At 56.3% G+C, this 57,272-nt stretch carries 50 protein-coding genes and 2 tRNA genes (1 of these 52 only partly in view); 19 read left to right on the forward strand and 33 right to left on the reverse strand.

Annotated features, from left to right (window positions below; translation table 11 throughout):
* Positions 1-786: the 3' portion of a uracil-xanthine permease family protein gene (locus tag HMPREF2878_RS05295; protein ID WP_224433128.1), read on the forward strand. Its footprint begins 558 nt before the window's first position; 786 of the gene's 1,344 nt are visible here — the last part of the coding sequence; the start codon falls outside the window, past its left edge; it ends in the stop codon at positions 784-786.
* Between the two features lie 91 nt (positions 787-877).
* On the opposite strand, the gene HMPREF2878_RS05300 is transcribed toward HMPREF2878_RS05295, so the two are convergent.
* From HMPREF2878_RS05300 to lexA, 5 genes are all read right to left on the reverse strand, one after another.
* Positions 878-1,150 carry an HPr family phosphocarrier protein gene (locus HMPREF2878_RS05300; RefSeq protein ID WP_016422625.1) on the reverse strand — a complete coding sequence of 91 codons (273 nt, stop codon included), beginning with the start codon at positions 1,148-1,150 and terminating at the stop codon, positions 878-880.
* A gap of 140 nt (positions 1,151-1,290) precedes the next feature.
* On the reverse strand, positions 1,291-3,450 hold the full coding sequence (locus HMPREF2878_RS05305) for a PTS fructose transporter subunit IIABC (RefSeq protein WP_070652954.1): 2,160 nt from the start codon (positions 3,448-3,450) through the stop codon (positions 1,291-1,293).
* Positions 3,451-3,485: 35 nt separating this feature from the next.
* Complete coding sequence (locus tag HMPREF2878_RS05310; RefSeq protein WP_069358732.1) at positions 3,486-4,457, reverse strand: 1-phosphofructokinase family hexose kinase; 972 nt, start codon at positions 4,455-4,457, stop codon at positions 3,486-3,488.
* On the reverse strand, positions 4,454-5,233 hold the full coding sequence (locus HMPREF2878_RS05315; RefSeq protein ID WP_016422628.1) for a DeoR/GlpR family DNA-binding transcription regulator: 780 nt from the start codon (positions 5,231-5,233) through the stop codon (positions 4,454-4,456). Before HMPREF2878_RS05315 ends, HMPREF2878_RS05310 begins: the two co-directional genes overlap by 4 nt.
* Before the next feature lie 93 nt (positions 5,234-5,326).
* A complete protein-coding gene (gene lexA / locus HMPREF2878_RS05320) occupies positions 5,327-6,028 on the reverse strand; it encodes a transcriptional repressor LexA (RefSeq protein ID WP_016422629.1) in 702 nt (233 codons plus the stop codon).
* 865 nt (positions 6,029-6,893) lie between these two features.
* Between lexA and nrdR the strand changes: the two genes are divergently transcribed.
* Positions 6,894-7,376 (forward strand): transcriptional regulator NrdR, encoded by a 483-nt coding sequence (nrdR, locus tag HMPREF2878_RS05325; protein ID WP_042388651.1) that lies wholly within the window; start codon positions 6,894-6,896, stop codon positions 7,374-7,376.
* Here the strand turns inward: nrdR and hrpA are convergent.
* From hrpA to HMPREF2878_RS05340, 3 genes are all read right to left on the reverse strand, one after another.
* Entirely contained in the window at positions 7,373-11,428 is a 4,056-nt protein-coding gene (gene hrpA, locus HMPREF2878_RS05330) for an ATP-dependent RNA helicase HrpA (RefSeq protein WP_070652955.1), read from the reverse strand. The two genes, nrdR and hrpA, sit on opposite strands and share 4 nt — an antisense overlap.
* 93 nt (positions 11,429-11,521) lie before the next feature.
* On the reverse strand, positions 11,522-12,454 hold the full coding sequence (locus HMPREF2878_RS05335) for an oxygen-dependent tRNA uridine(34) hydroxylase TrhO (RefSeq protein WP_016422632.1): 933 nt from the start codon (positions 12,452-12,454) through the stop codon (positions 11,522-11,524).
* A 61-nt stretch (positions 12,455-12,515) separates the two neighbouring features.
* Complete coding sequence (locus tag HMPREF2878_RS05340) at positions 12,516-14,018, reverse strand: DUF1846 domain-containing protein (protein ID WP_070643044.1); 1,503 nt, start codon at positions 14,016-14,018, stop codon at positions 12,516-12,518.
* 216 nt (positions 14,019-14,234) lie between these two features.
* Here HMPREF2878_RS05340 and HMPREF2878_RS05345 point away from each other — a divergent pair, with 216 nt between their 5' ends.
* Positions 14,235-16,337 (forward strand): neutral/alkaline non-lysosomal ceramidase N-terminal domain-containing protein, encoded by a 2,103-nt coding sequence (locus HMPREF2878_RS05345; RefSeq protein WP_070652956.1) that lies wholly within the window; start codon positions 14,235-14,237, stop codon positions 16,335-16,337.
* A gap of 143 nt (positions 16,338-16,480) precedes the next feature.
* Positions 16,481-17,698 carry a hypothetical protein gene (locus tag HMPREF2878_RS05350; RefSeq protein WP_070652957.1) on the forward strand — a complete coding sequence of 406 codons (1,218 nt, stop codon included), beginning with the start codon at positions 16,481-16,483 and terminating at the stop codon, positions 17,696-17,698.
* 125 nt (positions 17,699-17,823) lie between these two features.
* Here the strand turns inward: HMPREF2878_RS05350 and HMPREF2878_RS05355 are convergent, their stop codons facing one another.
* Positions 17,824-18,348: an alkylhydroperoxidase, AhpD family gene (locus HMPREF2878_RS05355; RefSeq protein WP_038628796.1), complete on the reverse strand. Its 525-nt coding sequence runs from the start codon at positions 18,346-18,348 to the stop codon at positions 17,824-17,826.
* A 5-nt stretch (positions 18,349-18,353) separates the two neighbouring features.
* Positions 18,354-18,950 (reverse strand): peroxiredoxin, encoded by a 597-nt coding sequence (locus HMPREF2878_RS05360; protein ID WP_016422637.1) that lies wholly within the window; start codon positions 18,948-18,950, stop codon positions 18,354-18,356.
* Between the two features lie 105 nt (positions 18,951-19,055).
* On the opposite strand from HMPREF2878_RS05360, the gene HMPREF2878_RS05365 reads away from it, so the two are divergent.
* Positions 19,056-19,988, forward strand: coding sequence for a hydrogen peroxide-inducible genes activator (locus HMPREF2878_RS05365; RefSeq protein ID WP_049189738.1), 933 nt, complete (start codon positions 19,056-19,058; stop codon positions 19,986-19,988).
* 78 nt (positions 19,989-20,066) lie between these two features.
* Here the strand turns inward: HMPREF2878_RS05365 and HMPREF2878_RS05370 are convergent, their stop codons facing one another.
* Positions 20,067-22,586 carry a DEAD/DEAH box helicase gene (locus HMPREF2878_RS05370; protein WP_141753114.1) on the reverse strand — a complete coding sequence of 840 codons (2,520 nt, stop codon included), beginning with the start codon at positions 22,584-22,586 and terminating at the stop codon, positions 20,067-20,069.
* Between the two features lie 42 nt (positions 22,587-22,628).
* Positions 22,629-23,831, reverse strand: a complete 1,203-nt coding sequence (locus HMPREF2878_RS05375; RefSeq protein WP_016422640.1) for a PAC2 family protein — start codon at positions 23,829-23,831, stop codon at positions 22,629-22,631.
* A 229-nt stretch (positions 23,832-24,060) separates the two neighbouring features.
* Between HMPREF2878_RS05375 and HMPREF2878_RS05380 the strand changes: the two genes are divergently transcribed.
* Positions 24,061-25,173: a DUF4192 domain-containing protein gene (locus HMPREF2878_RS05380; RefSeq protein ID WP_049193020.1), complete on the forward strand. Its 1,113-nt coding sequence runs from the start codon at positions 24,061-24,063 to the stop codon at positions 25,171-25,173.
* Positions 25,174-25,199: 26 nt separating this feature from the next.
* Here the strand turns inward: HMPREF2878_RS05380 and galE are convergent, their stop codons facing one another.
* From galE to HMPREF2878_RS05410, 6 genes are all read right to left on the reverse strand, one after another.
* Entirely contained in the window at positions 25,200-26,183 is a 984-nt protein-coding gene (galE, locus tag HMPREF2878_RS05385) for a UDP-glucose 4-epimerase GalE (protein ID WP_016422642.1), read from the reverse strand.
* Entirely contained in the window at positions 26,180-26,860 is a 681-nt protein-coding gene (locus HMPREF2878_RS05390) for an iron-dependent transcriptional repressor DtxR (protein WP_016422643.1), read from the reverse strand. Before HMPREF2878_RS05390 ends, galE begins: the two co-directional genes overlap by 4 nt.
* A 303-nt stretch (positions 26,861-27,163) precedes the next feature.
* Positions 27,164-28,153 (reverse strand): sigma-70 family RNA polymerase sigma factor, encoded by a 990-nt coding sequence (locus tag HMPREF2878_RS05395; RefSeq protein WP_016422644.1) that lies wholly within the window; start codon positions 28,151-28,153, stop codon positions 27,164-27,166.
* Between the two features lie 136 nt (positions 28,154-28,289).
* Positions 28,290-28,724 (reverse strand): D-aminoacyl-tRNA deacylase, encoded by a 435-nt coding sequence (dtd, locus tag HMPREF2878_RS05400; protein WP_016422645.1) that lies wholly within the window; start codon positions 28,722-28,724, stop codon positions 28,290-28,292.
* On the reverse strand, positions 28,725-30,290 hold the full coding sequence (locus tag HMPREF2878_RS05405) for a DUF7782 domain-containing protein (protein WP_070652959.1): 1,566 nt from the start codon (positions 30,288-30,290) through the stop codon (positions 28,725-28,727).
* Between the two features lie 38 nt (positions 30,291-30,328).
* Positions 30,329-30,868 (reverse strand): DUF3099 domain-containing protein, encoded by a 540-nt coding sequence (locus tag HMPREF2878_RS05410; protein ID WP_070652960.1) that lies wholly within the window; start codon positions 30,866-30,868, stop codon positions 30,329-30,331.
* Between the two features lie 174 nt (positions 30,869-31,042).
* On the opposite strand from HMPREF2878_RS05410, the gene HMPREF2878_RS05415 reads away from it, so the two are divergent.
* The 4 genes from HMPREF2878_RS05415 (at position 31,043) to HMPREF2878_RS05430 (ending at position 35,403) form a co-directional block, all read left to right on the forward strand.
* Entirely contained in the window at positions 31,043-31,291 is a 249-nt protein-coding gene (locus HMPREF2878_RS05415; RefSeq protein WP_005509477.1) for a DUF3039 domain-containing protein, read from the forward strand.
* Complete coding sequence (locus HMPREF2878_RS05420; protein WP_048733265.1) at positions 31,288-33,033, forward strand: DEAD/DEAH box helicase; 1,746 nt, start codon at positions 31,288-31,290, stop codon at positions 33,031-33,033. The genes HMPREF2878_RS05415 and HMPREF2878_RS05420 overlap by 4 nt, the downstream gene beginning before the upstream one ends.
* A gap of 39 nt (positions 33,034-33,072) precedes the next feature.
* On the forward strand, positions 33,073-33,513 hold the full coding sequence (locus HMPREF2878_RS05425) for a hypothetical protein (RefSeq protein ID WP_016422649.1): 441 nt from the start codon (positions 33,073-33,075) through the stop codon (positions 33,511-33,513).
* Between the two features lie 282 nt (positions 33,514-33,795).
* Positions 33,796-35,403 carry an SLC13 family permease gene (locus tag HMPREF2878_RS05430; protein ID WP_049170921.1) on the forward strand — a complete coding sequence of 536 codons (1,608 nt, stop codon included), beginning with the start codon at positions 33,796-33,798 and terminating at the stop codon, positions 35,401-35,403.
* A gap of 318 nt (positions 35,404-35,721) precedes the next feature.
* Here HMPREF2878_RS05430 and HMPREF2878_RS05435 read toward each other — a convergent pair whose 3' ends face one another.
* Together HMPREF2878_RS05435 and ppgK are read right to left on the reverse strand one after the other, a co-directional pair.
* Entirely contained in the window at positions 35,722-37,284 is a 1,563-nt protein-coding gene (locus HMPREF2878_RS05435; RefSeq protein WP_016422651.1) for an RNA polymerase sigma factor, read from the reverse strand.
* Between the two features lie 395 nt (positions 37,285-37,679).
* Positions 37,680-38,435, reverse strand: coding sequence for a polyphosphate--glucose phosphotransferase (gene ppgK, locus HMPREF2878_RS05440; RefSeq protein ID WP_042388657.1), 756 nt, complete (start codon positions 38,433-38,435; stop codon positions 37,680-37,682).
* Between the two features lie 34 nt (positions 38,436-38,469).
* On the opposite strand from ppgK, the gene HMPREF2878_RS05445 reads away from it, so the two are divergent.
* Positions 38,470-39,447: an inositol monophosphatase family protein gene (locus HMPREF2878_RS05445; protein ID WP_070652961.1), complete on the forward strand. Its 978-nt coding sequence runs from the start codon at positions 38,470-38,472 to the stop codon at positions 39,445-39,447.
* A gap of 9 nt (positions 39,448-39,456) precedes the next feature.
* Here HMPREF2878_RS05445 and HMPREF2878_RS10980 read toward each other — a convergent pair whose 3' ends face one another.
* Positions 39,457-40,065, reverse strand: a complete 609-nt coding sequence (locus HMPREF2878_RS10980) for a LytR C-terminal domain-containing protein (RefSeq protein WP_168161654.1) — start codon at positions 40,063-40,065, stop codon at positions 39,457-39,459.
* A gap of 203 nt (positions 40,066-40,268) precedes the next feature.
* On the opposite strand from HMPREF2878_RS10980, the gene HMPREF2878_RS05455 reads away from it, so the two are divergent.
* On the forward strand, positions 40,269-40,565 hold the full coding sequence (locus HMPREF2878_RS05455; RefSeq protein WP_016422655.1) for a DUF4193 family protein: 297 nt from the start codon (positions 40,269-40,271) through the stop codon (positions 40,563-40,565).
* Positions 40,566-40,674: 109 nt separating this feature from the next.
* On the opposite strand, the gene HMPREF2878_RS05460 is transcribed toward HMPREF2878_RS05455, so the two are convergent.
* Positions 40,675-41,151 (reverse strand): DUF3093 domain-containing protein, encoded by a 477-nt coding sequence (locus HMPREF2878_RS05460; RefSeq protein WP_049173043.1) that lies wholly within the window; start codon positions 41,149-41,151, stop codon positions 40,675-40,677.
* Positions 41,152-41,317: 166 nt separating this feature from the next.
* Here HMPREF2878_RS05460 and dut point away from each other — a divergent pair, with 166 nt between their 5' ends.
* The 3 genes from dut (at position 41,318) to HMPREF2878_RS05475 (ending at position 44,068) form a co-directional block, all read left to right on the forward strand.
* A complete protein-coding gene (gene dut, locus HMPREF2878_RS05465; RefSeq protein WP_016422657.1) occupies positions 41,318-41,770 on the forward strand; it encodes a dUTP diphosphatase in 453 nt (150 codons plus the stop codon).
* A 118-nt stretch (positions 41,771-41,888) separates the two neighbouring features.
* Positions 41,889-42,668: a DUF3710 domain-containing protein gene (locus tag HMPREF2878_RS05470; RefSeq protein ID WP_049173039.1), complete on the forward strand. Its 780-nt coding sequence runs from the start codon at positions 41,889-41,891 to the stop codon at positions 42,666-42,668.
* A 134-nt stretch (positions 42,669-42,802) separates the two neighbouring features.
* The gene (locus HMPREF2878_RS05475) at positions 42,803-44,068 is read left to right on the forward strand and encodes a class I SAM-dependent RNA methyltransferase (RefSeq protein ID WP_049193025.1); all 1,266 of its coding nucleotides are present in this window, start codon (positions 42,803-42,805) and stop codon (positions 44,066-44,068) included.
* Here HMPREF2878_RS05475 and HMPREF2878_RS05480 read toward each other — a convergent pair whose 3' ends face one another.
* Together HMPREF2878_RS05480 and HMPREF2878_RS05485 are read right to left on the reverse strand one after the other, a co-directional pair.
* Complete coding sequence (locus HMPREF2878_RS05480; RefSeq protein ID WP_049193026.1) at positions 44,069-45,370, reverse strand: HRDC domain-containing protein; 1,302 nt, start codon at positions 45,368-45,370, stop codon at positions 44,069-44,071. It lies immediately after the preceding gene.
* Positions 45,371-45,410: 40 nt separating this feature from the next.
* Entirely contained in the window at positions 45,411-45,965 is a 555-nt protein-coding gene (locus HMPREF2878_RS05485) for a DUF3000 domain-containing protein (RefSeq protein ID WP_016422661.1), read from the reverse strand.
* 170 nt (positions 45,966-46,135) lie between these two features.
* Here HMPREF2878_RS05485 and hemE point away from each other — a divergent pair, with 170 nt between their 5' ends.
* The 3 genes from hemE to hemQ all read left to right on the forward strand — a co-directional run bounded on the left by hemE (position 46,136) and on the right by hemQ (position 49,612).
* Positions 46,136-47,245, forward strand: a complete 1,110-nt coding sequence (gene hemE / locus HMPREF2878_RS05490) for a uroporphyrinogen decarboxylase (RefSeq protein WP_049173035.1) — start codon at positions 46,136-46,138, stop codon at positions 47,243-47,245.
* A gap of 105 nt (positions 47,246-47,350) precedes the next feature.
* Positions 47,351-48,829, forward strand: a complete 1,479-nt coding sequence (hemG, locus tag HMPREF2878_RS05495; RefSeq protein WP_049173033.1) for a protoporphyrinogen oxidase — start codon at positions 47,351-47,353, stop codon at positions 48,827-48,829.
* An 84-nt stretch (positions 48,830-48,913) separates the two neighbouring features.
* On the forward strand, positions 48,914-49,612 hold the full coding sequence (gene hemQ, locus HMPREF2878_RS05500) for a hydrogen peroxide-dependent heme synthase (protein WP_049173031.1): 699 nt from the start codon (positions 48,914-48,916) through the stop codon (positions 49,610-49,612).
* Positions 49,613-49,703: 91 nt separating this feature from the next.
* Here hemQ and msrB read toward each other — a convergent pair whose 3' ends face one another.
* The 3 genes from msrB to HMPREF2878_RS05515 all read right to left on the reverse strand — a co-directional run bounded on the left by msrB (position 49,704) and on the right by HMPREF2878_RS05515 (position 52,334).
* Positions 49,704-50,129: a peptide-methionine (R)-S-oxide reductase MsrB gene (gene msrB, locus HMPREF2878_RS05505; protein WP_048733231.1), complete on the reverse strand. Its 426-nt coding sequence runs from the start codon at positions 50,127-50,129 to the stop codon at positions 49,704-49,706.
* On the reverse strand, positions 50,122-51,378 hold the full coding sequence (locus HMPREF2878_RS05510) for a glycosyltransferase family 87 protein (protein ID WP_222865028.1): 1,257 nt from the start codon (positions 51,376-51,378) through the stop codon (positions 50,122-50,124). The genes msrB and HMPREF2878_RS05510 overlap by 8 nt, the downstream gene beginning before the upstream one ends.
* Before the next feature lie 143 nt (positions 51,379-51,521).
* Entirely contained in the window at positions 51,522-52,334 is an 813-nt protein-coding gene (locus HMPREF2878_RS05515; protein ID WP_049193029.1) for a dihydrofolate reductase family protein, read from the reverse strand.
* 103 nt (positions 52,335-52,437) lie between these two features.
* Between HMPREF2878_RS05515 and HMPREF2878_RS05520 the strand changes: the two genes are divergently transcribed.
* The gene (locus tag HMPREF2878_RS05520) at positions 52,438-52,935 is read left to right on the forward strand and encodes a ferritin (RefSeq protein WP_070438323.1); all 498 of its coding nucleotides are present in this window, start codon (positions 52,438-52,440) and stop codon (positions 52,933-52,935) included.
* 67 nt (positions 52,936-53,002) lie between these two features.
* On the opposite strand, the gene HMPREF2878_RS05525 is transcribed toward HMPREF2878_RS05520, so the two are convergent.
* The 6 genes from HMPREF2878_RS05525 to HMPREF2878_RS05550 all read right to left on the reverse strand — a co-directional run bounded on the left by HMPREF2878_RS05525 (position 53,003) and on the right by HMPREF2878_RS05550 (position 57,237).
* Positions 53,003-54,901: a radical SAM protein gene (locus tag HMPREF2878_RS05525; protein WP_083310823.1), complete on the reverse strand. Its 1,899-nt coding sequence runs from the start codon at positions 54,899-54,901 to the stop codon at positions 53,003-53,005.
* The gene (locus HMPREF2878_RS05530) at positions 54,894-55,190 is read right to left on the reverse strand and encodes a hypothetical protein (protein ID WP_070438326.1); all 297 of its coding nucleotides are present in this window, start codon (positions 55,188-55,190) and stop codon (positions 54,894-54,896) included. The genes HMPREF2878_RS05525 and HMPREF2878_RS05530 overlap by 8 nt, the downstream gene beginning before the upstream one ends.
* On the reverse strand, positions 55,187-55,876 hold the full coding sequence (locus tag HMPREF2878_RS05535; protein ID WP_070438329.1) for a hypothetical protein: 690 nt from the start codon (positions 55,874-55,876) through the stop codon (positions 55,187-55,189). Before HMPREF2878_RS05535 ends, HMPREF2878_RS05530 begins: the two co-directional genes overlap by 4 nt.
* Positions 55,877-55,954: 78 nt before the next feature.
* Complete coding sequence (locus HMPREF2878_RS05540; RefSeq protein ID WP_049193214.1) at positions 55,955-56,911, reverse strand: DUF1963 domain-containing protein; 957 nt, start codon at positions 56,909-56,911, stop codon at positions 55,955-55,957.
* Between the two features lie 148 nt (positions 56,912-57,059).
* Positions 57,060-57,135, reverse strand: a tRNA-Gly gene (locus tag HMPREF2878_RS05545).
* 27 nt (positions 57,136-57,162) lie between these two features.
* Positions 57,163-57,237, reverse strand: a tRNA-Val gene (locus HMPREF2878_RS05550).
* Between the last annotated feature and the right edge of the window lie 35 nt (positions 57,238-57,272).

Consider the following 57,272-nt stretch of genomic DNA (forward strand, 5'->3'; position numbering starts at 1 on the left):
CCGTTGGTCGCATTTGTCACGATGGCATCCATTGTCTTCGCAACCGTCGCTGGCCGCGGTATGGTCAGCCGTCTGGGTGTCCTTATCGGCGTACTAATCGGCTGGGTCTTCGCCGCTGCCACTGGAAATCTCTCGCCCGAGGCTACAGAAACTGTCGGCAATGCCGCCTGGATTGGTCTGCCCGCATTCCACGCGCCGGAGTTCCACTTCAATGCGATGCTGATTGGTCTGCCCGTCATCGTAGTACTCATCGCAGAGAATGTCGGTCACGTCAAGGCTGTTGCTGCCATGACCGGCCGAAACCTCGATGACATCGCTGGCGATGCTCTTATTGCAGACGGTCTAGCCACCACCATCGCCGGTTCAGCTGGTGGTTCTGGTACCACTACCTACGCTGAAAATATCGGTGTTATGGCCGCTACCCGTGTCTATTCGACCGCAGCTTACTGGGTGGCAGCTTTCACCGCCATTGCACTGGCTTTCATTCCAAAGTTCGGCGCACTCATCTTGACCATTCCTACCGGCGTGCTCGGTGGGGCAACGATGGTGCTCTACGGCCTGATCGGTTTGCTCGGTGTGCGCATCTGGATGGACGAAAAGGTCGACTTCAACAACCCGGTTAATCTCACCGCTGCCGCCACCGCGCTGATCGCGGGTATCGGTAACCTCACCCTCGACATTGGTTCGCTGACGCTGGAGGGCATTGCTTGGGGTTCGGTCGGCATTATTATCGGCTATCCAATTTTGAACTGGCTCTACAACCGCATCGGTGAGAACCGCTCGTAGGCCACCCGTCCAGGGCAGAATCTCGCACGAATGCTTAACGACGGAACCACGTGACCGTTGCCACGATGTTTCGTCGTTAAGCTGATTGCTTTTAATCGCTCAGATCTTGGGCGATGAGTTCGGCGATTTTCTCTACCGCAACCGCGTTGCTACTGGTCACAGTGACTTCATCGCCGAATTCGGCACCGAGTGCCATGAGCATCAACGAGGATGAAGCATCGGCCGGTTCGTTGTCGGGCTCGTCTGAGTCAAGGAGCTCGACCAGAATTTCTTCCTGAAAACGGGAGGCACGCTCAGCGATGACCGTTGCAGGGCGGGCATGAATACCCACCTTGGAGCCGACGTGGACATGTTGAGTAACCATGCGGGCGGCATCCTGCCTTTCTGCTTCTCGATTTCCTCGATGCCATTTCTGAGCTTAATAGGTTGCCCGGATGGGTTGGGGAATGTTTGCTGAAAATCGTAGAAATGCTCGTTGGGATAAACCAGCCGGTGCGGTAAAAACTACGCTTCCGCTGAAACGTCTGCTTCTAGGTTTTGATTATCGGTGCTGACTTGCCGCGGCCACAGGCTTTTAGCTGCCACAACGAGAATTGCTGCCACTATGCTGCCCAAGACGATTGCAGTAAGCCATGCGACAGGGTTGTCGATTGCAAACAACACAAAAATACCTCCGTGCGGAACACGTGTGGCCGCACCCAAAGCCATTGAGGTGCCACCGGTGACGGCACCGCCAATCACAATCGACGGAATCACACGTAGCGGATCTGCGGCGGCGAAGGGAATTACTCCCTCTGAAATGAAGGCCGCACCGAGCACCCAGCCCGCTTTGCCGTTTTGACGCTCCGCCGAACTGAACAGCTTTGGTCGGAGCACAACTGCCAGAGATGTAGCCAATGGAGGTACCATGCCCGCCGCCATCACAGCGGCCATGACCTTCCATGATGCGGGATCTGCTGAGGCGATGTTTGCGACGGCAAAAAGATAGGCAGCCTTGTTGATCATTCCGCCCATATCCACGCACATCATTGCGCCGAGAAGACCACCGAACAGGAACGCCGCCGTCGTATCCAGTGATTGCAGCCACTGCTGCAGAGCCGTCATCAGCCACGCCAGCGGCATCCCGAGCAGCAGGTACATGGTGAGCCCAACGGACATAGCGCCGAGCATAGGAATCACGACAACCGGCATCAGCGGTCGCAGCCAGTCCGGGACTTTCATCCTCAACAGTAGGGCTACAACTAGTCCCGCCAGGATGCCTGTCACCAGGCCCCCAAGGAAGCCGGCGCCAACCGTGACCGCGATGGCACCGCCAATAAAGCCTGGTGCAATGCCGGCTCTGCCAGCCATGCCAAAGGCGATATAAGCACTCATTACAGCCACAATGACCTGCATGCCGTGGTTGCCAATGGCAAAAAGCGCGGAGCCGAGATACAGCCACAGCCCACTACGATCGATTAGCACGGTGCCGAGATCTTTTGTCGGCACAGCAATCGGGGCATCGAGTCCGATAATCTCCGGCAGCCGCAAATCCCTAGTCACGGCGTCAGCTACTACACCAACCTGATGACCGCCGACGAGGAATCCCAGCGCAATCAACAACCCCGATGCGGCCACGAACGGCACCATATAGCTGACACCGGTCATAATGGCATCACGAACCCAGTGTCCGAAGGCTTTGTCACCGCCTAACGATGATTTATGTGCCTCCACCTTCGTAGTTGCTTGTACCCTCTCAGATGAAGGGTCTGCGCCTGTAGTAGCGGTTTGCGAACCGGCCTCCTTGTCGTGGTCATCCTTAGGTTGCGGCGCCTTTCGGTCGTAGGCGCGAGCCCGTGATTGTTCTGCTTTTGCCTTCGCTTGTTCAATAACCGCAGTAGGTTCATTGACTGCCTTACGAATTGGCACTTTGATCTGTGGTTTATCGCTGAAGCGCTTAAGCCCCGTAACCCCAATATCGGCTGCGATTACTAGCACGTCGGCTCGGTCAATTGCCTCTGCGGGGGCTTCCTGGGTTCCTGCCGAGCCCTGCGTCTCTACAGTTAGCGTTACATCAGCCATGCTCTCAGCCGCGCCCGTGAGCGCTTCGGCTGCCAAATAAGTGTGAGCGATGCCCGTGGGGCAGGCTGTGATGGCGACGATATTGGTCTTCGTCGGAGGTTTTTTCGCTTTCCGACGAGGCGCTTTGGTGATGTGCTCGCTAATGATTCGGGCGGCCTCTTCATCGCTTTCAGCACCGCGAAGAGCTGCGCGAAACCCCTTATCGCGAAGTGCCTTTGCGAGTGCGGCCAGAATGTCGACGTGGACATCGCTGTTAGTAGATGGGACACCGATGAAAAAGAGCAGGTCCGCTGGCCCGTCTGGTGTGGTAAATTCCGTAACGCTGGTTAAGCGGGCAAACATCAGGGTCGGCTTCGACCAGTCCTCATGGCGGCAGTGGGGGATCGCTATCCCGCCCGGCAGACCTGTCGGGGACTTCTCTTCGCGTTCGAGGGCTGCTGCGACGATGCCGTTGCTGTCAGTGGCGCGGCCGGTCTCTACAGCTTTAGCGATCAGGTAGGTAAGGATCTTCTCCTTTTGCGGACCGATATCTAGGTCAAGGAACACTGTCGACTCATCGGCTAGGTCTAATGCAATAGCGGAAAAATCTGCCGAAGAAGACATGGTTTTCTAATGCTCCTTATCTAGGCATCGAAAAGCTAAGCGTCGAGCTGCCATAACCGGCCGGCCTCGGGGTGAACCTGTTCTGGATAGGGGATGGTCGTACCGGGAAGACTGGTTGCAGCCGCCCCATAAGCTACGGCGGTGGTTAGTGCATCTTGGTAGCTATCACCGCGTTCGCGGGACATAACGTAGCCGGCCAAAGCACAGTCTCCAGCACCGACCGTCGACTGAGCGACTATCGAGGGGGAGGTAGCAGCGAAACAACCGCCTGACTTCACTGAAAGCACCGCTCCTGCTTCGCCGAGAGTGGCCAGGACTTCGGATACGCCAAGCTCGTTCAGCGCACGAGCAGCCTGCGCTACGGGAAGATAGTTCCCTTCGGCTGCAGCGGCCTCAAGTTCTTCGCCGTCCTGATTAATGATTTGACCAAGTTCGTAGGCGTTCGGCTTCATCAAGAAAGGTCGCACCTTTGGAAATGCGCGAACGACCTCAGTCAGTGGGCCGTCGCTCGTATCCATAGCAACACGAATATTCGGGTTGACCGAATACACCGCCTCGGTGCATTGAACGTAAAAATCCCTGGGGACACCAGGGGGCAGCGAACCTGCGAAAACTACCCACGTGGCGCGTTTAGCATGGTGGATAAGCTTCTCCAGGACACGCCTACGGTGCGCTTTCGTCAATGTCATGCCAGGAGAATTGAGCTTGGTGGTCGTCCCATCTGGCTCTGCGAGCGTGAGATTAACGCGGGCTTCGTTAGTCGTGTTGATGGCTTCATGGGGTATGCCAGAGACTTCCAACAGACGCGTGAATTTTCCAGAGTCCGATGCCGGGTAGAGCGCGAGCGTCTTTTCTCCGGCGTAGTGCAACGCCTTGGACACATTAATTCCCTTGCCACCAGCCATGTCCTCAGCCATTGGTAGGCGGAACACGCCACCTCGCTTGAGCTCCGTATCGAGTCGAGCAAGTCGATCGATTGACGGATTTACAGTCAAGGTCAGGATCATGAAGCAACCACGACCTCGACACCTTGCTCCCTGAGATCGTTGACGAACTGTTCCGGGGCAGAGGAATCTGTAATCACGACGTCGATATCTTCCAATGCTGCAAAGCTGACGAGGAAGTCGCGGCCAAGTTTCGTCGAGTCCGCCATAACGATGACCTTGCGCGCATTCGTGATCATCGCGCGCTTTACCGCTGCTTCCTGCGGATCAGCAGTAGAAAGACCGTGGTCAATTGTCAAGGCATTAGAACCAATGAAAGCGACATCGGCACGCATAACCGCGAGAGTGCGGAGTGCCGTATCGCCAGCAACCGCCTGAGTAATGACGCGAACTTGGCCGCCAAGGAGTTGAAGCTCAATGCGGTTCGATCCTGCGAGTGTGATGGCGTTGGGAAGAGAGTTTGTGACAACCGACCAACGGCGGTTATCAGGGGAGTGGACCATCAGCTCTGCAAGAGCCTCGGTGGTAGTTCCAGCATCGAGAAAAATTCCACCACCAGAGTCAGGCAGAAAATCCGCAGCACAGCGGGCAATAGAGAGCTTCGCGTCCTTTTGCGCGTTCTTTCGAGCGGCAACTGAAAACTCAACAGTCTGAAAAGAACGAGTAGCCACAGCGCCACCGTGTACGCGGTGAACTGCGCCCTCTGCATCCAACTGAGCTAGATCACGACGAATTGTCTCTGCTGTGACATCGAAGGCCTCCGCAAGATCAGCGACCGTCACGCGCCCTTCGACTGCTGTCAAAGACGCAATCTTCCGGCGGCGTTCCTCTGCGTACATTCCCCGCTCCTTAGCTGTTAAGAAATCTCAGCTTTACTATCTGTTCCCAGTATGCCCGTTTATGTCTGTTTCGGGCAACGAAAATGTGGGAAATTAGAGGCTGCGTAGGACGCTGACGATCTTGCCGAGGATCTTGGCGTGCTCCGCAGGGAGTGGGTCAAATGCGCGATTATGGGGCATGAGCCACTTGCCAGCAGCGTCTTCGTGCCATTCCTTGACTGTTGCTTCATCTTCAAACAGGGCTGCAACAAAGTCCCCCTGTTCGACCACGTCTTGGGAACGGACTACCACCCAGTCTCCGTCGAGAATGCCCGCGTCAACCATGGAATCACCCACGACCTTGAGTAGGTATAGCTGACCAGAGCCCGTAATCTCCATCGGAAGTGCCATGTGACTTTCCACATGCTGCTCCGCCAAAATAGGGTTGCCAGCCGCAATCTGTCCAACGATAGGAACGAAGATTGGCTCTGGCATGTCCTCTGGCATCTCGGGAGTTTGGGTGGTGCCAGTAGCCTTTGGCCCAGGCTTTACCGGAGTGAAAGTGCCAGCGGAGGACTTCGAATCCCTTACGTTTACCGCGCGGGGTTTGTGTGGGTCGCGGCGGAGAAAGCCCTTCTTCTCCAACTCCTTGAGTTGGTATGCCACCGACGAGGTGGAGTTCAAGCCCACAGCATCCCCAATTTCTCGAATGCTCGGTGGGTATCCGCGAAGTACGACGGCATCCGAAATGACGTCAAGAATCCGACGCTGCCGATCGGTGAGTGTTTTAGGGTTCGCTTTCTTCTTTTGAGCCATGGAACATCCCTTCTCAAACTCTTTCGAATGAATCATAACTCAAAACTGTTCGAATCGTCGAGCATCGAACACTGTGCGTCCTTGAATTCTTTGGAAAAGATGTCCATTATGCGTGTTCGGAGGCGGTGCCGATGTCGAAAATCGAAAATAAATCCGGATAACAGTAGACAATGTTCGAACATGGTGCTATAAATCGAACATGACAAGTTACTCGAACAGTCGTTTGATGAAAAGGTCTAGACGGATTCTCCGCATCCGCCCTTGGACATAGTCTCCACAGCGTCGGGAAACGGTCGTACAACTCTTATTCTCTCCAGGCCGGCAACGGTGGGAGAGTCAACGTTGGAAAGGGAGAAAACATGATGTCTACGGTTTCAACCGCACTAGGTGTTAGCAGCACATCTGATATTGACTTTTCTCAAGTTTCTGAGCGCTCTGCTCGGACGACACGGAAAGCCCCGTTGGTGTGGGGTGAACGTAGTGCGTCTTGCACACAGCACATCGTTCGGCCCGGTCAGCGTGCACGTAGTGCACAGCGCAATCGCAACGGGGTGTCATCGGCGCGAATGCGAAGGGACAGGTCGCGGCCCAGTCATGTCTCGGTCAACTACGGGCGTCCGTCTCTATCAGTTAGCAGGGCGCAGCAGTCCAATCGTAGTGATGTATCCGCAGGCACTAACCTGACTCGTTTGATGGCGGTATGGGCTCTAGGGCTTGGTGCTTTCTTCGGAGTTTTCGGCAGCATGGTCTTTGAACAAGGGCAAAATGGGGCAGTCGAAAGCACCTTTACGTCTACGTACGCTTCCTACTCTGCACAATAATCATTCCGGTTTCCGGCGTTGGGGTGGGACGTAGACTGGAGACTGTGTATTGCCAGTTTTGTCATCATGATCAGACACGAGTCTTGGACTCACGGTTAATAGATAACGGTATGGGGATTCGTCGCCGGAGAGAATGCCTCAATTGCGGTAAACGTTTTTCTACGATTGAACGCTCGCAGCTGATGGTCGTTAAACGGGATGGAATCCCTGAGGAATTCAACCGCGAAAAGGTTATCCAGGGTGTTCGACGTGCGTGCCAGGGGCGCGAAGTATCAGAGTCTCAGCTGAAGAAACTTGCACAAAAAGTGGAGGAGAGCCTCCGCGAGAAAGGCACGCCCCGGGTGGACTCAAACGATATCGGCCTTGCCATCCTTGAGCCGCTCAAAGAACTGGACGAAGTTGGCTATCTCCGCTTCGCTTCGGTGTACAAGTCCTTTTCCTCCGCGGACGATTTCGCGCAAGAGATTGCCAGCATGCGCAAGGGGAAAGGACCTCAGGCTAATGGCAACGAGGTTAAAAAGAACTAACGCAGTTTATCCACACGTTTCTTTATTCGAGTCAGGGATACGCTCTGGGCGGTACCCAGCCGTTGTGCGAAAAGGCTGACGCGCAGCTCTTGAATGAGCCACTGAATATCCCGTACCTCCGCGGAATTCGAACGTGCCTTAGGCAGCTGCTGAAGCTTTGCCGCCAAGTATTCGCGGGCCTCAGTCACCTCATCTTCACGTTCGGCATCACGGTCCGGGTCACGGTTCATTTCCTCAAGCCGAATCTCCATCGCTTGGAGATAACGTGGCAAATGTCGTAGGTGCTGCCAACCGTGCCTTGCCACAGCGCCCTTAGGGAACATGAACTCCAGCTGGCGACGCATATCGTCAATAGCATCGCCTTCCCACTTGTTTAGCTGATTTACCACCGAGACATAACGAGGCATTGCCTGGGCAACGCCGACGACCAATTGGCGCACCTCTGAGGCGACTCCAGAACGAACGTGTTCGAGTAGTTTGTCGAATTCCTTCGGATCGCGGACCGGGCCGCCGGCAGCCATCATACGGTCGCGAATCACTGCGACACGGCAGTCCTCGACAAGCCCATCGGCGCCCCCATGTGGCCATGCGTCCACGCCAACACGTTGCTGGAGTGGAAGCCCCTTAGTCATTTGTGCACCATTTACTGGGCAATCCCGCAATAGCATTGTCAAGTTTGTGGTCGCCAACGTCGCCTCAGCCTGAGCCTTAGTTGGTTTGACCTCAATGGCCACGCCATCCTTGGTGGTCACCAGCGTCGGATACATCGTGACGGACTGACCGTCGACATTACTTTTGACCGTTAATGAGACGGCGCCCAAGTTCTCTGAAGTCCACTTTTTCACAGCTTCGCGTGCTGCAGACTTCGAACGTTTCGACACAGCAGTTGAGACCGTCGAGGCATGCTTGTCTCGAAGCGCAGCAAGATCTCGGCTCTGATCGACGATCTTTCCATGGCGGTCGACCACTGCGTAGTTAAAGCGCAAGTGTGCTGGCAGCTTCGAAGGGGCAAAGTCTGCACCATTGATGCCCGAGCCTCCGAGTCGTCGTAAAGCATCGGCAAAAACATCGACGAAGCGGCCTGAGTACGGAGTCATCGTCTCCAGCGCGCGGCGTGCGAAATCCGGGGCGGGGACAACGGACTTCCGCAGTGCCTTCGGCAGAGTGCGAATGTAGGCTTCCGCGAGCTCAGCGCGAAGACCTGGTACCTGCCAGTCGAAGCCATCTTCACGCAGACCTGCAAGAAGAGGCACGGGGACACGGAGAGTCACACCGTCATCAGGGGCGCCCGGTTCGAATTTATAGGACAGAGAGAAATCGACCGAGCCCTGCTGCCACATTTCGGGGAAGGCGTTGTCGTCGATGTCGCCGGCTTCGGGGTTGAGCAGCTTATTGGGATCAAAGTCCAGTAGATTTGGCTGCTTGGGCTTAGTTTTCTTCCACCAGCGGTCAAAATTGGTGGCCGTGGTGATAGAGGCGGGCAGCTTGGAGTCGTAGAACGCGTAGAGCACGTCGTCATCGACGACAATGCCGCGGGAACGCTGCTTTTCCTCGATCTTCTCGGCTTCGGCAAGTTTGTCTTGATTGTTCTTAAAGAACTCGTGATGTGTGTTCCATTCGCCGTCGACAAGCGCAGAGCGAATGAAGATCGAGCGGGCGGCGTCGGCATTGACTCGGTGATAAGGCATCAAACGATCAACCACCACAGGCACGCCGTAGAGCGTCGACTTCTGGTAAGCCATCGCTGCACCGCGTTTAGTCGACCAGTGAGGCTCTGAGTACTGGTGCTTGAGCAGATGAGGGGCTACCTTCTCTACCCACTGTGGCTGAATCGTGCCTACGTTGCGCGCAAAAGTGCGCGAGGTCTCGACGATTTCCGCAGCCATCACCCAGCGAGGCGGCTTCTTTGCCAACGCGGACGAGGGGTGAATGAGGAACTTCGTGTTTCGGGTGCCAGTAAATTCCTTGCCCTCGCCCTCGCGCGTACCAATCATCGATAACAGACCCGGTAACAGCGACTTTGCCACCTCGTCGGGATTGTCGACACCACTGGTTGAGCTGCGGGCCGAAAGACTCCAGCCCAGCTCAGCCGTTGCCTGGTGGAGTTGACGCACCAAGTCCTGCCACTCCCGAACGCGCAAATAGTGGAGGTACTCGCGCTTGCACATCTTGCGGAATTGGTTACCGCTAAGCTCGCGGCGCTTTTCCTCCAGGTATTGCCAAAGCTTCAGCAGGGAGTTGAAGTCGCTGGTGGTGTCCTTAAAACGGGCATGTAGCTGATCTGCCTGAGCTTGGCACTCCAGCGGACGTTCGCGGACATCCTGCAAAGACAACGCGGCGACAATGACGGTCACAGCCCCAAGAGTGGTGTTTTCGTACCCTTCGACCAGCATGCGGGCAAGGCGCGGGTCGACAGGTATACGGGCAATCTGTCGGCCGATGTCCGTCAGTTCGGGGGCGTCGGCACTGGAGCCGGAGCCAGATTCACGGCCTCTCCCAGACCCCGACGTTGTGGTAATAGCCTGAAGCTCTGTGAGGAGGTTAATGCCATCGCGCACTGCCTTCTGCTCTGGTGGCTGGACAAAGGGGAAGGCCTCAATCGCGCCAAGCCGCAGCGAAATCATTTGCAGTACAACCGAAGCGAGATTGGTGCGCAGAATCTCCGGATCCGTAAACTCGGGGCGCGAGAGAAAATCCTCCTCGCTGTAGAGACGAATCGCCACGCCATCAGCTACACGACCACAGCGTCCAGAGCGCTGATTCGCGGATGCCTGGCTGATGTCCTCGACTGGTAGACGTTGGACCTTCGTGCGGGTGGAGTAGCGGGAAATGCGTGCGGTACCAGTATCGACGACGTACTCGATACCCGGTACTGTCAGCGACGTTTCCGCAATGTTGGTCGCCAGCACAATGCGACGCCCGGAATGCGGGGTGAAGATCCGATGCTGCTCTGCATTAGATAGCCGTCCGAATAGTGGAACGGCTTCTACCCCCTTCCAGTGCTTGCCCTCGATGGCCTCGGCTGCTTCTCGGATCTCGCGCTCACCCGAAAAGAACACCAGGATATCGCCATCGCCAAGCCGCATGAGCTCCTCGCACGCAGCGATAACACCATCGATCTGCTCAATGGCGACTTCCTTTTCTTGCCCATTTTTCGCAACAACAGTCCGCACCAGAGGGCGATAGCGGATTTCTACCGGGTAGGTGCGCCCTGACACCTCGATGATGGGCGCAGGGTGCTCGTCGTCAGGCGCGAAATGACGGGCGAACCGTTCCGGATCAATCGTCGCCGAAGTGATAATGATCTTCAGATCTGGGCGCTGCGGCAGAATATGCTTTAAATATCCCAGCAGGAAGTCGATGTTGAGGCTGCGTTCGTGCGCCTCGTCGATGATGATGGTGTCGTACTCACGTAGCAGGCGGTCGCGGCCAATTTCGGCCAGCAGAATACCGTCGGTCATCAGTTTGATGCAGGTATCCTTGCCGACACGGTCATCGAAACGCACCGCATAGCCGACGTGCTGACCAATCTTTTCGCCCAGCTCATGAGCAATTCGCTCCGCCACCGAACGCGCCGCAATACGACGGGGCTGCGTATGGCCAATCTTGCCGCGTACGCCCCGTCCCAGTTCGAGGCATATCTTCGGAATCTGCGTAGTCTTACCAGAACCAGTCTCACCAGCAATAATGACGACCTGATTGTTCTCAATCGCCTCTGCAATATCGTCGCGGCGCGCGGACACCGGCAACTGCGCCGGGTAGGTGATGCGAGGAATCGCTTTACGACGATCTTCTAACCGCTCCAGCGCAAAGTCGAGGTCTGCAGAGATGGCAGACAGCGCCTTCGGCGCGGATGCTCGCTTCAGCCGACGACGGAAGGACTGAGCCTCCCGAATAGGTAATTGATCAGCGAGCTGGTAGAGCTCTTTTTTACGCGCGTCTTTAACGGGCTTGCCAGAGCGCTGCGGTCTGGCGGAAGTGCGGTTTCCAGAATTGCGGTTTCCCGACTGGACACGTGGAGCTGGTTTATCAGAACGGCTAGGAGTACTCATGGTTGCCTACTAGATTAGCCGCGTCTGGGGAGACAACCCACATCTGTGCTGATTGGAGACGCTCAAAATGGTCCGATGGCAGCAGGGAGCGTCCTACTTTGCCGCCGCTAGCTCTTCGGCAACTTCCTTGCAGTCCTCGCGCCCACAGTGCTGTGTCTCGGTGTGCTCCCAGCAATCATCGCAAATAAGCACCTGACGACGGCAGGTATCTTCGTTGATGCAGTTCTGGAAGGTGTTTGTGGGCTTGCCGCAGTGGACGCAGTGCCCGAGCTGTACGTAGTCCTCGTCTTCGATGCCATCGCCAAACTCCATATGCATGCGCTTGTCGAAGACATAGAGGGAGCCTTCCCACAGCCCCTTATTGCCAAACTTTTCGCCGTAGCGCACAATACCGCCGTCGATTTGGTAGACCTCTTCGAAACCGCGGTTCTTCATAAGTGCGGAGAGGATCTCGCAGCGGATGCCGCCGGTGCAGTAGGAGATAACCGGCTTGTCCTTCATCCAGTCGTACTTACCGGATTCCAGTTCGTCGATGAAGTCGTGCGTGGTCTTTACGTCCGGGACGACAGCGTTTTTAAACTTGCCAATCTCGGCTTCCATTGCGTTGCGGCCATCGAAGAAGATGACATCGTCGCCGCGTTCCTCGACCAGTTTATTGACCTCTTCCGGCTTCAAATGTGTGCCGCCGCCAATGACACCATCGACATCGACTTTCAGCTCACCCGGAGCACCGAAAGCGACGATTTCGTCGCGAACCCTGACGGAGAGTTTTGGAAAGTCATCAGCGCCGCCTTCGCTCCACTTGAACTGCATGGAGTGAAAAGCGGGGTACTGCTTGGTTTTCTTGATGTACTTCTTGCAGGCATCGAGATCACCGCCGACGGTGCCATTGATGCCGTGCTCGGACACCAGAATGCGGCCCTTGAGCCCTAACGACTCGCAAAGATCGCGCTGCCACAGCATGATGGCACGCGGATCGGACAGTGGGGCGAACTGGTAGTACAGAAGAATCTTGCTGATGCTCACGGGGACTATTCTAGTCTGCTCTCTCAGTTATCCTATTTTCGGCGTGAGCTGCTGGTATGGCTTAGTGCTTCTGATAGAGAGCCTTCTTCTGGTACTTAGGCTCCGAAGTCACTAGCACACCGAGGTTGCGGAAAATTGTTTCGTCCACGCTGCCCAGAATGGTAGTGGTGTGGACATCACAGTTTCGAAGGTTCTTCAGCTCGGCGAGGGCTGCGCGGGCATCGTCGCTGGTGGCCGCCGACACGGAAAGGGCGATAAGAACCTCGTCGGTATGCAAGCGGGGGTTGCGGCTGCCCAGGTGATGCGTCTTAAGCGTTTGAATTGGCTCAATGGCAGCAGGGGAGAGCAAGTGCAAGTCCGGGTCGATATTGGCGAGCTTCTTGAGAGCGTTGAGGAGCATTGCTGCTGAGCATCCGAGTAGTTCAGAAGTCTTGCCCGTGATGATTGTGCCATCGTGCAATTCGATTGCGCTGCCCGGCGCCCCGGTAGATTTCTCAACTTCAAGCGCTGGTGCGACGACTCGGCGGGCGGCTGTCGACACGTTGGCCTTGCTCATAATCATGGCAATGCGCTGCGAGACTTCGTCGTCTGCGCTGTTCTTGTGTTCGTCGACAAGAGCCTTGTAGTAACGGCGAACGATTTCCTGGTTGGATGCCTCTCGGCACACTTCGTCATCGTCGATACAGTAACCGGCCATATTGACGCCCATGTCGGTCGGTGACTTGTACGGTGACTCGCCCGCGAGCTTCTCCAACAGAGTGCGCAGCAGTGGGAAGACCTCGACATCACGGTTATAGCTGGTGACCTTGGTGTCATAGGCGGCCAAATGAAAAGGGTCGATGAGATTGATGTCATCGAGATCAGCCGTTGCCGCCTCGTAGGCCAGATTTACCGGGTGTTCGAGTGCCAGGTTCCAGATAGGGAAGGTCTCAAACTTTGCGTAACCGGAACGAATTCCGTGTTTGTGATCGTGATAAATCTGCGATAGACAGGTCGCTAGCTTTCCAGAGCCCGGGCCCGGCGCTGTAACAACGACCAAGTCCCGCGACGTTTGCGCCCATTCATTCAGCCCGAAGCCGGCTTCACTGACAATTTTCTCCGTGTTTGTCGGGTAGCCCTCGATATTGCGATGGCGGATGACGCTCAATCCGAGTCGCTGTAGGCGCTCAATGAAGTTCTTTGCCAGGGTGTTGTCGTCGGAAAGCTGCGTGACGACGACGCTGCCGACTAGAAACCCGCGTTCACGAAAGACATCGACGAGGCGCAGCACATCGTCTTCGTAAGTGATGTCGAGGTCAGCGCGGACCTTGTGGCGTTCCAAATCCTTGGCATTGATGCACACCATGATTTCCAGATCGTCTTTGAGGCGATCGAGCATAGCGATTTTATTGTCAGGCGTGAAGCCGGGGAGCACGCGCGAGGCATGCATGTCATCAAATAGCTTGCCGCCCATTTCGAGATAGAGCTTGCCGCCTTCACCTGCGATGTCTGCGCGCCGCTTCTTAATATGAGCGGATTGCATTTCGATGTACTTTTCGCGGTTAAAACCGACAGCCTGAGCCATGGTGCCCTTTCTGAAGTTGTGTCTGCGGGGAGCGCGCTAAAGCTTGCGAAATTCTACTGTGTCCATGGTAGTGATACTGCCTTGCGAATGTTGTATCGGTTACTGCTGTCGCGGGGGGAATTTTGGGAACTTTGGCTTATTAGGCCACGCGTAGGGGATTGTCTGATTAATCTCCCATGTATTGATATTCAAAAAGAAATATGAAGAGGATGTGACATGCTCGATCCCCAGATGGCATCATCGTCGAATTCGGCAGAACCAACCGCACGCGCCCCGTACCAAGTGGGCAGGCGAGGCTTCCTCGTCGGAGCAACTGCCGTGTCAGCTGCGAGTATGATGCCTGCCGTAAATGGTGCATCAAAGGCAAACGCCGCTCCTGCAAACGGGGCTTCTGCCGCCGCGGGGAATTCGACCACCAATTTGAATGTCGGTCGAGGAATGGCTGACATGACAGGCGAGCCACTCGGCGCTGGCATGAACGGGTATGCGGTCATGGACCAGACCACCTCGGGTCTGCGTCTTCGCCAGATGGCGCGTGCATTCATCTTCGGTGATGACAACGACAACCGTGTCGTCCACGTCACCGCAGATATGGGGCTCATGTTCCAGTCCATCCAGATGGAAGTTCTGCGGCGACTGCGAGCTCTCTTCGGAGACCTCTACCACGAGGGCAACGTGCTTATCTGCGCATCTCATACGCATGTCGCGCCGGGTGGTACATCGGGCCATCTTATGGTCGACCTGACTACTCTCGGATTCCGTCCCGTCACTTTCGAAGCTGTAGTCGTCGGTGTGGTCAAGGCTATTGAACGTGCACACGCTGATTACCAGCCGTCGACTATCCACCTGACCAAGGGGATTGCCCAGGATGCGGGTGTTAACCGCTCCCTGGAGGCATTCAGGCGTAACCCCGAGGAAGAACAGCGTCTTTTCCCCGACGGAGTCAACCCGGAAAGCCATACACTGCACGTGAGTCGTGGTGGTCGCGAAGTCGGCTTCATTAACTGGTATGGAATTCATCCGACCACCTTCGGTCCCGAGCACACCATCATCGACGGCGACAACAAGGGCTACGCAGCATGGAAGGTTGAGGTCGACCGCGGGGTTACCCACCGTGAGCCGGCCGATGCCCCCTTTGTCGCCGCATTTACCATGTCGTGCCCGGGTGACATCAGCCCGAACATGGGGCTCGTGCCAAATTCGGGCCCAGGCAACGGAGACGAAGCAGAGTCTGCCCGCATTCTCGGTCAGCGTCAGATTGACGCTACCCAGGGACAGACCATTGCACTGCCAGGAGGCGGTATCTCCACTGTCCACAAGTGGGTCAACCTGGGCGATGTCGACATCGACGGCCAATTCACGCCCGACGGCCAGCCGCATCGCACTGGACCTGCAATCCTCGGTGCGGCCTTCGCAGCCAGTAGCCAGGAGGATGGCGGTGGAGAACCAGCCCTCGGGTTCAACGAAGGCGAGCGCGGCGGTACGCCGTGGGTGCACCAGCTCAATAACGTCGTACTCCCGAAAAACATCGGGGAGATTCAGGGCAACAAAGAGTGCCTGCTGCCAGTCGGCTACATCGATGGTCTTCTCCAGCAGACCCACATGTTCTCCATCACCCGCATCGGTGGCTTCACCTTGATCACCAATGGCCTTGAACCCACCACAATGTCGGGCTACCGCATGCGTCAGCACGTCGCTGAAGTCCTCGGTGTTCCAATCGATACTGTCATCTGCCAGGGCTACACCAACAGCTATGGCCACTACGTCGCTACCCCAGAGGAATACGATCAGCAGGACTACGAGGGCGGCGCAACGGCTTTCGGCAAGTACACGCTCAGTGCGATGATTTCCATTTATCACAATCTCGCTCACGCGCTTGCCGACGGCATTGCGGTCGAGCCAGGCCGTGCGGCAGGCGATCTCACTGGCATCATCCCGCCGTCGCCAGCAGGAGGAAAGGTTATCGATTCCGCTCCAATGGGCAAGAATTTTGGTGACGTGCTTGAATCCACGGCAAGCGTCACGGTAGGGCAGAAAGCCGTTGCCCAATTCGTCGCGGCAAATCCGAATAACGACTTGCGACTGGAAGACGGCTACCTACTTATCAAGAATGACCGCGGTGAGATTGTTTCCGACGACTGGGACCAGGCAACTGTCATTGAATTTGCCAAGGACGGTATTTATACCACCGCCAAGGTCACTTGGGAGACCGGAGGAGTCGCGCCGGGCAAGTATGACATCATCGTGCGTGGTAGCGCGTTGGGTGTCGGTGATTCATTGAACGAATTCGAGGGAGTCGCTTCGGTGGAGCTCGTGTAAGAACGTCCAATTAAATACATTAATGCGCACAATGTGACTTATACTTTGGCCCATTAAAATCTCATCAAGGGCTTGTCTCACGTATAGTCCGTTGTGCGCATTATTTGTATGTATCCGTCAATTTGGCAGGAGCAGTCTGCTTCATGAATACCCCAAACAATCCATACAGCAACAACGATCCTTACGGTGACGGCAGCCGGGACAATGAGTCCAGTAACTATGACTCCCAGAGCCACGGTTTTCCCAACAATGGTTCGCAGGACTACAACCCTTACGGGTTCGATTCGGACGCACAACATGGCTCGCGTGGACCAGAGGATTCGCCACAGTGGAATCAGGCTTACGGTAGGGAACAGGCCTATGGCGATATTCCGTCCTACGGAACTGGTGAGCCAAGCGAGAACTATGGTGGCCAGCCCTATGGTGCGGGATCAAGCTACTGGCAGCAACCGGCAGGGGGGAATCCTGCAGCCGGTGCACTTGCTCCCGGAGTCAACATGCCAGGTGGCAATGAGCCACCGGTGAAGCCTGTGGCACAAGGGCCGACGAAGGTCGACATTGGAAGTGCCTTTTCCGCGGCGTTTCGTAGTCTAAATAGCAATTTTGCTTCTTGGCTTGGCGTCATGCTGACGTTCTTCGCCGTCCTAGTCGCCCTGATTGTTGGCGCAGCGGCAATTCTCTTTGCCTCTGGTGACTTCGATCCGGAATTTGAGCCGAACTATCCAGGCGATGTTCCGTTTGAGGATCTAGGGTCAATGTTCGCGACTGTCGGCGCGATGGCACTCCTATTTGCCGTGGGCATGTTCGCGATGCAGGCATTTATGTTGCGCGGTGCATTCGACGCTGTCGATGGGCGAGTGCCGAACTACGGTACTTTCTTCCGTGTAAACAGGTGGGGGTCTCTTATCGGTGTCTACATTGTCACGTTCCTGGTGGGACTGCTCGCCATGCTGCCGGGGATGGTGCTCTTCATCGCTGGAGCATCCCTGTCCGCCAATGGCAGTGAAGCTGCCGCGGCGATGATTCCACTGGGCTACTTGGTTTTGTTGTTGACGTCGATTTTCATCATGCCAATTACAGCGACTATGCCACTACTTGTTTTCGATGGTCGAGCAACTGCGCTTGAGGCGCCGGTTGTCGCTTGGCGCCTGGTAAAGCCCCAATATTGGACGATGCTTGTTGCATTCATTCTGACGTCGATTGTTTCTTCCGCAGGTGCGATGCTCTTCTATATTGGCATCCTGTACACAATGCCGCTGGCTATGCTGGTTCAGGTGCACATCTACCGCCAGCTCATCGGTGGCCGGCGAGTTATTAATGACGCGCAGGAAAATCCGGGCTATTACCCTCCGCAGCAGTAGCCGAAACGAATAAGAAAAAGCGCCCAAGGAACCGGTACAAATTGGTTCCTTGGGCGTTATTTGATCAGCAGGAAATCCTGCGGGGGAGCGTTCGACTATCAAAGCCGAACGTATCCTCCTAATATTTAGCGGGTAGCCTCAGCGAAGACAGCCTGTGCAATACCAGAGACGGTGCCTGCAATCTTCACAGCTTCCCAGACCTGCTCCTTGGTCAGACCAGCATCGCGGACGACCTTTGCGTGGGAGGTCACGCATGCTTCACAGCCGTTGATGGCAGAAACTGCCAGAGACCACAGCTCGAAGTCTTCCTTCTCGGCACCCGGATTGGAGATGATGTTCATGCGCAGACCGAACTTGACCTGTGCGTAGTCATCACCGAGCATGTGGCGAGTGCGGTAAGCGACGTTGTTCATGCCCATAACGGTGGCCGCACCAAGCGCAGACTCGAAAGCCTCGTCAGACAGGTGCTCCTTGGCTTCCTCAGCAATCTCGGAGAAAACGGTCTCGTTGCGGGTGGCAGCAGCAGATGCAAGCAGGGTACCCCACAGCTGCTGCTCGGAGAGTTCCGTAGAACGGGTGAGAGTGCCAAGGTTCAGCTTCATGTCCTTGGCGTACTCCGGTAGGCCGGAACGAAGGTTATCGATGCTCATATGAGTTACTTCAGCTCCTGCTTCAGAACATCCATCTTGTCGATGTTCTTGGTCGGGTCATTCTTCTGCCAGTTACATGCGCAGACCTCTTCAGACTGAAGAGCGTCGAGAACACGCAGAACCTCGTCAACGTTACGACCGACAGCGTCCGGGGTAACGGAGACGAACTGAATGATGCCGTCCGGGTCAATGATGAAGGTTGCGCGGTCTGCAACACCGTCAGCGTTCTCGACGCCGAGTGCACGCATCAGGTCGTGGCGGATGTCGGAGAACATCGGGAACGGGATGTCCAGCAGTTCCTCGTGGGTTGCACGCCAGTTGAAGTGGGAGAACTCGTTGTCGCCAGAGCCACCGAGAATAACGGTGTCGCGGTCTTCGAATTCCTCGTTCAGCTTGCCGAATGCAGCAATCTCAGTCGGGCAGACAAAGGTGAAGTCCTTCGGGTAGAAGAAGACGACTTTCCACTTACCCTCGTAGGACTCATTGGTTACCTGCTCGAAGTAGTCATCCGGAGAAGAAGCGTTTGCATCACGCAGGTTGCCGCCCTTCAGAGCGGTCAGAGAAAACTCGGGGAACTTGTCGCCAACAGTCAAAATTGCCATGGAATCCTCCTGAATGTATTCCTTTTGGGGTCACACACCATTATGCCTATGGATCCCCGAACCGTCAAGAGGAAAAAGTTAATAAGCTCGTGTAGGCTTATAGGTATGCGTAATAGAGATTATCGGCCCACTTTGCCTCAGTTACGTGCCTTTGTCGCGATTGCCGATACCGGTCACTTCGGTCAAGCCGCTGCCCGCCTCGGCATTTCACAGCCCAGCCTGTCACAAGCGCTTTCTACCCTTGAGCAGGGACTGGGGGTGCAGCTTGTAGAGCGTTCGACTCGCCGAGTGCTGGTGACGCCACTCGGTCGCGGTCTGATTCCATATGCCCGCCAAGCATCTGAAATTGTTGACGAGATCGTTGCTCGCGCCTCTGGCCGTACAGATGATTTGTCCGGACCACTATCCATTGGTGTTATCCCTACGGTTGCTCCATACGTGCTGCCCAACTTCCTCCAGTTGGTTCGTGACGAGCTGCCAGATCTAAAGCCTAGGATCGTCGAAGAGCCGACCGAGCGTCTCATCGAATCACTTCGCTCCGGCACCATTGATGCAGCGATCATGGCACTGCCGTCTGATGTGCCTTCCTTTGAAGAGATTTACCTCTACGACGAGGAGTTCTACATCGTCGTGCCAGAGGATCATCCGCTGGCCGGTAAAGAAGACGTAAAGCTTGAGGCGATCAGGGACTTGGACTTGCTCCTGCTTGACGACGGTCATTGCCTGCGTGACCAGGTGTTGGATATTTGTCGCAAGGTCGATGCTGTTCACGGCGAGACCTCCAGCTTGGAAACACGGGCGGCTTCTCTATCGACCGTCGTGCAGTGTGTTGCCGGTGGGTTGGGGCAGTCGCTTGTACCGGAATCGGCTGTCAAGATTGAGGCCGACCGACCCGGCCTGGCTGTTGCGCGATTCGAAGGTCCGGCACGGCCGGGACGCACCATTGGGCTGGTTCACCGCGCATCATCGGTACGCGGCGGCGAGTTCAATCGAATTGCCGAACTGGTACGGCAAGCATACATAGACGCTGTTGCCTAAAGCTCTCTTGGCGCATGCTGCAATAGCGTACGAAATAAGCAAAAACCGGGCTGGCAGTTCCAGCCCGGTTTTTCGCGTTTATCCCTGAATAATTCGCAGCGATGCCAACCTGACCTCGCCGTATTCATCAGATGCAGCCAAGTCAACGTCCGCTTCAAAGCGCCAGCCGTGGTCGCCCTCAGGGTCATCGAGTATCTGGATCACATGCCATAGGCCCTCACCAGCCTTGCGGTCAATCGAAATCATATCGCCGCCGCGAGCCTTTGCATCGATCCCTAGGTCATCGTATTCATCGAAGTAGTCATCCATCGCGGCAGGCCAATCTGGCGCATCGTCGAGGTAGTTGTCCAGGTCGGCCAGCTCCTCCTCCTTTTCAAAGGCAAAGAGCTGCACGTGGCGAAACATGAGATTGCGCACCATACGGGTAAATGCACGTTCGTTGCCTGTAAGGGGCCGCGACTCGTCGGTGCCAAAAGCCGCTTCCTTGAGAGTTTCCTCGTCCAATGGCTTGTCCGGATCGGCCATCTGCGCCCATTCATCCACCAGGGAGTTATCCACCTGCACAACGAGCTCGCCGAGCCATTCCACAATGTCCCGGAGTTCCTCGTTAGCGGCTTCCGGAGGGAGAGTGTGTCGCAAAGTGCGCCAGGCATCGGTGAGGTAGCGCAGGAAAATACCTTCAGAGCGGGCAATTCCATACTCAGATACCACGTCCGAGAAAGTCATGGCCTTTTCCACCATCTCGCGCACCACAGACTTGGGCGACAGCGAAAACTCACGCACCCACGGGTGACCTTGAGCATAGGTGTCGAATGCGCCCTCCAGCTCGTCGGCAAGCGGCATCGGCCATGTGATGTCTTCGACGATGTTCATACGTTCGGTGTAATCAACACCCTCGGCCTTGAGCGCGGCGATTTCTTCACCGCGTGCCTTTTTCTGCTGCGCGATGAGCAGTGGGCGAGGGTCTTCCAGAATTGACTCAAACACACTGATGACATCGAGTGCGTAGTTCGGGCTGTCCTTATCCAACAGTTCGAGCGCGGCGATGGCGAAAGGCGACAGCGGCTGATTGAGCGCGAAGTCACGCTGCAGCTCCATTGTCAGCTCGGGGCGGCAGTCATCGCCCTCGCCATGCATGACGACGATTCCCGCGTTGACCAAACCGCGGTAGAGCTCAATTGCGGTCAGAATAGCCTCATTTTGCTGGTGGCGGGTGTCGTGATTGGTGCGCAGCAGATGACGCATGTGTTCGTAGGTATCGCCACCACGTGCAATGACGTTGAGCAACATACCGTTGGTAACTGCAAAGCGACTGGTCAGCGGCTCTGGTGGCTGAGAAACGATTTTGTCGAAGGTCTTCTCCGACCATGTCACTTCGCCCTTGGGAACGGACTTCAGCCGCAACTTCTTCAGTTTGGCCTCATCCTGGCCGGCACGGCGACGCAGCTTGGCGTTTTCGATTTCGTGTTCAGGTGCTTCGACAACTACGGTGCCCTCGGTGTCGTAGCCAGCACGGCCGGCGCGTCCAGCAATCTGGTGGAACTCGCGTGACTTGAGAATTCGGCTACGACGGCCATCGAATTTGGCCAAACCGGTAATCAGCACCGTGCGAATAGGCACGTTGATGCCGACGCCGAGGGTATCCGTGCCGCAGATGACCTTCAGCAGACCAGTCTGAGAGAGACGCTCAACCAAACGACGGTACTTCGGCAGCATTCCCGCATGGTGGACGCCAATTCCCTGGCGCACCAACTTGGAAAGAACTCGACCAAAGGCCGTGGTAAACCGGAAATCGCCAATCTCCTCGCGAATCCGCTCCTTTTCCTCCTTCGTCAGCAACTTCAGACCGGTCAGTGCTTGGGCCTGTTCAGCTGCTTGGCGCTGGGAGAAAAAGACGATGTAGATTGGGGCTTTGCCGGATTCCAGCAACTCCGCCAGCGTGTCATGAACTGGTGTGTAGACATAGTGGAAATCCAGCGGTACCGGGCGCGTCGTACCTGTAACGAGGTTGACGTCGAGTCCCGTGCGTTCCTTCAAATCCGTCTCAAACTTTTGAGTATCGCCGAGAGTGGCGGACATCAACAGGAATTGGCAACGGGAAAGCTCGAGCAAGGGCACTTGCCATGCCCACCCGCGATCGGGATCCGCATAGAAGTGGAATTCATCCATTACCACCTGGTCAATATCGGCGTCGGCCCCGTCGCGCAGGGCGATATTGGCGACAATTTCCGCAGTTGCGCAGATGATGGGTGCACCACCGTTGACGGTGGCATCGCCGGTCATCATACCGACGTTCTCAGCGCCAAAGACCTCGCAGAGGGCAAAGAACTTCTCGCTGACCAAGGCCTTAATAGGCGCTGTGTAAAAGCTGCGCTGGCCACGAGCGAGGGCGCAGAAGTGGGCAGCAATAGCCACCATGGACTTGCCCGAACCTGTCGGAGTGGCAAGGATGACGTGGTCGCCACCAGCGAGACCAATAGCGGCCTCCTCCTGGGCCGGGTAGAGCGTGATGCCCTGATCCCTGGTCCAGGCAATGAACGAGTCCATAATCGCATCGTCGAAAAGGGACTCTGGAACCTCAGCTAGGTCGGGAAGCATTTCAGATAGTGACACGCTTCCCACCCTAGCGGTAACCCCGGATTAGAAGCGGAACCAGGGCTTCCAGCCGCGCCGACGGCGAGGTTGTTCCGGTTCACCGGATTCTTCGCTTTCCGCCTGCTCTTCCCGAGGCTGTTCTGACTCAGGCTGTTCGGCAGTGCCGTCTGCAGAAAACTCCGCAGACCTATCATCCGCCGAGGCCGACTCGGATTCTTCCGAGTGTGCGTCAGTGTCCTCTGATGTAGTTGCCGAGGAATCCGAGCTGGCCGGGGTCTCCGCCTCGTCGTCAAGCGAGGAAGAATCCTCTACTGGGCGCAGCGGTTGAGAAGCGAGGAACCTTTCGAACTCAGCGCCAATCTCGTCGGCCGAAGGCATCTCGCCGTTAGGTCCAAGCAGGGGAGAAGTCTCCAGCTCTTGACGACGTTGAACTTCCTGGTCGTACTGTTCCTCGAGAAGATTGACCAGCTGAGAGACCTCGCCGGAATCATTCGTCTGCGTATTGAGCAGCTCCGCCACCCGCGCGGATTCCTTCTCCAACGCCTCAAGCGGGAGCTCGAGCTTGGCTAGTTTTGCTACCTCCTGCAACAGCCGCAGTGACGCCAGCGGATACTCAGAGGCCGCGACATAGTGTGGCACCTGTGCGGTGAAACCAAAGGCATCACAACCGCGGCTTGCGAGCTCGTACTCAATGTTCAGGCTCGCAGCACCCGGAACTGTGACGCGGTTTCCCCAGGTATGCATATCACCGAGTTTCCGCTTATCTGTGCCATGGGCGATGATGCCCAGTGGTCGGGTGTGCGGAACCGTCATCGGAGCCGAGTACAGCGACACAGTCCGACCGACATCGTAGCGCTCCGCCAACTCTGCAACGGCAGTCGAGAAAGCCTCCCACCGCATGTCTGGCTCAGGGCCAGAAAGCAGCAAGAACGGCTTACCGACGTTGTCGCGAACCACATTGAGTGACAGGTTCAAATCGGATACATCCACAATCTGGTCGTGGTTCATCGTCACAGAGGGACGGCGAGAACGATAATCAATCAGCTCGTCGATAGAAAAGTTCACCAATGGACGGTGCTCGAGAGCATCCAAGAGGAAACTAGCTGATTCCGAGACGGCATTACCGGCATCCGCATAACCGCTAAGTGCAATGACCAGGGTCAGATGGCCCTCGCTTCCCGTTACGTCAGGAACCGGAAAAACTACCTCGTACATATTGCCCTGAGGCTTGTCGGTCGGATCACTCACGTACGACTACCTCCTGCATCACATTTTTCGTCATTTGAAGTAAACAACCACGATACCGCAGAAACTATTCCAGTTATCCACAAGTAGAAAGTAGTCCACAGATGGGCCGATTTTTCCGGTCGCGCACAAGCAAGGCTGTTGCGGATTCGATAACAATGAGAGCCACCAGATGGCGAGAGGATTGTCCGCTGTCGAGCTATTCCAATGGGGGAAAAGGGGTAAGGAATTAATGGGAAACAAACAGAACTTCGGTGCAGGACAAAAGCCTGAAATTGAGCCGAGTGTTTTTCTGACGAACCTGCCGGGAATCGTTGGATTCTATCCGCGGGGGCAGGTAGTGATTGCGGCGTTGTATCGTCAGCAGGTCGAAGATCTCATCGATGGCAAGGTCGAGTTTGATCCGACAGCGCATGCTGGCCCGATGCTGATTAAGGATGTGGCCTCGATGGAGAACAATCCTGACTTGGTGCGGGCAGCCGCGGACTTCCTGCTCGATGAAGGATGCACTCACGCAGATGTGTTTATCATCGACGAATCCTGGGGGATTGAAAAGGACTCCACACCTATTACAGGCTGGCTGCGAGAAGGCGGCCTGCATGAGGTGCGTTTGGCGGGCGTTGCCACTATTGCTGCGGGGGAAGTTGTCACGGACGAGCAGGGAGAGATCGTCGGCATTGTCGGTGACAGTCTGATGACCGACAATGCAAATCTAATCTCTCGGCAGGGAGAGCAGATTTTCAAAAACTATGAGGAGTACCGCAGCTATTTTCGAGGTGGCCAATTCCGCGACAGTAAAGACAGGGCTCTGATTGAACGCCTCCGGGAACGAGCGACAGCCGTTGAGCAGCCTAGGAAGCTCAAAATTGGTTCGGACAATCCCGCGCTCATCGAGCATTTCGACATGCTAAAAGCCGCCGTGGAAAACGTGGCCGATGGTGTGATGGATGCACATGAGGCGGTTCGCGATGAAACCGCGGGATATGCCATTGCTGCAGCACTGACCAACGTCACCTTGCGCGATATGTCCATGATTTTCATTACTACGCAGTTGGCGCAATCAATGGGAGAAATCTGGCGCGAGGCCGCAATCGTCCACCGCGGCAGCCTGCGTGCTAACGCTTTAGCGTGTTTTGCCATCGCAAAGTTCGCGGCTGGGCTGGAGAACTATGCGCAAACAGCTCTCGATGAGGCAGCGGGGGAGCAACCGAATCATTCACTGACTCAGTTGCTGGAAATTGCGGTCGCCAATCAAATTGTGCCGAGGTGCGTTGGCACAATTCTTGGTGCGGCACAAGAGGTGCTGCGCAGGGTATACAAGGTGAAAATGCCGCGTATTGATTAGCGACCCTGCAAGCTGTGCTGCAGTACCTAGCGGTGCGCCGAGTGGGCTCGGTCGCCGAGGTTCTTGGTGTACTCCCATGCATCGGCGACGATGGTTTCCAGCTCCGTATGATTGGGCTTCCATCCGAGCTCGTCCATGGCGCGCTGAGAAGAGGCAATAAGGGTTGCCGGATCACCGGCTCTACGCGGTGCATCCTCAGCAGGAATCGGGTGACCGGTGACCTTACGGCAGGTCTCAATAACCTGGCGAACCGAAAAGCCGTCGCCAGAACCGAGGTTGAAGATACGGTGGGTTCCCGGCGTGTTGGACTCCAGTGCCAAGACGTGCGCATCGGCGAGGTCTTTGATGTGGATGTAGTCACGAACCGCGGTGCCGTCCGGAGTCGGCCAGTCATTGCCAAAGACCATAATCTTGTCGCGGTGACCGAGCGCAACCTGCAGTACCAGGGGGATGAGGTGAGTTTCCACCTCACGGTTTTCGCCAAAACCGCCCCAGGCACCCGCCACATTGAAGTAACGCAAGCTGGTAGCGCCGATGTTGTATGCCTTGGCGTAAGACGAGATGGCGTAGTCCATGGCCAGCTTGGTGGCACCGTAAGGGTTGGTCGGTGCGGTTGGCATGTCTTCGGTAATTGGTGTCTTCTCTGGCTCACCGTAGGTTGCAGCTGTCGAAGAGAACACCAGGTTATTCGTACCGGTATCACGCATTGCGTCGAGTAGCTTCAGGGTTTGGCCCACATTGTTGTGCCAGTAGTCGGAAGGAACCTCAACAGACTCGCCAACAAGCGATTTCGCAGCGAAATGAACGACGCCGTCGAAGCTGTCGGAGGACAGAACCTCGTAGGCCTTGTCCGCCACATCGCCTTCGACTAGGGTCGCGCCCTCTGGCACCGCATCACGGTTGCCAACAGAGAAGTTGTCCAGAATGGTGACGTCGTGGCCAAGAGAAATCAATACTGCCGAGCACACGCTACCGACGTAGCCGGCACCACCAGTGACGAGGAGTTTCATTTGATAATCACCATGATTGCGTGAGACAGAGTATCCGGAATGTCAAGAGAATGATCACCACGGGCGAGAGTCACGCGGCCGGCGGCAACCTCGGCAAGTGCCTCAGTACCCGGCATAATTCCAGCCTTGTGGAGACGCTTCATGTAGCTCTGCTCGACCTGCAGGATTTCGTTAATCTGGACGATCTCAACGGTGTACTCGCCGGGGTTTAGATCGGACAGTCGGCGAACGTTCTCTAACGACTCTGGTGACTGAGTCCCACCGAGGTCTCCCAAACCGGGAATCGGATTGCCGAATGGGGAGCGTGTGTAAGAGTCAAGCACGTCGAGAAGTTTGCGCTCGACCTCGTCACTCATTACGTGCTCCCAGCGGCAGGCTTCGTCGTGAACCTTGTCCCATTCGAGGCCAATGACATCCGTAAGTAGGCGCTCAGCTAGGCGGTGCTTACGCATGACAGCCGTGGCCAGCCTGCGGCCCTCGTCGGAAAGCTGCAAGCTGCGATCTGGGGCAACTACGAGAAGGCCATCGCGCTCCATGCGCGCAACGGTTTGGCTAACGGTCGGCCCCGACTGCTCAAGGCGTTCGGCAATGCGAGCACGCAAAGGAATGATGCCCTCTTCTTCGAGTTCGAAAATCGTACGTAAGTACATTTCCGTGGTGTCAACCAAATCCCTCACGGTTTTCCTCCGATAACACAGTCTTAAAAGTTTTCACTCAAGTATTAGGATAACCACACTTGCGCAAGAAAGATGTTAGGGCTCGCAAATCTAGTGGCTTTGGTGCTGATTAGGCAGCGAAAAGCTTGGTTCGGTGGGCGCTGCTGAGACGGAAGGGAGCGTACGCGATGTCGAAAGTTCGACGTGCAGACGAAAACGCCGACCGCCAGTGTGGATGAAACTCCGGCACGGGGTCGGCATTGAAGTCCAGCTCTATCTCAGGGCTGAAATTAGGAACCCTATCGATGTCACCGCCATGTGGCGTTAGTTTGCGTACTCACGCAGCTTGTCAGCACGGTCACCCTCGCGGAGCTTGGACATAACTTCCCGCTCAATCTGGCGGACGCGCTCTCGAGACAGGCCAAAGTGGCGGCCAATCTGATCCAGCGTGCGGGGCAGGCCATCGTCGAGACCGTAGCGGAGCTTAATAACTTCCTGCTCTCGAATCTCGAGAGTGGACAGAACCTTGCGGACATCGTGGTGACGCAGGGAAGCGACAACTGCCTCCTCGGCATCAGTTGCCTCTGAGTCCTCGATGAAGTCTCCCAGAGGAGCTTCCTCATCAGTGCCCACCGGCATGTCCAAGCTCACCGGGTCGCGGGACTGACGCAGCAGCATCTCAATCTTGGCTTCTGGAATGCCGGATTCCTCTGCCAATTCCTCATTCGTAGCCTCACGGCCGAGTTGCTGGTAGAGCTCACGCTTGATACGAGAAATCTTGTTGACCTGCTCAACCAAATGAACAGGGAGGCGAATGGTGCGCGACTGATCAGCCATACCGCGGGTAATAGCTTGGCGAATCCACCACGTTGCGTAAGTGGAGAACTTGAAACCCTTGGTGTAGTCGAACTTTTCCATGGCGCGGATGAGGCCCAAGTTGCCCTCCTGGATTAGATCCAGCAGAGGCATACCGCGGTTGGTGTAGCGCTTCGCCAGCGAGACCACAAGACGGAGATTGGCTTCGAGTAGGTGGGCGCGTGCAGCCTTACCTTCCTTTGCCAAAATCTTGACATCACGCTTCTTTGCGCGGGTCATTTTCGCGCCGGTCTGCAGCAAATGCTCGGCGTATACACCGGCTTCAATGCGCTTAGAAAGTTCCACCTCTTCTTCAGCGCTGAGAAGAGCAGTCTTTCCGATGCCGTTCAAATACACACGAACCAAATCGGCGGACGGATTGGAGTTATTGCCAGTGCGGCGCCCCTTGTCCCGTGGCTGACCTTCCAGTTCGTCATTTTGAATATCGGCACTCTTCATGAATCTGCCTCCTGGATTTTTAAGTGGACTCGATAACTACAACGCACGGAGTTACGGAAATGTTCCCGTGAAAGTTGATGAATGTCAATAGGGTAATTTTGCCATGCAAATATAATGTTAAGAAAAACTGCCGCGACTAGCATTCTATGAGAACTGTAAAGGGTCCATCATTGACGGATGCGACCTCCATCATCGCTCCAAATTGTCCCGTTTCGACCGTCAAGCCACGATTGCGCAAGTTCTCGACAATTTTTTCTATGACGGGTCCGGCCTCTGGGCCCGGAGCCGCGTCTACCCACGACGGCCGCCGTCCCTTCTTTGTCGCCCCCATCAACGTGAATTGGCTAACAACGAGCACCGGGGCGCCAGCGTCGACAGCGCTGAGCTCGCCATCCAGAATGCGCAGCTCCGCAATCTTGCGGGCCATCGTTTCCCAAGCATCGGCAGTGTCCTCGCGGCCAACACCTACGAGCGCCAAAATGGCGCCGGTATCGCCTCCGTCAACGTGGCCAACAACGGAGCCGTCGACAGTGACTGACGCGGATTTAACTCGGGTGAGAACGGCTTTCATTTACTGTTTATCCTCCAAGAGCTCGGCGGGGAGAATCAGACCATGGCGAACCAAGTCAACGACGATGGGAACTAGGGCGTCCTTGATTGCAGGGACTTCGGACTCATCAAAGGCTCCAAACATTGCCATGATGTCGATGACGGAGCCCAGGGCAGCTTCGGGATGCAGTGCACCCAGGATGGTTGCGACGGACTCATCGATTGAGTGTGTCCAGGCGGGGCCGTCGGTGCGTGAGATGCGCGTATCGAACTCAGTGAAGCCCTGGCCGCTGTCGACGTCGGCAAGCGAAACGCGTTCTAAGGCGACGCCGGGTCGCACAGTAAAGGCAGCTTCGAGGATGGTGTTAGCAGTTTGTGCGCGAAGCCATTCGGCGCGGCCGAGATACTCCTGGGCTTCGGCGCCGAAGGGAGCGGCCAAAGGCTGCGGCATTTCTTCGCACACGGCGGAAGTCGGGCCGGCAATGCGTTGGACTGTGATGTAGCCGAACCCGATGCCTGTCACGCCGCTGTTGCGGAAGTGCTCCAGCCAGGCACGGGAGCGCTCGCAGCCCTCTGGGCTGCGGGGGTCGATGGACTCGTCTCGAAGCCAGGTGCCAATGTATTCCGCCGGCGTGGCGACATCTCGTTGTGTTACCCACACTTCGAGGCCTTCAGCAGGGAGCCAAGAGGCGATGCGCTGTTGCCAACTTTCGCCCTCGATATGGGCCCAAGCGCCGAGCAGATGCGCCGTGCCGCCGTCGGTGAGATGGTCGGCCAGACCGCGGATCATAAGTTCGGTGGCACCGTCCAGGTTCAATCCTGAGTCACGGTAAACATGTTCCACACTTGGCAGCCCTACGACGAACGGCGGGTTCGCCACAATGCGGTCAAACTTCTTGGCTGCAACCGGTTCAAACCACGAGCCTTCGACGGCCTGCGCCTGGTCGAAGCCATTTGCTGCGAAAGTAGCGCGGGCAAAAAACAGCGCCCGGGGGTGAATGTCCGTCGCGACAATCGACTTTGCATCAGGCTGGGCAAGGCTCTGGACGCCACAACCGGCACCGAGGTCGAGTACGGATTCCACCGCCGAGGTCGGCGAAATATCGAGGAGGGAGCGGGAAGCCCGCCCTACGCCCAAGACATGATTGGGTCCAGGAACGTGATTGCTCATCGAGGCGTCGCGGTCGGAAAAGACAATACGGTCGACTCCCGCAATCTCAACCGGGCGCACATCGATACACACCTGTGCGTTGGTGGCGGTGCCGGCAAATATGCCGCTGTCCAGTAACTTGGCCGTCAGAGCAGGTCCAAATAGCTGGTCTGCGTCGGCGAAGTCGCCCAGGATGAGAAGACGCAACGCGGTCACAGTGTCCGCAGAAACGCCCTCAGTTTCGGTAAGTAGAACATCGACAACGCCGGGCTCACCGCGGTCCAGCGCGGCCAGTCCCTCGGCGCCTAGGACTCGACGCAGTGACTCACTGGAAAACTCAAGGCGCCTGAGCGCGGTGGCAAATTCCTCCGCACAGTCGACAAAATCACGAAGCTGCTGATCAGTCGGTGGGGTGAAGGTGGAGGGGGAAAAGGTCATCGTAGGCACTACTCTCGTCGTAAAGCGGGGCGGAGGGGCTAGTTAGGGGAGCTTGACGACGGATCGTCGTCTTCCGGCATATCGATGACATTTGCATCATCGAAGGGGGTTGAGATGGTCTCGTTACCGGACTGCGGCGGTGCGTCGGTGTCTTCGGTACTGGCGGCAGAACCGAGCGCGCGCATCTCTGCTTCCTTGAGGGCGCGCTGGCGTTGCTGCTCCTCCCATTTGCGGTTTTGCTCGCGTACAACTCCAGGCTTGTAGACGCGCGGCTTACGCTTGTCAGCGGGTTCTCCAACGCCATTGGCGATGACAACCGCGATCCACGGCATGGGTACGGAGACGACCATGAGAATCGCTGCGATCCACGGGACATCCCACCACAGATAAAAAGCGCCGGAAAGAAGCAGCAGCGGAATGCGAGACCATTGCAGGGCGGCGTAGACGTGGCGGCGGTGGTCATAGTTGCGAATCCGAGAGCCGCGGGCGTCGGTAATCAACGCCGCGTCTTTCTTGCGTCGCCGGGAACCTCCGCGTTTCGGCAGCGCGGAGTCGCGACGGTCATTGATTCGCGCCATGGTTGTCTAGCATACGCCTGTGGCGTGGGGTCGTCTCAACTAGCTATGCCCGTTGCAGCCGCATGCTCGCGTAGTCACAGCGATGTTGCGGATGGCTGTGGAAGGCAGCAGTCTGCAGCGGCCAGCACCTGGGTCGCTAGGCATAATTTGACCGATGGGGCACAATTGGAATCTGTGAGCACTCCATTGAAGACGACAAAGACGATTGAACGCACCGATACCCGCGTCGATGAGTCGACGAGGGACGACACTCCGAAGTTCTTCCATTACGTCAAGAAGGACCAGATCGTGAACTCCGCGGTCAACGGCTCCTACGTCGTTGCTCTGTGCGGTGAAACCTTCCCAGTGAAGAAGTCGGCGAAGCCGGGTTCACCGGTATGCCCTGACTGCGAGCGGATTTACAAGTCCCTGCGTCGCAAGTGAGCGGGCTTCGTAAATGGCAGCAGGAGGCCCTCGACAAATACCTGGCGACTAACCCCAAGGACTTCCTTGCAGTGGCGACACCGGGCGCAGGTAAGACGACCTTCGCCTTGCGTATCGCCAGTGAGTTGCTGTCGCGCCGGATCGTCGAGCGCATCATCGTCGTGGTTCCCACTGAGCACCTGAAAGTGCAGTGGGCTGCTTCCGCTGCTCGTTCGGGGATTGCGTTGGATCCCAAATTCACCAACGCCAAGGGTGTGGTAAACCCCTCCTACCAGGGAATTGTTGTGACCTACGCCCAAGTCGCAGTGCATCCGTTTAAGCACCATGCCGTAGCCACCGCTCGGCCGACATTGGTGATTCTGGACGAGGTGCACCACGGCGGCGATGCCAAGAGCTGGGGCGACGGTATTTCCGAAGCTTACGGCGATGTCGAACGCCGCCTGTGCCTAACTGGTACGCCGTTCCGCTCCGATGACGCAGCGATTCCGTTTGTTCGCTACTCGCCGGACGGCGATGGTTACTCGCGTTCCGTCGCCGATTACACGTACGGCTATTCCAATGCGCTTGCCGACGGCGTCGTGCGCCCAGTGGTCTTTTTGGCTTATTCCGGTGAAGCTCGCTGGCGTGATAGCGCGGGTGATGAGTTCGCTGCGCGACTGGGCACCGTGATGAGCCCAGAGGAGACCACGCGTGCTTGGCGCACCGCGCTTGACCCAAAGGGCGAGTGGATGCCATCTGTGCTGCGGGCAGCGCACACCCGGCTCTCGCAGATGAGGCAGCATATCCCGGACGCGGGTGGCCTGGTTATCGCCTCCGATGCGGCAACTGCCCGTGCGTACAAACGCATTCTCGAGCAGATTGCCTCTACGCCGGTGGCGTTAGTGCTCTCGGATGAACCGGGCTCGTCGGAACGAATCAAGACTTTCTCCGAGTCCACCGATGAGTGGATGGTAGCCGTGCGCATGGTCTCCGAAGGCGTGGACGTGCCGAGGCTGGCGGTCGGTGTGTACGCGACAAGTTCCTCGACTCCGCTATTCTTCGCGCAGGCTATCGGACGATTCGTGCGAAGCCGCATGCCGGGGGAGACTGCTTCCGTCTTCTTGCCGTCGATTCCGGTGCTGCTCGACTTGGCCTCGCAGATGGAGGTGCAGCGCAACCACGTGCTCGGCAAGCCGGATCGGCCTTCGGAGGGCTGGGAAGATGACTTGGTCGCTGAGGCCAATCGCCGCAAGGATGAGCCCGATGAATTGCTGCCGGCCTACGAATCCATTGGCGCGGATGCTGAACTCGACTACCTCATCTACGACGGCTCCTCCTACGGCACCGCAACCGTTGCTGGTTCCGCCGAAGAGGCCGATTATCTGGGTTTGCCAGGGCTTCTCGACGCCGATCAGATGCGACTCTTGCTGCGTCAGCGGCAGGATGAACAGCTTAAAGCCGCCAGTGCCCGAGAGAAGGAAGCCCGCGAGGAGGCGAGGGAATCGTCGTCAAGCGGGGGCGAAGGGGGCGCGGTGCACCGGATTGAGGGATCGGCGTACCCAAGGCCGCAGAAGGTGGCCAGTGAGGTGTTGCCGAAGTTGCGGAAGGAGCTCAATACGCTGGTGTCGATGACAGCGGCGCGAACCGGTAAGCCACATGGTCAAGTGCATAACGAGGTTCGGCGCGCCTGTGGTGGCCCGCCGACTGCGCTATGTACGGAGGAACAGTTGCGTGATCGCATCAGCTACCTGCGTAATTGGTAGGGTTTCAAACGAACTGAGCAATCTATGGTGGAGAGAAGAATGTCGGCAAGCAGTGATAAGTCGAGGCCGTCAGAATTGACCGGCGGTGGTTTGTCAGCTGTACCAGGCAATGACGGTCGGACTATTGGCGTGCTGGCACTGATCTTTGGCGTCGGCGGACTCTTGATGTCCTGGATGATTGTTGGTGGCATCCTCGGTGTCTTTGGCATTGTTCTGGGCATCATCGCGATGGCGAAGGCAATGAGTGCCAAGAAACGCGTGCAGGCAGCCGGGGGAGACGCGGTCATCAGCGGTTCGTTCGGATTGGGCGTGGTCGGCATTGTGACGGGTATTGCAGCCGCCGTGGTGTCGCTGATGCTGTATTCGTCGACATCAGATGCGATGTCGAAGTGCGAGAAGTTCGAGCGCACCTCTGGAGAGTATGCCGAGTGCATCTCTAAGCAGATGGGTACTGATCAGCCAAAGAAGCAATCGGAGTGAGTTCGGAAGCGACATCAATGGCGGTCTTACTTTGTGCCCGGAGTTTTCGGTCAACGCCAGATACGCAATCAGGAAATGAGCTAACCCCGTAATCCACCCCCGAAGCCCAACTGCCTGCAGTTTCGGCCGGGGGTTTCTTAGTGAAATCTCATATTTGGCCGAGTGTTGGTAATGATATTGGTGTCAGAAAGTACCCACATTTGGCATCCCCTACATGCGGTAAACGTTTGAACATGCGTGCAATACAGGATGTCTGCTGATTATTAAATAGGAGCGTGAATCGTGGCAGCGACATCTACGCGCGACAACTCCCCGGAACTGTCACCTGGCCAACAAGACCGTGGATACCTCAGCCGAGAGCTTTTCCGTAAGCGCACCGGTCTAGGACTCGGTATCATCCTGGCCCTGCTCGTGTACTTCTTTATGCCGGCTGAGCTCGATCACAACCTGCGTGCAACCGCAGGTGTAGCAGTGCTTATGGCCGTGTGGTGGATGTCCGAGGCTATCCCGATTGCCGTTACGGCTCTGCTGCCGCTGGCTCTATTCCCGATTCTCAACCTCGCGGAGATTAAGGATTTCTCGGGCAAGTACACAGACCCGACCATCTTCCTCTTTATGGGCGGCTTCCTGTTGGCGCTGGCGATGCAGCGTTGGAACCTCCACAAGCGCGTCGCATTGTGGGTTCTGGTGCTCATGGGGTCGTCACCAAAGATGCTGATTCTCGGCTTCATGGTGGCTACTGGCTTCCTGTCGATGTGGGTCTCCAACACGGCCACGGCCGTGATGATGCTGCCAATCGGTGTGTCCGTCCTGAGCCTCATTGTCCGAATGCTGCACGATGAAAAGGTTGCTGCAGAGGATACGGGCTCTGCGAGTGAATCCGTCGCTGAAACCCCCGGTGGGGATGCGCTGGAGGAGGCCGAGGAGTCGTCGTCAAGCTATGACCCGATGCCAAAGTCAAACTTCGGTATCGCGCTGATGCTGGGTATCGCTTACGCGGCATCGATTGGTTCGCTGGGCACCATTATTGGTACTCCTCCGAACGCTATGCTGGCGGCCTACATGGCGGAGCAGGGAGTCAATATTGGGTTTGGCCAGTGGATGCTGCTCGGTGTCCCGGTGGCGGTTGTGCTCATGCTCTGTGCATGGTTCCTGCTGACAAATGTTCTGTTTAAGCCGGAGATTACGCATATTCCAGGTGGGCGCGAACTCATGCGTGACGAGTTGAAGCGCCTTGGCCGTATGTCGACTGGAGAGCGCCGGGTGCTCCTGGTGTTTATCGCGGCGGCACTGGCGTGGGTCTTTGTTCCGGTGCTGCTGCCCGACACCAAGATTGCCGATGCGGTTATCGCAATGACCGTGGGTATTGCGCTGTTCATTATTCCGGGCGGTCCTGATGGCGTTAAGCTTATGCGTTGGGAAAATGCGTTAGAGCTGCCGTGGGGCGTGCTGCTGCTGTTCGGTGGTGGCCTCGCACTGTCCTCGCAGTTCGGTGCCTCTGGGCTGTCGGACTGGATTGGCGAGCAGCTGTCTACTCTCGGCTGGATGCCAGTGGCTGCACTCGTGGTTGTCGTCGGCGCCGTTGTGCTGTTCCTGACCGAGTTCACCTCTAACACCGCGACGGCCGCGACCTTCCTGCCGCTGGTTGGTGCGATGGCAATCGGTCTGGGCCACGACCAGATGATTTTCGCCGTTCCAGTTGCACTGGCAGCTACTTCGGCCTTCATGATGCCGGTTGCAACACCGCCGAACGCCATCGCCTACGGCTCCGGCTACGTCAGCATGGACAACATGGTCAAGGCCGGTGTTTGGCTGAACGTCGTCGCACTGATCGTGATTTCTGTGGCATCGCTGACGCTGCTGCAGTGGGTATTCGGCGTCGTGTACTAGCTGGGTATGTAGTAGCCCGTAGTGGATGGTGGGGCAGCGCGCTGAACCGCCACCGGACTGCTTCGCCTAGCGTTGCTCAGATACTCCTTCGCCCCGTTCCACTTCGGTGGTCCGGGGCTTTTGGCTGCAAATGTGAAACTGCGTGAGTTTATGACACTTTCAGGCCATTTTTCAGGTCATTTTTGACATAAACGCAGTCAGTAACTCACTAGCGCTGACACCAAAAGAAAAACCGGGCCCGAATAAGGTGTGAAACCTCATTCAAGCCCGATTCTCTGGGGCTAGCTGTTAGCCCCTGAACAACTTCAGGTTAAAGCTTTACTCCAAGTAGTCGCGCAGAACCTGCGAACGCGATGGGTGACGCAGCTTGGACATCGTCTTGGACTCGATCTGACGGATGCGCTCGCGTGTCACACCGTAGACCTGGCCAATCTCGTCAAGCGTACGCGGCATGCCGTCGGTAAGGCCGAAGCGCAGGCGGACGACACCGGCTTCACGTTCGGAGAGAGTCTCCAGAACGTCGCCAAGCTGGTCCTGGAGGAGCGTGAAGCTGACGGCGTCCACAGCGATGACTGCCTCTGAGTCCTCAATGAAGTCACCGAGCTGGGAGTCGCCCTCGTCACCGATGGTCTGGTCCAGCGAAATGGGTTCACGAGCGTACTGCTGAATCTCGAGAACCTTTTCCTCGGTGATGTCCATCTCCTTAGCGAGCTCTTCCGGAGTGGGCTCGCGGCCCAAATCCTGGAGCAACTCGCGCTGGATACGGCCGAGCTTATTAATGACCTCAACCATGTGAACCGGAATACGAATGGTTCGAGCCTGGTCGGCCATTGCACGAGTAATTGCCTGGCGAATCCACCAGGTTGCGTACGTGGAGAACTTGTAGCCCTTGGTGTAGTCGAACTTCTCGACGGCGCGAATCAGGCCGAGGTTGCCCTCCTGAATCAAGTCGAGGAAAGCCATGCCACGGCCGGTGTAGCGCTTTGCCAGGGACACCACAAGACGGAGGTTGGCTTCGAGCAGGTGATTCTTGGCGCGCTGACCGTCACGAGAAATCTCGCGCAAGTCGCGCTTCTGAGCGTAAGCGATGCGCTCGCCGGCTTCCTTGGCCTCGTCAATCTTGTACTGCGCGTACAGACCGGCCTCGATGCGCTTTGCCAGACTGACTTCTTCCTCGGCAGTCAGCAGCGCGACCTTACCAATCTGCTTGAGGTAGGCGCGGACAGAGTCGGCGGAGGCGGTGAGGGCAGCATCTTTGCGGGCCTGACGCAGACGAGCGGACTCGTCCTCGTTCCAGACCTCGTCGCCCTCGTCCTCTTCATCCTCGTCTTCGTCTTCGTCCTCGTCGTCCTCTTCTTCATCATCGTCGAGGTCGTCGTCTTCGAGGTCGTCATCATCCAGATCGTCGTGAAGATCATCGTCTTCGAGATCATCATCCAGATCCGGGTCGTAGTCCTGCTCCTGCTCCAAGTCGTGGTCGAGTTCCTCGTCCTCGAGCTCTTCGTTCTCAGTTGCGTCGAGAGCCTGCGCGTCCTTCGCCTTCGCTGCAGCAGCCTTGGCCGCGGTGGCCTTCGCAGCCGTTGTCCGCTTAGTTGCCTTCTTGGCGGCGGCCTTACGCGTGGTCTTCTTAGCGACGGACTTCTTGGCCGCCTTCTTCACGGTCTTCTTGGCCGCTGCCTTCTTAGCGGTCGTCTTCTTCGCCGCAGTTTTGGTAGCAGCCGTCTTTTTGGCAGCAGTTTTCTTCGCGGCAGTCTTCTTTGCCACGGTCTTCTTCACTGCCTTCTTGATGGCCTTCTTTACAGCCTTCTTTGCAGGAGTAGCTGAACCGGTGCCACTCCCGGTGGATTGGTCCTGAGCTTGCCCCAGTTCGTTGCCTGCCACGAACGCCCTTTCACGATGTACGTTGTGTGCGCCGCCAAAGCCGCCGCCAGCTTCTCTCGGTCGAAGAGAAGCTCAACGCGCCAGTGGTGCGCCTTTACTTCGTCTATAGCCAACTAGCCGAATGGAAAACATTCAGAGCTGACCTTTTCGTGCCACGGTCATCAGTGTTGCTTTCTGGCTCCTAGCGAAGAAGTAATCGGTGAAAATCCTCATCGAAGCAGTGCGCTGGAATTCGATTTTCCCAATCCTCCTCGAGCCTGTTGATTATTCAACCTTGCCGTGAGTCAACTTCTTATTGTAAACCAATTCTTAAAATCGCCGCCACGGGGCATGGCTTCAAGCACGTGTCACGCCCGACACGTAGCTACCAATCCCCATATAAGAAATGAAAGTGGTTAAGGGTAAAGTCCCTGGTCAGCTGCAAAGGCGGCGCCAGCAATACCCGCATTATTATCCAAACTTGCGGGGACAACTGGAGTCTTACATGTCAACAGCGGAATCCACTTTTCGTGTTCGCGACTGATTCCGCCGCCGACGATGATCCGTGACGGCCAAAACAGCGCCTCGTAGGTCTTAAGCACCTTGCTCACGCGCTCAGCCCACTCTTCGAAGCCGAGCCCCTCCACATCCTTAACTCTCGCGGATGCAAAGTGTTCGGCCTCCATGCCATCAATGATGAGGTGGCCTAACTCCGAATTGGGGTAGAGCAGTCCGTCATGAATGAGCGCGGAGCCGATGCCTGTACCAAAAGTTAGCAACAACACGGCGCCGGTCTTATTGCCCGGATCGCCAAACTGGACTTCAGCGAGGCCGGCAGCGTCAGCGTCGTTAAGCACGTGCGCCTTGTTGTTGGGCAGGTATTTAGCGAAGAGCTCTTGGCAGTTCGTATTAACCCAAGAACCGTCAATATTGGCGGCCAGCAAGGCAATCTGATTCTGTACGACGGACGGAATCGTGATGCCGACATCGGAATCCCACTTCGCAATGTCCACAATTTCTGCAATGGTCTCCGCAACCGCTTCCGGAGTTGCCGGCTGTGGCGTGAAAATTTTAATGCGGTCGCCAATAAGCTGCCCAGTTTCAAGGTCTACGCGGCCACCCTTGATTCCAGAGCCTCCCACGTCGATGCCAAATCCAATTCGTTGTCCCATAGCTCAAATTGTACGAAACAGACACAATGGGGGCATGAGCAATAACTCGCATGGCACCGAACAACTCGCTAACAGCGCGGATAATAGGGGGTCTGCTGCACCGAATAGCCCCGGGTCCGTGCGGCCCAGCGTCGGGGAATTGCGTGACCGCGCGGTACTTATCGCCCGCGCAGCCGCGGCGCACATCGCCAGTCGTCGGGTCGAACTCGGCTCCGATGGCGTTTTAGCAAGTTCCGAAACGAAGTCCTCAGCTGTTGACCCCGTCACCGTCGTCGACCGTGAATCTGAGGAGCTCATTCGTTCGCTTATCAAGACGTTTAGCAGCTCTGACCGCATTTTGGGCGAAGAAGGCGGGCTTGACGACGGCGCGAGTTCCCCAGCGCAGGCTGCCAACGAGGGCGAAGCGGTGACCTGGATTGTAGACCCCATTGATGGCACGGTGAATTTCCTTTACGGCCTGCCCAATTGTGCCGTGAGTATCGCTTGCGCCGTAGGCGATGAGGTAGTGGCGGGTGCAGTGGCAAATGCGTCCTCGGGAGAGATTTACAGTGCAGCTAAGGGAGAGGGCGCTCAGGTTTCTCGACGGGACGGCACTGTGCAGACGCTTAGTTGTTCCCCAACGGCCGAGCTGGAAAAGACACTTGTGGCAACGGGATTCAGCTATTCCGCTAGTCTCCGGCAGGTGCAGGGCCGGATAGCGTCGCAGTTGCTGGGGGAGTGTCGAGATATTCGGCGCATGGGATCGGCGGCGCTGGATTTGTGCATGGTGGCGCACGGCCGTGTTGATGCGTATTACGAACACGACATCAAGGTTTGGGATTATGCAGCTGGTGCTCTGATTGCGGCTGAAGCAGGCGCAAGGATTAGGGTCCCGGAATTCACTCAGTGTGCCAACGTTACTGGCCGGCCGGAGGGAGACCCGCTCGACTTTGGTGTCGGTGCGGCGAACTCTGAAGTTGCCGATGCGTTCTTCGAGGCATTGGATGGTGCTGTCGCGCAGGCTAGGAATTAGTGCGTCGGTCTAGGAGCAGGTGCTCGAGCCTAACGAGCTCAACCCCTCTAGGTCGGCTTGTTCGCCACGGTTCAATGCGGACATCGTTTCCTCAACCTGGCTGGCTACTTCGAGATCCTTAAACCCCTTACCCAAGGACACATCGACGGTTGCATCCGGCCGACCATCGTGGATGAGCTCAAAGCAGGGGAAAAGAGCGTGAAGCGCTGCGGCGTGGCCATTGAAGTCCTCGCCATAACGCAGCTGGCCGAAGCAACCGAGGTCTTGGTTTTCCACAATAGGGTCGTTGCCGTAGGGAACCTGCTCATCGAGGACAAAATCGAGCTGCCGCAATTGCTCGGCGACGGTTGTAGCCTGGCCGACTTTGCCGTTGGCATTATAAACGCGCACATGAACATCCGACGGTGGAACGACGTGCTCTCCGATTAGCGTGGTGGAGGAAACAGGGGGCCCAGCCGCGGGGAGGGAACAGGACACCGGATAACTTGCCGGTTGGCTGCGGAATGCCAACACCCACAACGTAGCGGCAATCACTACAGCAACGACGGAAACCACCACGTAGGGAACAATTTTTCGTCGATGTGACGTGCTCGAAGTGCTCGCGGGGCCTGAACTCATAGCCATCATGTTATCCTCTCCTCGGCTTATTGGCATAGAAACCTATTTTGACCTGCAGAGATGACAGATTGCGTGAATTGCCTTAATATCCGCTGAGAAAGGCGCTGGAGAGTACAGGGTGTCAATCGTCTCAACGCGTTGTATTCTCCGAGAAAAAGTCAGTTCACAATGTCTAGCAAAGGTCCAGAAAGAAGGTTTGGGACATGGCTGTAAACTACGATGCCCCGCGTACTCGTGAAACCGAAGAGCTGGAGACCGATTCCCTCGAGGGCCTTCAGGCTGCATCTGCTGAGAAGGAAATCGACGACACTGACGACGGCGAAATTGTTGAGCCGTTCGAGTTGCCGGTTGCCGACATCGCGGGTGAAGAATTCGATATGGATGTTGCCCCGAAGGGGGAGGATGAATTCACCTGTGGCTCCTGCTTCATGGTGATGCACCGCTCAATGATCGCAATCGATAACGGCGATGGATTCCCCATCTGTCAGGACTGTGCCTAATCCCCGCACAGCCGGGATAGCTTCCTAGGAAAAAGGAAAACCGCCACTACCACGGTTCTGGCGGCGCTGGGGCCGTCGGCAAGCGTGTAGCGGCGGTGAGAGATTTGACCTAGCGGTCGAAGAGACTGTCAAGCAGTGCCTCGGGGTGGCGGGTGGAGACCAGCCAATAGGGGGTGGGGTCGTCCGGATCGTCGAGGACTAGCAGCACCATCGTGGGAATCCACGTGTGTGTAACCAGGAACGCTGCTGGATCGAGCTGACGGCCCAACGCATTGCGCTGCGCGGACTTCGGGACCACCAGGGATTTGGCAACAACCGATGCTGGCAAAACTGCCGTGCCAGCGTGAAGCCAGCGTTCACCAGTGCTGTCCACTTCCACGGACACCGTGGTCTTCGACATAGTCAACAGCACCCACACGCCCACGGCCAGACAAATAATGCCGCCGATGACAAGCCAAATCGGTGAACGGTTAAAGCCAATCTGGGCCGTGCATACAAAAACGGCAGCAGCGCCGAGTACCCAGAACCACCAGGGAACCCAGAGCTTTTCGGAATAGACAATCGATGAATCTCCGCTCGAGCTCATTGCTATTGCCGCACCTTCAGAGACGGATGCTGAGCTGTCGTCGCGACGAGGCTGCAGGTTATCTTTTCCACTCACGGTTATCCATTCTAGGGCACGGCTATGCTCGGTACTGACAAGGCCGAAGTGCGGTTCTTAAAAGACGCGACAGCGAAGGATATACAAAGAGATGACTTATGCCCCGGTGCAAGTGAAAAAGCTCGCTAAAGACGCTGTGATTCCCCAGCGTGCGCATGCCGATGATGCCGGTGTGGATTTGAGCTCAGTGGAGGATGTCATCCTAGCACCAGGGCAGCGGGCGCTCGTGGGAACCGGTATTGCCATTGCTTTGCCGGCGGGCACAGTGGGATTGGTTCATCCTCGCTCCGGATTGGCTTTCAAAAAGGGGCTGTCCATCGTCAACGCACCCGGCACGATTGATGCCGGTTACCGTGGTGAGCTTAAAGTCTGCCTGATCAACTTGGACCCGACCAATGCGGTGGAGATCGCCAAGGGCGATCGAATTGCCCAATTGGTTGTGCAGAAGGTCGAGCTCAGCCCGCTGGTGGAAGTCGATGAGCTCGATGAAACTGAACGCGGCGTGGGAGGTCACGGGTCAACCGGAGTGTCCACGACGCTTTAAAACGCCTCTGACAGCGCGGGGACCCTACCAAGTGTGGTTCAATGCGTGAAGAGCTCAATAAAGCGTTTACAAAAGCGTATACAAAGATTTCTTTTTAGCGAGGTGTCAATAAACCACCATGTGGCCATTTGGAAAGAAGAACCAGCCAGAAGAACCAGCTGCTGAGGCAGAGACCGTTGCCACCGACTCTGCGGCGCCAGCTTCTGAGGAGGCTACCGCAACCGTGCATGACGACGCGTCGGAAACCGCCGCGGAGAACGCACCAGCAAACGGCCCCTTCGATATCAACAGCGCTAGCCCGACGCAGTTTGATTTTTCGGACTTCGCGAAGGCCAGCCTGAACCTCGGTTCGATGCTGCTGCCTATTCCTCACGTTGGTGATATTCAGGTGGAGATGGGGCCGACAGGTCCAACCATGCTGCACGTCGCCACTGAGCATGGCCGCGTAACTCCTGTAGCATTCGCTGCTCCGACGTCGGGTGGCCTCTGGGAGGAGTCCGCTCAGGAAATCAAGGACGGTCTTGAGTCCGATGGCCTCGATGTCCATGTCGAGCAGGGGCCGTGGGGTTCTGAGGTCGTAGGTCGCACCTCCGATATGGAAATGCGAATCATCGGCGCCGACGGCCCGCGTTGGATGCTTCGCATGACGGCCTCCGGTCCGGCTGATCGGGCGGAGGAACTTGCGAATCTCGCCCGCGGTCTCCTTGCCCGTAGCTTCGTCTCTCGCGGTGAGAACCCGATGCCAGCAGGTCAGCCGCTTCCGGTTACGCTGCCGTCCCAGATGGCCGAGCAGATTCGTCAGGCATACCAGCAGCAGACCCAGGCTGCTCAAGCTGAAGGTGAACCTGGACAGGTGCCAGGCGCTACTGGTATCAACCCGGATGGTTCCACCAATTAGTTTGGTTAACCCGCCAGCAGAGAGAGGCTAGCTGCTTGACAAGGTAGAAGAGGATCTGCAGGTGCCACTGTGCACTGCCCGCCGCCGTCACCCGACGGCGGCTTTTCTCTTGTCAGCGGGTAGTATCACACTGCGTGAACATCGAAGTGACTATTGACCGTCCCGCTGCCGGCGGAGAATTCATTGCCAGCTATGACGGACGTATCGGTTTCGTCACCGGCGGTATCCCCGGCGAACGCGTTGTTGTCGAAATTGCCAAACCTGATGCCAAGCTTTGGCGCGGCAATGTCGTTGAGGTTCTGGATGCCTCAGAGCATCGAATTTCGCAGCGTTGCGAAGCAGCTCAGCAGGGCGCGGGCTGTTGCGACTGGGGTTTTATTGATCCTGAGCACGCGGCGCGTCTCAAGGCTGATGTCTTGACCGATTGCCTGCGCCGTCTTGGACGTTTCACCGCCGACGAGCTGCCAGCTATCGATGTTCTTCCACTGGCTCCGACCTCCCGTTGGCGCACGCGCGTGCGGCTGGGTGTGGATTCCCAGGGACGAGCGGGATTACGTCGTTCCCGTTCCCACGAGCTCGTCATCGGCTCCGAGTGCGTCCAAACAGTTCCCAATCTCATCGCTGGCTTTTCGACGGCCGGAACCATCCCCGCCGCTAAGCCTGCTCGCGGTCGAGGGAGCAAGAAGCCGAAGCCAGGAGAACTCCATGTGGCCATGGACACGGAGGGTAACCGAAGTGCTGTGTACGTTTCCGGCACCGGCAGGAACCGCAAGCAAACGGTGATTGAAGGCGAGCCAACCACACAGCACACTGTTCACGGAATTACTTTCGATGTGCCGACTACCGGTTTTTGGCAAGCCCATTGCCATGCCCCTGAGTTCTATGGATCGCGCATCATTGAACTGTTGGCCGGTCAGTCTTTCTCCTGTGGTTGGGATCTTTACGGTGGCGCAGGCGTTCTGTCGGCGGCACTGCGCAAGCTAGTTGACGCAGAGGGCTCAATTCTCTCTGTCGAGGGTTTTGCAGCGGCAGCGACGGCGGGGCGCAAGGCCTTCACTGCAGCTGACCACAGTGCGAATGCGTCGTCTGCGGCACCAGTCCGGTTCGTTACTGGGGATGTCACCAAGGTAGTGCGCCGCGAAGTTGCTAATGAGGAAACACCAAACCCGGATATCGTCGTTCTCGACCCTCCGCGCTCCGGTGCTGGTAAGGATGCCGTTGCAGCTATTGCTCAGGCAAAGCCACGCGTGGTTGTACATTTCGGTTGCGATCCGGCGACTTTTGCCCGCGATGCCCGGTACTGGGCTGACTACGGCTACGCGTTCAAACACCTCGAGGTCGTTGACGCATTTGGCCTAACGCATCACTTTGAAACCATCGCGGTGCTAGAGCGGCTGTAGCTAGAGTGGCTGCCGCATGGGCGCAAGAACGTTGGCGCCGATCACGTCGGCAAGCAAATGTGCCTGCCATGGGCGGAAACCCTGTTCGCTGAGGTGAGCGGAGATTTCGGTAACGGCTGGCAGGCCGCCAGCGTAGTTGTCGTGGTGGCGGAAAACGAATGAGCCGACTGCGCGGCTGTGAATCCACCACACCAGTTCACGTGTCTGCGCGGAAGTGATGAGTGTATCTTTGCGCAGATGTATTTGGGCACAGACGTTGTCGATGCAGTCTCGCGTGGTTTCGAAAATCTCGGCGGCTTGTGGGGCATGTTCAGCCCAACGCCGAAAGTGGGGCATCTGGTTGGGAGCCTGCTTCTGGGGCTTCGGCCATGACGACCTGGGTTCCTGACGGGCTTCATTAACGACCTTCAACCAAGCGTCCGCAGCACCGCGACGGCGACGTGGAAATCCACGGATTGCAGTCAGTTCACGCTGCGTACCGGGGAGTTGTTCTGCGATTGTACGTAGAACGCTGTGACCCATGACGTGTGTTGGGGAGACATCACGGCGCTGCGCGATTTCGTCACGCTCAGTCCACAGTGCACGGGCGACGTGAAGTTGTTCGGGAGTGCGCAGCTTCCCAATCCCTTTGAGCCCCTGCCACGAGTGTCCGACGTGCAGGCCATCGAGGTATTTACGGTTTAGAGCGAGTTCGCGTTCGCATTCCTGTTCCAGCCATTCCAAACGGTCGAGCTCAGTCAGCGCCTGACAAAGAACCTCGGCGAGTTCGATGAGCAGCTCGACATCCAAGGCTGCGTAGTCCAGCCAATCTGCTGGCAGTGGACGAGTAGACCAATCCTCTCGACCGTGCCCCTTGGCAAGTCCAACTCCGAGGAGTCGCTCTGTCAGAGCTGCTAAGTTGACTCGCTCCAGGCCGAGAAGGCGGCCGGCCAGCTCAGTGTCAATGACTTTGGTGGGGTAGAGGCCCAGAGCTGCGAGGCAGGGAAGGTCAGAATGAGCGGCGTGAATAATCCAGGTCAGGTCGTTGACTGAGGAACCAAAAACGGCCATCGCCTTGCGACCATCTTCGGGATCGATGAGAAAGGTGCCCGCTCCACGGCGGCGAAATTGAAGCAGGAAGGCGCGGTCGTCGTAGCGATATGCCGAAGCTCGTTCAGTATCGACTGCGAGCCAACCGTGTCCTTTGGCCAGCTGCTCACCGGCGTCAATAATGTCGTCGATGGCAGAAAGCACGCGTGGAGTTCCCTCGGCTGGGGCAAGTCTTACTTCTACGTCGGGACTAGTTTCCACGTCGGAGCTCATCGCACGCCTCTTCGGTCGTCGGTATCAGCAGTCGCCGGTATCAGCCCAGCAGGGAAACGCCGACGGGTGGCAGACCAGCGACGTTCGCTAGTACCTGAGCGAAGGATTCAACGTGGGTGCGCAGGTCGGTGCCACGAGCAGTCCACGATGCGCGCATTTCTAATTGAAAGGCCTGTGGCTTGCCGCCGATCTCGCCATAGCGGACAGAGTTCGTAGTAGTCACCGTGCCACCCAAGTTCGACAGTTCGGCGTTGTTCTCAGCCAGAGCCTCGGTGAGCCATTGCCAGGCAACCTGGGGAAGCAACGGATCTTCCGCGAGGGAGGCATCCATATCCGCCTGGATGTATGCAACCAAGCGCATGTCACCGTCCCAGGTTTCCTCACTGCGGGGGTCATGGAGCAAAATTAAACGACCAAAGGCATCGTCGTCCGAGGACTCGGGGACGATATCAGCTTCGGGCTGCGTGACCTCAAGCGAGACAGCGTGGCTAAACGGTGCCAGCTTCTGCGGTGGCCGAACGGTGCCCAGAGCAATCTCAGGTCGCAGTTCAGCAGAGTGCATTGACTGGACCGCGGCGCGGAAGTTCTGTGGCATTGAATCGGTTCCATTCACGCGCCTGAACTTAGCCATATGACGCTTGCGTTAGTGGGAGGCGCGCCGAAAAGAGTGGGAAGCGACCAAGCGGTTCGTCGAAAACGCACAGCAGGGCGAGAGAATTTCCTGTTCTTAGTACCCCACATATCAATTTCTAAGGTAAGTGGGGCATGATTGTCCGTATGAACAATCGTCGCACTTTGACTGATGCCCCGATTCTTGATGCAGCTTACGGTCGAACTCCTTCGCGCCGCCCGGTGTGGTTTATGCGGCAAGCTGGTCGTTCACTGCCTGAGTACCGTGAGGTGCGCAAGGACATCGGTATGTTGGACTCTTGCTTCCGCCCGGAACTGCTCGCTGAGATTACTATGCAGCCGGTACGTAGGCACGACGTTGATGCTGCGATTCTTTTTTCCGATATCGTCGTGCCGCTGAAGGCTGCGGGTGTCAACCTGGATATTGTTCCTGGCCGCGGTCCAGTAATGGATACTCCGGTGCGCTCGGAAGCAGACATCAAGGCTCTACCGGAAGTCACGGAAGAGCAACTCGCTCCGGTGGCCGAGGGTATCGGCCTCATTCTGCAAGAGCTGAATGATACCCAGGCACTCATTGGTTTCGCCGGTGCACCGTTCACCTTGGCGTCGTACCTGATTGAAGGCGGTCCATCCCGCAATCACGAGCGCACTAAGGCGCTGATGCACTCGGACCCTGAATTGTGGGATCACCTGATGCAGAAAATCACTCCGATGGTGATTGCTTTCCTGCGCGCGCAGATTGGCGCTGGTGTGGACGCTATTCAGCTCTTCGACTCCTGGGCTGGCTATCTCACCGAGCGTGATTACCGCCGCTTTGTGTTGCCGTACTCGAAGGAAATCTTCCAGGCTGTCGCCGACGCCGGCATTCCGCGCATCCACTTCGGTGTGGGCACCGGCGAGCTTCTCGGTGCGATGGCTGAAGCCGGCCCAGAAGTCATGGGCGTCGACTGGCGCGTGCCACTGGACGTTGCTGCCAACCGCATTCGTGCCACGCTTTCCGACGTTCACCGAGGCGCAGACCCGGCGGAAAACAGCCTTGCATTGCAGGGCAACCTTGACCCGGCGATTCTCTTTGCCGGTGAAGATGCAATGACCCAAGAGATTCAACGCATCTGCTCTGAGGCGGACCGTGCAATTAAGCGTGGTGACGCCCGTGGACATATCTTCAACTTGGGTCACGGGGTGCTACCGAATACCGATGCCGACGCGATTACGCGCGCCGTTGAGATCATTCACGCAACGTAAAAGCCGACGCAACAGGCGTGTAAAACACGCACTAGCTAATTTCCTACAAGTCTTATCGACCGTGCCCGCTCGAGGCGCGGGCATAGAGAAAGCGTACGAAATACCGTGGTTGCACAACCTTCTACCATTGCCGTCATAGGTGGCGGTATCTCCGGCCTGAGCGCAGCGTATGAGTTGCGTAAAAAGCTCGGACCCGCCGCAAGAATAATTGTCATCGAGTCCAGTGCACAGGTCGGCGGCAAGCTGAAGACTCGACCAGGAGCTAACGGCCCTCTTGAGGCGGGCGCTGAGGCGTACCTGGCGTTCCGTCACGATGCCACCGATTTTTTCAAGGAACTCGGGTTGGCAGATCAGCTAGTCGCCCCTTCGGGGCTGCCTTCCAAGCTCTACATTGGCGGTGAACTCAAGGACCTTCCGCGTAACACGGTCACCGGTATTCCAGGAAGTTCAGAAGGGTTGGGCTACCTCCTCAGCGAGGCCACCCTCGCCAAGATTGATGCCGAGTCGAACCCCGAGCTCACTCCAGCCTTGCACTGGGTACTGGGTGACGACATGAATGTCGGCCAGCTGGTCGCGGCGCGGCTCGGTGAGGAAGTCGTTGACCGCATCGTCTCCCCGCTGCTCGGGGGCGTCTACTCAACCACCGCATACGATCTGGGTCTGCGTGCGACCATCCCACAGCTGGCGGCAGCGCTTGATGAAATGGCTAGTGTCGGTGACCATGTCAGCCTCACCGGCGCTGTCCAGCGCGTTCTGGAAGCACGTAAGGAGGCGCAGCAGGCGCGTCTGAGTAGTGAGGCTGCGACAGATTCGACGAAGACGAAGCGACCGGTGGTCTTCCAAACGTTCCGCGATGGCTTCGAGGTTCTCTACAACACGCTTGTCGACGAATCGGGAGCCGAACTCCTCTTGTCGACGAAGGCTACTGGTCTGCGCCAGCATGACAACGGCTTTGAGGTGACAGTGGAACTGCCGTCGGAAAGCGGCACGAGCATTAGCACTATCGACGTCGACGGTGTTGTCGTGGCGGCACCTTCTGCAACCACATCGGAGCTGTTGAGCAATCTTGCGCCAGAGGCGGCCGAGCTCATTGGTGGGGTAGACACGTCGAACTCGGCGGTGGTCGGTATGTGTTTCGACTCGTCGGAAGGACTGCCGGAGATCAACGGCGTGTTGTGCGAGATTGGTGCTGACCTGTCCGCGAAAGCTTTTACAGTGTCGTCCCGGAAGTGGCCACATATTGGTGAGCGCTACGGTGCCGTTGTGAGGGCAAGCTTCGGCCGTTTTGATGATGACTCGCACGTGCATCGTAGCGACGAGGACCTCATCGCCAGGGCAAAAGCAGATTTGGCTAAGGCGACTGGCTTTGATGCCGAACCGACAGCGGTTTTCGTCCAGCGTTGGTGGGCGGGGATTCCACGCTTCGATATGGGGCATGGAGGCCTGATGGATTTTGCTCGCCAGGATTTGGCCGAGGTGCCTAAGCTTGCAGCAACAGGGGCGTGGCTCAGTGGCCCGGGCATTCCGGAATGTATCTCCAACGCCAAGGCTGCGGCCAGCAAGATTGCTGCGGAGCTGGCATAAAGCTGCGAGATTGGTGCTGAGTACGAAACTGGCGCTGACCCATCGTTTTTAAACAAACCTTTCAACCGAACTAGGAGACAACTAATGACCAAGCTCGATTTCAAGAAGCTCAACGACACCATCCGCTACACCATGTGGTCTGCCTTCAAGGTGACCCCAGGTGCACTCGGTGATAACCGCGAAGAGGCAGTGGCTAAGACCAAGGAATTCCTGGCTCGTTACGAAGACACTGATCTGATCATCCGTGGTTTCTACGATGTTTCGGCCATGCGTGCTGAAGCCGACTTCATGTTCTGGATCCACGCAGAGAAGCTGGAAGACCTGCAGGCGTTCTACAACGCCTTCCTGCGCGAGACTCCGCTGGGCAAGGCATCCACTCCGCACTGGTCGAACGCTGCGCTGCACCGTCCAGCTGAGTTCAACAAGTCGCACCTGCCGTCGTTCATCATGGGTGAAGAGCCGGGACGATGGATTGCGGTTTACCCCTTCGTTCGTTCCTACGACTGGTACCTGCTGGAGCCGACCGAGCGACGCCGCATCCTTGCTGAACACGGTATGGCCGGTCGTGACTACCCGGATGTGCGCGCCAATACTGTCCCGGCGTTCGCACTCGGTGACTACGAGTGGATCCTTGCATTCGAGGGGCCGGAGCTCGACCGCATTGTGGACTTGATGTGGAAGATGCGTTACACCGAGGCTCGTCTGCACGTCCGCGAAGAGATTCCGTTCCACACGGGACGTCGCGTCGATGACATCGCAGAGATCATCAACGTTCTGCCGTAGCTCACGCAATCAACGAGAGAATCAGCAGCGCCGCTGGTCAAGCCCCGTTAACTGACGGGATTTTGACCAGCGGCGCTGCTTCTCTATCTAGTTATTCAGCCGTCTTGTCCGGTTCGAGCGTGAGTGAAATTGAATTGATGCAATAACGCAGGTCGGTCGGAGTATTGTATCCCTCACCCTCAAAGACGTGGCCGAGGTGAGACTTGCAACGACTGCACAGCACTTCGGTACGGACCATACCGAGGCTGGTGTCTCGGCGCTCAATAATCCGGTCTCCAGCTAGTGGAGAGAAGAAGGATGGCCAACCGCAGTGAGAGTCGAACTTCTCGTTCGACCGAAACAGCTCGTAACCACAGGCCCGGCAGCGGTAGACACCTTGAGTCTTGGTATCGGTGTACTCACCGGTGAAGGCGCGTTCAGTACCTGCCTGACGCAAAACCTGGTACTCCGCGGCACTGAGGCGTTCGCGCCATTCTTCTTCGCTCAGATTCCAGTCTTCGCTATGCGAATCAACCATTCTGAATAGCCTCCTCAGACTTGAGATCAGATTCCTGATTAGACTTCCTGCCTGCTATCTTCCAGTCGCTCAGCCAGCTGAAGCCGGATGCAAAGCTACGCCCATTGACGGCATCCACAATCGTCATTCGAATGAGTGCTGCCGTGATGGAGAGAATAAGAACGGCCCATCCAATACCGCCGATTGCAACCGTGAACCACGGGAAAAAGAGGTCATCTTCATCAATCCACCAATTGGCGTAGAAGAAACAGAGTACGACTCCGAGTCCTGCGCCCCAATTCAACATGACTGTCGAACCAATATTTCCTTCATTGTCGCGAGCCAAAACCAATGGGCGAAGCACGGTGAGAACCATTGGCAAGAGCGTCATCGAGTAGTACTGCTGGCCCAGGCTGGAAAGGAAGAACGCGCCGGTGAAGAGAACTCCGGAAGTCGTAGCAATCCAGAATTTCTCATCCCTTTCGAGCCAGCGAAGAAGGAGCACGACGGATACCAAGACGAAAATGCCGAAAAAGATCTGCCACAGCAAAATCAGGGTCGGATGGGCACCTAGCCAAACAAGCTGTCCAGTCAGTGAAGCATTTGCAAAGTCACGGACAACTCCCAGGTAGGGGACGGTGATATCTAGGTAGTCACGTGGTTGGACCATGAGCGGCCACGCAATGACATTGGCTGCAATTACCACTCCGATACTGGTCAGTACCGTAGAGAACTGCCTGCGCATGAACGGTAGGAACAGCATTGGCAAGAAAACAGGTTTAATGGTGATTGCGATACCGATGATCAGGCCGGCCAGGATATTGCGCCGCTCGGTCAGAGCAATAAAAAACAGCACTAATGCAAGGAAGAGTGAACCGTTGACGTTCGTAAAATCAAGGGTGTTGGTAACGGGTTCCGTGAGGTAGAGCAGTGCTATCGACGCTGGAATGATGGGGCCAGAGCGCGCAATACCAAGCCACCTCAGCAGCAATACAATTGCCGCAATGATTGCAGCTGACTGAAACACCGCAAACCAGATTCGGCCCGATTCAAGCGAGCCGAACAAATCAATCGGGGCTAAAAGTAGGGTAGCGCCTGGGGAATACAGATAGTGCGGATCGGCTGTTACGTAGTCTTCCGAATAAACGGGTACCTGCGATACGAATCGATTAATTGCCGACCAGACGGTCGTAAAGTCATCTGTGCCAGAAACGTCTTTCGGCAAAACCCAGGTGCGGTGAAAAATCACCACAGCTGCGATAGGCCACAAGAAAGCGCTGAGTCCTCGCGACACGTGCCGAGACAGAGGGCGTGGAGCCACCGAATTTGTCTCTGGCGTGTCCTTGGACGTTTGCGTTAATGCCGTTGCGCTTGCGCTCACGTCGATTTTTGGTTTACTCACAATACTCCACCCTACTGGGTGAAGCTGCGGGAATAGCGTAGGAAGATGTGTGAGTCGGAACGTAGGATATCCCGCACTTCAAAAGCCTGCGGGTTCGTCGAGTTCGAGTCCTCATCAGGGTCGTTCTCGCCGAAAGTCAGGGGGCCGTTACCCACCCACATCGGCGACAATGTCAGGAACAGTTCGTCGACGCACCCCTTTTTGAATGCTTCTCGATACATCGTCGATCCACCCTCTACGACAATGTCCCGATACCCATGTTCAGCCAGCCACGTTAACGCCGCTTTTACCGAGGGGTTAGGGAACTTAACGACGCGAGCCCCGGCCGACTCCATCTTTTTAGCTTTGTTCTTGTGAGCGGCTCTTGCCTCTTCATCATTAAAAGCATCTTTAGTCGGGGTGAAGATTATCGGAGGATTGACTTCTGCATTCGCGAAAAAGTCAGATTTTATATCTAAATCCAACGAGCGCGAAAGTGTGGACATCGCCACGTGCTCGGAGCGACCTAGCTTCTGTCGAACGGCCTCTAGGTACTCCGGTATCTCAACTGGCCCGTACCCCTCGGACGCAATGGTGCCTGTACCAACGAAAACGACGTCGGCAAGCGCGCGAAGCGTGTTGAAAACCGTGGCATCGGTGTCGTTGCCAAGCTGGCCAGAGGTGCCTTCGACGGCGCCGCGTCCGTCCAAGCTGGTGACGGCGATGGCCGTGACGGTGGAGGTGTTGTGAGACACCGCCGCTGTATCATGTGTCGTTTGCGCAGGTCGAGAAAGAAACTGCAGAATTTCGTCGGTCGATGGGCTTACGGAGGTGAGTGTAGCCATACCGCCGAGGTTAAGCCGACGATTGCAGAATAGGCAAGGCCTGGCTTATAAGGGAAGTATTATAATCGTTGTCATTTATAAGGATTGGACTTATAGTAGGGGCATGCGACTAACAGATACTCTTGAGAAGGCATTCAACGACCAGATCACTATGGAGCTCACCGCTTCCCACGTCTACCGCCAGCTGGCAATCGAACTGGACCTGCTGGATTTCTCCGGCATGGCAGAGTGGATGCGTGCACAGGCGGATGAGGAAGTTGATCACGCGAACCAGTTCATCGCACACCTCGATGCTCGCGACAACCACCCGCAGATTGGTGCTGTCGACGCACCGGAGGTGAAGGTCACTTCCGCAATCGATGCATTCCGCATTGCTCTCGAGCATGAAGAGAAGGTTTCGGCATCTATCCGTAACCTCCGCAAGCTTGCTGATAGCGAGGGTGATCTCGACTCCCGCCCGCTGCTGGACAGCTTCGTGGTTGAGCAGATTGAGGAAGAGGACACCGTGCGTGGCATCATCGGTCGCCTGGAGATTGTTGGCGACAACGGTGCTGGCCTGCTGCGTATCGACCGGGAGCTTGGCGCTCGCGACGCAGCTTAACGTCAAACTCGATTTGTGAGTTCGAAAAGAGAAGACCGCTCCAGGGAAGTTCCTGGGGCGGTCGTTTCTATGTAGCCTGAATATCAATTGACGGATCTGGCTTCCAATCAAACCGAAATTCGTGGAAGGGAAGATTCACCGTTTCCAGGTGGTAGAACGCGTTTTTGGCGTGCTTTGCGTAGTGGTATTCACGAGCTTTGATCGTTGTGATCGATAAGAGATTGCCATAATCGGGAAGGAACGTGTGTGCGTACTGCTTGAAAAACCCGGTTAAATCCAAAATCCAACCACCTTCCGCGCGAGTCAGTTCTGCGGCATAAAAATCGGTCGTGGCGACGTGCTCCATCTTTGTTCGGGCCTCGTCTCCATAGACAACGAGATTGTCACGCAAGAGTTGTACCCGGACCGCGTTAATTGCGCCGTCGCCTGCATTCAGTGCCCAAAGGTCGTCTGCGACAAACACCTTGATGCTATCGCTAGGCGAAATATTGGCCTGGGTGATGCGACCATAGAGTCGGCTGGAGAACAAGTCACAGGACGCCTCGTTGACATGGAGACGTATCGCACCTTTTCGGAACAACGTTGCCAAATTAGAATCGCGGTTGATAATCGATGTAATCGAGTTCTTCTCTTCGAAGAGCTCGGGATTAAACTCAATTACTCGAGGAACTGACAGGTCATCGTAAATACGCGGCTGGTTTTGTCGAATGAATGAGTCAACAAGGCGGCGCGAAACTTCCGGCTTGGGCGGAAAGCGATGTGGTTGGGCGCGATAAAGCGCCTTCTGGATACCGCAGGTATAGGCCTTGTCCTGCTGGGTGTTGTTGCGTTGAATTGGACACCCGGCATGGCAGAGATAGAAATACTCACAGCTAATGCAGTCACTGGATAGAGCAGGATTGGCCCGCTCATAAGCGCGAATGGCATCGCCGCCGCGCGTAATCAACTCAGGCATTCCCAGTTGGAGAATATTGCCAAACTTCAAGTCAGGTTCTGCCTGACCTCTGTGGCACGGGTAAACGTCCCCGTCCTTCTGCACTAGAAAGTTATTGGTGCCGCAATTGATCTGATTAGTGCAGTAACCGTGGGTAAATTCCTTGAACCACTCATAATAAATGGCTTGTTCGAACTTTGTGCCTTCGAAATGGAGCCGCAAAGCTTCGAAGAATTCAACCATTTCCTGCTGGTTGAGCTGGGAAGTGTAGTCCGACTTCACGCTATCGTAGGCAAACATGATGTAGAAGTCGGTAACCATGTCAAAACCATGTTCATCGAGCCATTCAATATCATGAATAAACTCGTCGATGCGTTCGAGGTGTTCTTTCCCAACTACGCAGCTTATCTGCTTGCGGAATGGATATTCACCAAGGAGCAAAACATTGTTAATTGTTCGCTTGAGGGTCGATTTCCCCGCCTTGGTTGTACGCAGTTTCTCATGCAGGCTAAATGGCAAATCAAAGCTGCCTGAAATGGAAACTTCGAACTCCTCGTAGAGGGGCCTTAATTTATCGAAGTGGTACAGATTGGTTTTAATGTGGATCGCTGCGCCGTTGCTGCCTAAAGCTTTGAGCTGCAAGCGATACTTAGAGCGATACTCCGTATATGCGTTGAACAGGTCGCGCAATACAGATGCTGGCAAAGTCGAAATTTCCGCACCGTGCAAAAGTAACGAGCTGATGAGGATTCCCTGGTGATCCAGATGGTTCGCAATGCGATTGAATTGTGACACTACATCCGAAGGATTGTCTTTGTTCTCGGTGAGATCGCCCAGGTAGCAGTAACTGCACCCAAGATTGCAATACTGGTTAGGAACAAAGGTCAGCTTAATTGCTTTGTGGTGAAGTCTGAATCCAGCTTTAGTGGTTACAGCTGCTTGAAAAGTGGCGTTGTCCGCAGCAGCGGTCTCATCAAGTGCTGGCACGCCGACGGTAGGAATCGTCGGTAACGGAAGTATTGTCTTAGCCATTATTATTGTTGTTGTTATTGTTATTGTTATTGTTGTTGTTCGAGTCCCCGCCGTCTCCGCTGTCGCTGCCGTCACCGAAATTTAGAGCGTCGCACCAACCGTTGGTAAAACTTCCTGTTTCAGAGAATGGACAGTCAAAGTCCGACTGGTCGAAATAGTCCGGAATGCTGCCGTCGCCACCGGTGCTCGCACCTGTACCGGTACGGTTATGGCCGCCAACGTCTGCAGTTCGCCGATATTTTTCCAGCTCATTTAGTTCTTCGTTTTCCCACGACTCATAGTTCGTCATTTTGCATCGGCCTTTTCATTCTTAGGACGCAGGCTAACTACCAGTGCGTTTGGTTGATTTGGAAGGTATCGTGTCGGCAGGATGGTCCCCGGGGTTACCGCTGCCGCCTCGTAATTCATTAACACCATTGTCTTAGTGACAGAGTAGGGCTCACCATGCGCCGGGAAGAGAGACAGTCCAAGTTCATATTCATTGAGGCCACGAACTTTTCGTCCGGTGTCTTTGATGTATTTCACCTGTGAGTAAGTCGGACGTCCTCGTAGATCAGCCTCTAACATTTCGCGATCAAGAATTCCATCGCGAATCTTGACTTGGTTCAGGAAATCTTGAGCCCGTTTCTCATGCCTGCCGCGGGCAATCTTGACCTTCTCCGGTCGGTCTGGGCGGTACATCACAGGGACGAGTATGCCTTGCTGCAGGAGGGAGTGCTTATGTTCCGGTAGTTGACGGGTCAAAACCGACTTAAAGTGGCTCCCATCTTGTGCCTCGACTGCCATCTGCATGATGACCGTGTAGTAACCCTTCTTATCGGGCTTGCCGGTGACGCTGAAGGATTCGATCTGTCCAACACCAATATTCGCCTGTGGCCACTCCACAGGTTTATCGGATCCGCGGAATTCAACAAAAAATACTAAAAGGGATACAAATACGATAATAACTGCGAATATAAGAAAGTCGCCTACCACTTTATTTACTCCAGGTAATGGTCGAAACTGTGGTTTGGATTAAAGGCAAACCAAATGGGGCGATTGTGGAAAACAAACCTAGCCACAATCCCAGTAGAAAACAGCACCATCGGTCGTGCCAGTATTTTCGGAGCGGTACACCACGGCCTCGCCGGCGTGCATCTTCTTCAACGCGTCTGGGTGAAGGAATACGTGGGCCACACCTAGATCGCCCCACATGGCCTCGAAGGGGAGCTCTTCTTCTTCGAGATATGTGGAATCGATCTCTAGGAAGTGAACGTACCCATCAGGCTGAAAAGGGTCTTGCGCGAAAGCGGGGAAACCGCCAAGCATAATGTTGCTTTGGTTACTGGCTGCGGCTCGCAACTCAACTAGCTCGTCAAAGTAGTCATCGTTATCAAGAAAGTCATCGTCCTTTTCGGACTCCAACGCCTCGTACACTGCTTGGTCAGTGGGAGGGATCATTGCCACTGCACTAGACAAGGAAATCGGAGAGTTCATAACCGTCCCAATATCCTCGTTGAACGGGGAGCAGTAATCCTCGTGCTCTTCATCGAAGGCTGCTGGCTCCGCGGTATGAGGTCCAGGGAAGCTGTGGTTGCCAAAGCCTTCCGCAGGCTCAGGGATATAGCGAATCTCCATGCCGTTTCCTGGCGAATCTGAAGTAAATCCGCCGCTGAGGGGATCAGCGCCGACAAAGAGTTGAAAAATTCCTGATTCGGGAATCAATCCGTCGAGAGTTGCTTCGCTTGTCGACGCCCCCTCCGCACGCACATGACCGACAATATCCGCAAAATTCAGCTGAATGATGTGGAGCAGTGGCTGACCGCTCTTTGCGATGGGCCATGTCGCACCTTCCGGAAGATACGGCCTGCCACCGAAGTACGAACCATGGTCGGTGGGAGTGCTGTTGGAGTAGGGAAGGGTTACGCCTGGTTGAGCAAGTTGGATGAGGCCATCAGTGTCTTCGGAGATAAACTCTCCGGCCTCGATCAACGAGCGAAGTGCTTGAACCTGTGCTGTGAACTCTGACATGGCAGGTGGTTCTTTCTCTCGGAAAACAAGGTGTTTAATCAGGGATTATCCTTCAAACGAAAGGATGCTGCAATAGCTATCCACTGCAGCATCCTTTTCCTTGATTCGCCAAAAAACTCCCTTGTGGAGGACCACAAGGGAGTTAGCGTGGAGCGGATGACGGGACTCGAACCCGCGACCCTAACCTTGGCAAGGTTATGCGCTACCAGCTGCGCTACATCCGCAAATACGCTCGCCCATAAGGGCTTACGTGGTGCGCGATACTGGGATTGAACCAGTGACCTCTTCCGTGTCAGGGAAGCGCTCTCCCACTGAGCTAATCGCGCTGGGGTAAAAGCTATATAGAAGCTTTCAAGCGCAA

The organism is Corynebacterium sp. HMSC065H09, assembly GCF_001812845.1.
GTDB lineage: Bacteria > Actinomycetota > Actinomycetes > Mycobacteriales > Mycobacteriaceae > Corynebacterium > Corynebacterium jeikeium_D.

What these genes read in the sequence shown, in the direction of transcription:
- HMPREF2878_RS05300 (WP_016422625.1), bottom strand. Translation starts at nt 1,150, where the DNA reads ATGGTTACTCAACATGTCCACGTCGGCTCCAAGGTGGGTATTCATGCC.
- HMPREF2878_RS05305 (WP_070652954.1), bottom strand. Translation starts at nt 3,450, where the DNA reads ATGTCTTCTTCGGCAGATTTTTCCGCTATTGCATTAGACCTAGCCGAT.
- HMPREF2878_RS05310 (WP_069358732.1), bottom strand. Translation starts at nt 4,457, where the DNA reads ATGATCCTGACCTTGACTGTAAATCCGTCAATCGATCGACTTGCTCGA.
- HMPREF2878_RS05315 (WP_016422628.1), bottom strand. Translation starts at nt 5,233, where the DNA reads ATGTACGCAGAGGAACGCCGCCGGAAGATTGCGTCTTTGACAGCAGTC.
- lexA (WP_016422629.1), bottom strand. Translation starts at nt 6,028, where the DNA reads ATGGCTCAAAAGAAGAAAGCGAACCCTAAAACACTCACCGATCGGCAG.
- hrpA (WP_070652955.1), bottom strand. Translation starts at nt 11,428, where the DNA reads ATGAGTACTCCTAGCCGTTCTGATAAACCAGCTCCACGTGTCCAGTCG.
- HMPREF2878_RS05340 (WP_070643044.1), bottom strand. Translation starts at nt 14,018, where the DNA reads ATGGCTCAGGCTGTCGGTTTTAACCGCGAAAAGTACATCGAAATGCAA.
- HMPREF2878_RS05345 (WP_070652956.1), top strand. Translation starts at nt 14,235, where the DNA reads ATGCTCGATCCCCAGATGGCATCATCGTCGAATTCGGCAGAACCAACC.
- HMPREF2878_RS05350 (WP_070652957.1), top strand. Translation starts at nt 16,481, where the DNA reads ATGAATACCCCAAACAATCCATACAGCAACAACGATCCTTACGGTGAC.
- HMPREF2878_RS05355 (WP_038628796.1), bottom strand. Translation starts at nt 18,348, where the DNA reads ATGAGCATCGATAACCTTCGTTCCGGCCTACCGGAGTACGCCAAGGAC.
- HMPREF2878_RS05360 (WP_016422637.1), bottom strand. Translation starts at nt 18,950, where the DNA reads ATGGCAATTTTGACTGTTGGCGACAAGTTCCCCGAGTTTTCTCTGACC.
- HMPREF2878_RS05365 (WP_049189738.1), top strand. Translation starts at nt 19,056, where the DNA reads ATGCGTAATAGAGATTATCGGCCCACTTTGCCTCAGTTACGTGCCTTT.
- HMPREF2878_RS05370 (WP_141753114.1), bottom strand. Translation starts at nt 22,586, where the DNA reads ATGCTTCCCGACCTAGCTGAGGTTCCAGAGTCCCTTTTCGACGATGCG.
- HMPREF2878_RS05380 (WP_049193020.1), top strand. Translation starts at nt 24,061, where the DNA reads ATGGGAAACAAACAGAACTTCGGTGCAGGACAAAAGCCTGAAATTGAG.
- galE (WP_016422642.1), bottom strand. Translation starts at nt 26,183, where the DNA reads ATGAAACTCCTCGTCACTGGTGGTGCCGGCTACGTCGGTAGCGTGTGC.
- HMPREF2878_RS05395 (WP_016422644.1), bottom strand. Translation starts at nt 28,153, where the DNA reads ATGAAGAGTGCCGATATTCAAAATGACGAACTGGAAGGTCAGCCACGG.
- dtd (WP_016422645.1), bottom strand. Translation starts at nt 28,724, where the DNA reads ATGAAAGCCGTTCTCACCCGAGTTAAATCCGCGTCAGTCACTGTCGAC.
- HMPREF2878_RS05405 (WP_070652959.1), bottom strand. Translation starts at nt 30,290, where the DNA reads ATGACCTTTTCCCCCTCCACCTTCACCCCACCGACTGATCAGCAGCTT.
- HMPREF2878_RS05410 (WP_070652960.1), bottom strand. Translation starts at nt 30,868, where the DNA reads ATGGCGCGAATCAATGACCGTCGCGACTCCGCGCTGCCGAAACGCGGA.
- HMPREF2878_RS05425 (WP_016422649.1), top strand. Translation starts at nt 33,073, where the DNA reads ATGTCGGCAAGCAGTGATAAGTCGAGGCCGTCAGAATTGACCGGCGGT.
- ppgK (WP_042388657.1), bottom strand. Translation starts at nt 38,435, where the DNA reads ATGGGACAACGAATTGGATTTGGCATCGACGTGGGAGGCTCTGGAATC.
- HMPREF2878_RS05445 (WP_070652961.1), top strand. Translation starts at nt 38,470, where the DNA reads ATGAGCAATAACTCGCATGGCACCGAACAACTCGCTAACAGCGCGGAT.
- HMPREF2878_RS10980 (WP_168161654.1), bottom strand. Translation starts at nt 40,065, where the DNA reads ATGAGTTCAGGCCCCGCGAGCACTTCGAGCACGTCACATCGACGAAAA.
- HMPREF2878_RS05455 (WP_016422655.1), top strand. Translation starts at nt 40,269, where the DNA reads ATGGCTGTAAACTACGATGCCCCGCGTACTCGTGAAACCGAAGAGCTG.
- HMPREF2878_RS05460 (WP_049173043.1), bottom strand. Translation starts at nt 41,151, where the DNA reads ATGAGCTCGAGCGGAGATTCATCGATTGTCTATTCCGAAAAGCTCTGG.
- dut (WP_016422657.1), top strand. Translation starts at nt 41,318, where the DNA reads ATGACTTATGCCCCGGTGCAAGTGAAAAAGCTCGCTAAAGACGCTGTG.
- HMPREF2878_RS05470 (WP_049173039.1), top strand. Translation starts at nt 41,889, where the DNA reads ATGTGGCCATTTGGAAAGAAGAACCAGCCAGAAGAACCAGCTGCTGAG.
- HMPREF2878_RS05480 (WP_049193026.1), bottom strand. Translation starts at nt 45,370, where the DNA reads ATGAGCTCCGACGTGGAAACTAGTCCCGACGTAGAAGTAAGACTTGCC.
- HMPREF2878_RS05485 (WP_016422661.1), bottom strand. Translation starts at nt 45,965, where the DNA reads ATGCCACAGAACTTCCGCGCCGCGGTCCAGTCAATGCACTCTGCTGAA.
- hemE (WP_049173035.1), top strand. Translation starts at nt 46,136, where the DNA reads ATGATTGTCCGTATGAACAATCGTCGCACTTTGACTGATGCCCCGATT.
- hemQ (WP_049173031.1), top strand. Translation starts at nt 48,914, where the DNA reads ATGACCAAGCTCGATTTCAAGAAGCTCAACGACACCATCCGCTACACC.
- msrB (WP_048733231.1), bottom strand. Translation starts at nt 50,129, where the DNA reads ATGGTTGATTCGCATAGCGAAGACTGGAATCTGAGCGAAGAAGAATGG.
- HMPREF2878_RS05515 (WP_049193029.1), bottom strand. Translation starts at nt 52,334, where the DNA reads ATGGCTACACTCACCTCCGTAAGCCCATCGACCGACGAAATTCTGCAG.
- HMPREF2878_RS05520 (WP_070438323.1), top strand. Translation starts at nt 52,438, where the DNA reads ATGCGACTAACAGATACTCTTGAGAAGGCATTCAACGACCAGATCACT.
- HMPREF2878_RS05525 (WP_083310823.1), bottom strand. Translation starts at nt 54,901, where the DNA reads ATGGCTAAGACAATACTTCCGTTACCGACGATTCCTACCGTCGGCGTG.
- HMPREF2878_RS05530 (WP_070438326.1), bottom strand. Translation starts at nt 55,190, where the DNA reads ATGACGAACTATGAGTCGTGGGAAAACGAAGAACTAAATGAGCTGGAA.
- HMPREF2878_RS05540 (WP_049193214.1), bottom strand. Translation starts at nt 56,911, where the DNA reads ATGTCAGAGTTCACAGCACAGGTTCAAGCACTTCGCTCGTTGATCGAG.